Origin of the sequence: Arthrobacter silviterrae (genome assembly GCF_011045165.1) — a bacterium.
GTDB classification, from domain to species: Bacteria; Actinomycetota; Actinomycetes; order Actinomycetales; family Micrococcaceae; genus Specibacter; species Specibacter silviterrae.
Genome location: NZ_JAAKZI010000030.1, coordinates 1 through 57,487, shown reverse-complemented (window position 1 = coordinate 57,487; position 57,487 = coordinate 1). Strand labels below are relative to the sequence as shown.

The following is a 57,487-nucleotide window of genomic DNA, read 5'->3' as shown; positions in this document are numbered from 1 at the left end:
TCAGAGTCCCGTGCGCCCAAAAAAGCCCGGCGAGCCCGGGGCTAGACGGGACAGAATTTCTGTCCCACACGAGCCCATCCTTTTGGCTTCGACAAGCGCGGGCTCGACGCTCGCCAGCCCCCTGATCCAAGGCTGTTTGGTTGTCGAACTTGGAATCTCTTGCCGTGATTTTCATCAACCGTGATGAGCATCGCAGGAAAGTGACACGAAACTGAGAATTTCAGCCTTCGAGGGCCGAGCATCGTCGCAGGCCAGCGTGATCTGCTGGTGACAAGCAGCTCGGGATCCTACAGTGACGTTTGGTCATGGTGTAAACCGGCCGAATCACCATGGATAGATATGACCACGCGTACATGCCCCGAATGCAACACCACGTTCACACCCGCCTGCCCCCGGCAGCTCTTCTGCCGACCGGCGTGTGCCCACCGCCAGCGGCAACGAAAATACCGACAGAGCCTGCAGGATGAAGAACTGGGGATAACCGGCCGAGCCGGCCAGTCCAGAGCCACCACCCAGGAGTCGTTGGCGGCGCTCACCGCACTCTATGAGGCAACCATCCGAAAGCTCCGTCGCGCGAACAAGCGCAAGCTCTCCAACCTGACACGGTCGTTTGAGGGCAAGCTGGCCGAAGCCTACGAACAACTCAACCAAAGCGCCCAGACCCTGTCACGGGCACAGTTGAAAGCCGATGACCTCCAGCGCCTGGTGCGGCACCTGCAGCACGAAGACAAGCAGCGCGAGCTCAGCGAAGGACAGGCCACCAGGGACATGCAACACCTCGCCGCCAAGGTCCTGACACTGCACTCGACCACGAACACGCGCATGGACCCGTCGACGGCGGCGATCTTTGCACGCCGCGGCTGGAACAAGGAAATGGGCAGGTCATGACCGTCTCCATAGCCCGCCTCTCCACCGATGCCGGCGTCTCTTACCTGCTCAAGACGACCAGCCATGCCGACGTCGAAACCCGCGACCTCACCGGCTACTACACCGCCGCCAGCAACCCGCCCGGGCAATGGCTCGGCGCAGGACTTCCCGGAATCGGCATGACTCCCCACGACACCGTCACCGATGCGGCCGCGAAAGCCCTCTTCGAGCGGGGTGAACACCCCTCCACGGGAGCACCCCTGGGCCGCACACCCAACCAGGCCTCCACCGTCACCGGCGCCAACGGCCAGACCGTGCGCCGGGCGGCGGTGGCCGGCTTTGACCTGACCTTCAGTGTGCCCAAGTCCGTCTCCGTTCTCTGGGCCCTCGGCGATGACGGGTACAAGGACAAGGTCATGGCAGCCCACCACGCGGCTCTGGAGGCCACCCTGGCCTGGGTGGAGAGCTCTGCCATCCATACCCGGGCCGGCCACGCAGGAGTCGCCCACATTGGTGTCCACGGCGCCATCGCGGCTGCCTTCGACCACTGGGAGTCCCGCTCGGGGGACCCGCAGCTGCACACCCACGTCGTCATCGCCAACAAGGCCCAACGCGTCAGCGACGGTGTCTGGACCACCCTCGACTCGCGCACCCTCTACAAGGCGACAGTGGCCGCCAGCCAACACTACAACGGGCTCCTCTATGACCAGCTCGGCCGGGACCTGGGAACCGAGGCCGAAGTCCGCACACCCACCAGCGCCATCCACAATTACAGTTTCGAACTTTCCGGCGTGGACGATGCCCTCATCCTCGAGTTTTCAAGCAGGTCCCGGCTGATCGACATCGAAGCAGACCGGCTCATCCACGATTGGTCCGAAACCCACGGAAGGGAACCCAGCAACACGGTCAAACTCAAGCTGCGACAACATGCCACCCTGTCCACGCGGACCGCCAAGAACCACGACGTGATCCCCCTGGACATCCGAACCCGCCAGTGGCGTGAACGGGCCCAAGCCAAAGGGTTCACCGCCGAGGACGTACTGGCGGCAACCATCAATCGTTCCCGCACCCACCCGGTCACCACCGCCGACATGGACGCTGCCTGGATTGACAGCACGGCCGGGTTGGTCAAGGACCTGGTGGCCCGGCGGCGGGCCACCTGGAACCGCTGGAACCTGATCGCCGAAGCAGAACGGGTATGCCTGGAGATCCGCTGCACCACCGCCGCCGACCGGCTCAACCTGATGGAGGCCATCGCCACCTCCGCCGAGGAACAATCCGTGGCGCTCAACGAGTTCCGCTACGGCATCCCCACCACCAACTCCCCCGACCTGGTCTTCAACGGCCGCAGCGTCTTTGACCTGGCCAGCGCCCACCTCTTCACCGACGTCTCCACGCTTGCCAATGAGGAAGCCATCATGAAAGCCCACACGCGCGACGCCGGCCCCCACGTCGAGCTCACGGCCGCCCAGGAAGCCCTGCAGCGGTTCCTCACCAGGCGCGGAGAGTCCCTGCAAGGTGAGCAACGCCGAACTGCCGAGACCGTCCTGGCCAGCGGCAGGCGGCTGGACGCCGTCGTCGGCCCCGCAGGGACCGGCAAGACCACCACCATGAGCGCCGTCAAGGCCCTTTGGGAAGACCACTTCGGGACCGGAACCGTCGTCGGACTGGCCCCCGCCGCGGCCTCCGCCGACGTCCTCGGACGCGAGCTCGGCTTGGCCACCGACAACGTGAGCAAATGGCTCTACGAATCCACCGGGCCCGGGGCAGCAATCAGGGCAGGACACTACGCAGACGCCGCAGCAAGGTACCAAGCAGCCTGCCACTCCCCCAGACGGGACACACAGGCCCGGAAGTCCCAGGAGCGCCTCGCACAGCGCATGAGCGCCCTCACGGCGACACAATCACGGTGGCAGTTCCGCCCCGACCAGCTCGTCATCATCGATGAAGCATCCATGGTCTCCACCTACCAGCTCGCCGCCCTCCTCGACCAAGCCACCAGCGCCGGGGCAAAGGTCCTGATGGTAGGGGACCCTGCCCAACTGGACTCCATCGACGCCGGCGGCGTACTCGGATGGCTGGACCGGACAGGCTGCGCGGAACGACTCACCACGGTCTGGCGGTTCACGAATGAATGGGAACGCGCCGCCTCCCTCAAACTCCGCGAGGGCGACTTCGACGTCATCGCCGACTACGACGCCCACGAGCGCATCAGCAGCGGAAGCTACGACGCCATGGTTGATGACGCCTACAACCACTGGGACGCCGATATCCGCGCCGGGAGGACATCGATCTTGATCGCCCCCGACAACGACACCGTCGCCATGCTCAACGAACGCGCTCAAGCCGACCGGGTCGGCCAGGGCGCGGTCGATGCCGAAACCACCGTGAAACTCAGCGACGGCCTAAACGCCGGGCGCGGCGACACCATCCTGGCCCGGCGCAACGACCGCCACGTCCTCGACGCCACCGGCGACTTCATCCGCAACGGCACCCTCATCACCGTCGCCAGTCCACCCAGGCCGGACGGCTCCATCGAAGGGATCCGCTGCGACAACGGCGCACGAATTCTCCTCAACCCCAGCTATCTCGCCGAGTCCGTGGAACTTGGCTACGCCACCACGGCCCACCGCTCCCAGGGCATCACCGTGGACACCGGCCACACCCTGGTCAGCGAAGGCAGACTCACCCGGGAACTCTTCTACGTCTCCATGACCCGCGGGAAGGCCGGCAACCACGCCTACATCAGCGAACCCGACCCCCGCGACCACCACGGCGTTGACCCGTCCTCGCTGCCGGACTGGCGGCAAATCCTCGGCGCCGTGCTCTCCGTTGAAGGGGCCGAACACACTGCCCACGAAGTCCGCGACGAACAACACAACCAGGCGAACTCCCTGTCCCGGCTGCTGGCCGAGCATGACTACCTGGCACAAATCGCCGCGTCCGACGACGTCACCCGCCTCATCAGCGCCCACTCCCCCAACCTAGTGGACGAAATGAGAGGGTCGCCCTCCTGGGGCGCCATGGTCGCCGCATGGAGGCGTGCAGCCGCCACCGACCATGCACTTGCCGAGCGGGCCCTGATCGGCGGGCTGCGGCCAACGTCTGGGGCCCGTGACGTGGCCGCCGTCGTGCACTCGCGCCTGCAATCCCTTCAGCGGCAGCGTCCCACCACCACGGCCACGGAGTACGCGCCCGGAACGGTGACCACTGACCGCGAGGAGCTGCGTGAACTCCTCAACGACGTTGAACAGCGGATCGCCACACGAATCTCGACGATCTCCGTCCGCGCCCTCGCCAACGAGGAGGACTGGGTGCGCCAGCTCCGGGCACAAACGGGCCTACAAGCCAACGACGACAGGTGGAAAGACCTCGTGCGCGACGTAGCGGGCTACCGGGACCGCTGGGACATCGATAATGATTCAATTCCCCTCGGCCCACCTCCCAGCGCCACCGACTGGCAACAAGCCGAGCGACGGGCCCGGCTCGAAAACCGAATCACCACGGCCAGGAATAGCACGCCCACGGCGACCGAGTCGGCGCCCTCACTGGTTGTCCCGATCGGCGCACAACATTCACCCCTGCCCAGTGTCGGGCCGTCGCTGTAAAATCGGTCCATAGGCAGAGGTCTCATTATGCGAACGAATCCGATGGTCAAGCCCCGGACGTCCTCCGGCTGGGCAGTCACACTCACCGTAATCAGCTGTGTCTGCCTCATCGTTGCCGTTCGCCTCTTCACCAGCCAGCCGTCGGCATGGAACTCAGGGCTGGTCTTCATGGTCGTCGCCATCCTCCTCGCCAGTGGGGCTGCAGCCATTTGGCTCGTCCAAATCCGCCGAACGAAAATCTGGATCAGCCATGCCGTCCAGCAATGGGAACACTTTGCCGCCATCAAGAAGCAGCTCGGCGTCACCACCGAAGTCACAGTCTTGGACATCCAATCCACAGATCCGCTTGGTGCTTGGGTCACCATCCGCTGGGACAAATTTGGCCACGTCCAGCGTGCCTGGATAGAAGCGCTCCCTGATGAAATCTGGCGCGGATCAGTCCTGTTGATTTCTCCTGACCCAGCCCAAATACAAATGCATGGCCCGTGGCCAGAAATCTACTACCTCATTGCGGCTGACTACCACGCCTACGCATCAGAGGCAGCTATCCCCTATTTCACGGATCCAAAGTATGAATCAACCATACGGATTAATACGTTAAAGCCCTAAATGGCGCGCCCGGTCAAGTTGATCTCACCCGGCGAGCTGGCAACAAGATCGCTGGGTGCTCCTATTAACCACAATCCACTTCATTTCAGATAGCGAACAGGTGTCGTCGCAACATTGATTCGCCGAGTGTAGGAATTCTCTGATCATTAGGGGACGCTATCCTAAACCTTCACGCGTCCTACATCTAACAGTTATGTTGATAAATGGGTTATGAATCATCGCATGGGGACTCGGACCTGACCAAGTCGTTCATACGGTTGAAGGTGTAGATGAGTTGGCTACCGGGCTCGCAGATGGTTGGAATGACAACGTCCGGGCTCGATTTGCTTATGTTTTGCGCTTCTTCGATCCAAAATAGGTCGATGCCCTCCATCGACTTTATTTCGGTGGATTTGTGGCGCAATCTCTTGAAGATGAACTCAATACAGGTCAGTCGGTTGCGGATCGCCATATCGGTGATTTCATAGTCCGTGAAGCCATTGTTGTTGATGATGTCGGAGAGCAGGTTGTGGACTGAGTCGGCAATGGTATTCTGCAGCTCACGGGTGCATAGAATGCGGAGCCGTTTCTACCGGCCCCGCAAGATGAGAGCTAGAGCTACATCCTGCGACCTACCCGAGCCGCGGCCCCCGTAAAAAACGATATGGCGCCAGGACTCATTGAAGATCTCGTGAAACTCCTCAAGAAATTTAATCCTGACTGAATTCTCAGCGCGACCATGCCGCCCCCAATCTACTCACAGCCGTTTTAGCGCGAGGTTGCACCCACCACACCTCCCAGTCGCGTAACAAACGTCAGTACAGTCTGAGGAGATTGAACCATAGGCAGCGCAACCCGCGCAGCGTAGAATGTCCCTAACCTCAAACATAGAGGTCTCCCGATGCGTCTATGGGAGTTGATACATGGAAGCTAATGAATTACCCCCGCCAAAGAAGCCGATTCTGCGGCCAGATCCACACCATCTCTCTGCTATTCCGATCGTGACTGTCGATAGTCGTATTCTCGAGGACGATCCGAAAGCACAACTCTTCCCTCTTCCGCCATCTGATTCACCCGCGCCCGAAGCCGGCAAGCCCTCCAAAAAGGCTCGCAAACGACCACGGGCGAAGAAACACCGCCTGCGCAAATGGATCAAGCGAGTGGCACTATTCTTGGCCTCACTTCTCGTGCTGAGTGAACTCGTCACCATCAGCTACGTCTGGGCCACGCCCTCTCGCACGGCATTCATGCTCGAGAACCAGGGCGTCGTCGTCTACCAGTTCGTCTCCCTGGACCACATCAGCCGCTACATGATTGCTGCGACGATTGCCCATGAAGACGAACAGCTCGGTACGCGCACTGGAGCGTTCTCAATCGCAGAGTTCAAGAACCGCGCTTTGGCCTATCTTGAAGGCAAACCAGACACCAGCGGCTCGACTATCCCACAGCAACTCGTGAAAAACATCTTCCTGTGGCCGGGTCATGATGCACCCAGGAAGGGCGTGGAAGCTGTCCTGGCCACAGAGTTCAGTTTGACGCTGTCTGCCAAACGGGTGATGGAGCTGTACCTGAACTATGCCCAATTTGGGCCTCACCTCTATGGCGTCTGCGCGGCGACTTGGTATTACTTCAACGAGCCACCATCACACATGACGCCGTACCAGGCGGCGCAGCTCATGGGAGTATTGCCCATGCCGGATGCCGTTCAGCGTGCGGAAGGCGGCGGCATATTTCTTGGCAAGGACCAGAAGAGCCCCGTATGGCAATACGTCAACGGTGCCGCAAACGTGTACGTGCCTCGCCAAATCGCGGGACTTGGCGGCTGGCAATCCGCCGTGGCACGCATTGGGATCTTCGACACTGCATCTGATCATGCAGCCACCGCCAACCAGCCAGACGGCTGCTCGACGATGCCACAGAGCGTCCTTGACATGATTTTGCTTTAGAGGAATGGACGTCGATTAACCGTCGAGCTTGTCCCAGTGATTCGTGACGATGGCGACCTCCAAGCTATCTGATGGGTTGCCAAACGTCACTCGCTCGGGGTTCAGATTCAGCGACCGTGCAACGACGTCGTACCGGAGGTGACCGTCGATTCCACTGTCGTAGATAGTTACCTCGACTTCGCCGGCACTCTCATGTCTGCCGTGGAATGTCGTCGTTTTGGTTAGTTCCGTGAGCTTCCCGTTCTTTTCGAGTAGCGCAATGATTGCTTTCGTGTCCAGCATAATAAACTCCTAGATAGAATTGTGTTACCGGTATTAACGATACAGTATTTCAATTTATCAGCGATATTAGCCGACAAATAGTATCGTACGAACCTTTTTATCGGAGAACTATCGTAAAAATGGGCGATAAAAGTCATGATCAATTCTTTTTCTGAGATGTATGCCGAGGCGGCGGGACGAGATTAGTCATCTGGTAATATAACACCGAAGCCACCTCACAACGGCCCCCGCTAGCGTGAGGTGGCTTCACCTTTGATTCAGGCTGCTTACCCGTTTTGCGACCGTCAAGTAAGTGGGATAGAGTCACAATGGTCCTTCCACTGTGGCGTCCCCCAATAGTCACAGTGGAAGGATTTTTAGGTCTCAGGGTTCGTGGCTATGCCGGCCTTGAGTATCTTGTCCGTCGCACCAAACACCTGTTTGATTGCCGCGTCCACTGGCCGCTCATCGTGTATCCAGGTCTGAATGTAGCCGCGGATCTCCGCTGCGTCGAACCGATCCGTCGCGTCCAGCTCATTCAACGCCAAGTAGGCCGTAGAATTCGCCTGAAATTCCATCAGTCCTCTGTGCTGGCGGTACTCTTCCATGCTCGCTTCAGATGTGTGCCCAATGACGACATGGCCTAGTTCGTGGACAAGCGTCTTGAACGGGTACTTGGCGACGGGATTGATCGCGACGTTCCTGTTGTAGCTGTGGCCAGCCATGTTGCCATTGAGTTGTTCGAAGTCCTCCTGGACGATCGCCAGTGCTCCGAGAGTCCGTTCTTTGTTCCAGGTTGGCGGCTCGTACTCCGGCAGCTCCTCACTCTGAGTCTCCGAGACTTCAAACATGCGGTTGACCATTTTGAAACCCTTGACGTGCTGCTTTTCGTCCCCCTGGTCGTTTGTGTCCTTGTAGATTATCGGCCGCAGGATGGCTTTGGCGGCCAAAGGCTGCTTCGTTGCCAGACGCCGAATAACCTTTTGGCGAGACAGGATTATATTTGCAGGCCCTTGACAGACACCCCCGCCACGGAGGGCGCTGACAGCGGGTGTGCCGGCGCGGTCCCCCATCCGTTGGCCACGCCAGGATCAGTTTGGCCCGGCCCGTGCGCAGCGACGGATGTGCCAACGTTCACTTTGGGCGTCCGTGCGTAGGAGGATGTCCCGAAGCGAAGGTCGGGGCCTACGACTTCGGCGACGATGCGGCGGGCCTCGTGCTGGGCTCCGTCCTTCTCGTAGGACCTGAATTCGAGTTCTCCGGCGACGGTTACGGGGTCGCCCTTCTTCAGGGAGGCTGCCACGTTTTCGGCCAGGGCCCGGAAGGCGGAGACGTTGTGGAAGACGGGGATGCCGTCGCGCCAGGTGCCGTCGGCTGCCTGGAAGCGCTGGTTGACGGCGATGCGCAGCTTCGCGTGGGCGATGCCGGACTCCCCGTAGGAGAGTTCCGGATCGGCGACGAGGTTGCCGTTGATGCTGACTGGGATTCTGGTGCCCATTTTGTTTTCCTACCTTTCTTGATCCCGGCCGGTGTGTCCTGCCGGGAGACTTGGTTGACTTACGATGCGTCGATCTTTGAGGCAAGGTCGGTTGCTTGGTGGCCGGTCACCGGCCCGGTGAGGTCGCCGCGTTCACAGGCGACGGCCATGCTGGCCGTCGCGGGCTTGCCGCCCAGGTTGTCGGGATCCGTGACTTCCAGAATGGAGCGGCACGCTGATGTCACGCGGGCCAGGGTTGAGCGGGCGATCTCAAGCCGGCTGGCCGGGCCCTTCTCGGTTGTTTTCCCGGCCGCGCTGGTTTGTTCTACCGCTAGAACTTGGTCGGCCCATCCGGCGAGGTAGCTGCCGGATTGGGCGCTGCGGTCGATGCCATGGGCGCGCAGCACGGTGTAGGCGACGGATTCTGCTTCGACTTCGGCCAGGCCGCGATGGTCCAGGCCGCTTCCGTAGAGTTGCCCGAGTTTGTCGTTGGGCCCGTGGAGGCACACGTGGCCGAGTTCGTGGGCCAGCACTGCGAGGCGCTGTTCAGGGCCCAGCCAGGCCCCGATTTGGATCTTTTTGTTCGCAAAGTCGGTGTATCCGCTGGCCATGCCGTATTGGCTCGTGGATTGTTCAACGGTGAATCCTTTGCCTTGCGCAAATTTCACCAGTGATGGCCACAGGCCCATTGGTGAGGATCCAACGCCCTGCATGGGCCTGGGAATGTAGATGGGTTGCCCCTCTGTTTGGGACACGTCAAAGACAGCCTGGGTCCGCCAACCGACGATCTTTCTACGGTCACCTTTCTCGTCGCCTGAGCCTGCTGGCTCTGCAGCGGGAGTCCCTGGCTTGGCGTCGCCGTCCGGTTCCGCGCCCGTTCTCCTGGATGCTGTTCGTGGCGCGAGGACCCACAGTGCGTGCTCGCCTTTGACGACGTTGCGGCCGTGGCGTTCCCACTCACGGAACCCGGCCACGAGCAGGGGCTGTTGTTGCCCGCGTTCTTCCATTTGTGCCATGAGCAGGGCGATGTTGCCGCCGGAGTACCGCCACAGGGTTGCCGAGGTGTCCAGGAGCATGTGCCAGCGTCCGGGTGTGGAAATGGCGTTCTCCAACAGGGTGTGGAGCTGCTGGGTCAGGCTTGCAAGCCGGTCATCGCTGCTCAAGCGTGGGGCGGCACGGCGCTGGACCACTTCGTGCTTGCTGTCCAGGTGGTTGCTTGTTGCAGGGGCCACGACGGCCGCCTCCCTTGCCTCTAATTGTTTTCCCCGTGTTTGCGGTGTTACTTATCCATGGCGGAAAGTGCCGTCAACCACATGACCGTCGTCATTTGAGTTGCCAGTGGAGACTTGGTGCGGCTCGGCCGACCAGGCCAGGAATTCCGGGGCGCCGGTGGGCAGCAGCCTGGGCCGGGCCTCGCGGTGGGCTTGGAGCCCGACGCAGCCGATGGTCCTGGTTTCCTGTCGGAGGCGTTCGATGGCCAGGGGCAGCCGTTCGTGGAACCCGAGGGGCCCGAAACCGGGATCTGTTGGCGTGTAGGAGGCCAATTCCGCCTTTTGCAGGGCGTAGAGTTCGGCGACAAGTTCGGGGTGCCGCCACCAGCAGTCCGGGACGACCGAGGTCGTCAACCGGTAGGTGGCGACCAGCCAGGAAACCCACCGTCCCAGGGCCGCCCAGGCTTTGGGTGCGGTGACACTGTCCAGGTCCCGCCACCTATACGTGGGCTCGGTCGATCCGCCGGGCGCCCCGCCCTGGGGGCTGCCCGAAGCAAAGTCACTAAAGAGGGCTGCGGCTGTCTCGTCGTCGTCAAACAGGTTCATCACGGGTCTCCTTTTCCATTGCTTGCTGGTGGATGTGGCCTTGCGCGAGGGCGCCCTCTGCCTCGATCTTGAACCTGCCCAGGGTTGCGGCGTCCCGGCGTTGGTGCCAGCCGCGCAGGTCCAGGAGGATGGGGCGGGTGCGCCGGCCGAGCATCAGGGCAGTCCCAACGGGCAGGCGCCGAATTTCGTGGAGGGCAATGACGGGCAGGTCCCTGACCTGTTCCCCTTCCTGCCGGCCCTGGGATGACCAGGAGTGGGTCCTGTAGGTGTGGCGCCGCTCCCCCAACAAGGACGCCAAGTCGCGCAGGTCCCGCTCGTCGGAGCCGCCGCCAAAGATGACCTTAATGATGGCGGATTCCCAGATGGTGGAGGCTTCCTCGATGGACCAGCCCGAGCGGGCCTGGGAGAGGGATTGGAGCACGACCATGGTGGAGATCCCAATTCCGCCACCGTCGGAGAGAACGATGGGCAGGCCCGGCCAGGGCGAGAGGTTGGCGATTTCATCCAGGATCAGGGACAGGGGCGGATCCAGCCTGCCACCGGGTGCGGTGAAGGCCATCTCCCTGGCCGCGGCGTCAATGTCGTCAATCAACGCCGACAGGTACGGGCCCGCCGCCGCTGACCCGGACTTGGTCCCGATCAGGTACAGGGTCCCTCGCTCACGGATGAAGGATTTGGGATCAAACTCCTCCTCCCGGTTCACCGGGTCCAAGGCGGCAAGCACCCTTGGTGAGGACAGGGGCGCCACGGCAGCTGAAACGCCAATCCACGAGTTGGAAGTGTTCCTCGGGTCGTCCTCGAGGATGCCCAACAGGTCTGAATGCCATCCCAGGGCGGCGCGCGGCCCGTGCAGGATGTCCAGTGCCTCCGTGGCCAGTGTCGGGTTCGACGACCAACGACGGAAGGCCTGGATGCCCTCCCCCGAGAGCGCTGCGGCATGGAGCAGGCATTGGAGGACTATTTGTGCCCGCTTTTGCCAGGCGGCGTTCTCACCACTCATTTTGGAATCCGCCGAGATGACCATCGCCCGCCGCACGGCCACGTCGGGATCCTCACAGCCTCGCACCGGGGACCAGCGCAGGGTAGAGCCCAGCCCGGACATGCCCTGCGGGTCAAAAACGGTGACGGGGCGCCCGCCGGACGCCCGGGCCTGCATGGTGACGGCCAGGTTGTCGGCCCGGGTGGACGTGGTCACCACAGCCCCCGGGGCATCCAGGATGGCATTGATGACGACGAAGAGCCCCTTCCCGGACCGTGGGGCGCCCTGGATGACCATGGATTCCTCGGTGGAGACATGGACCTTCGTGCCGCGCGAGGTGCCGAGGCTCCAGGACACGTCGGCCAGGGTGGCGTGTTTCAATCCGGGGCGGGTGATCCTGCCCCGTTTCAGGGCGGCCCGCCGGCCAAACTCGCGCACGACTTCAGCCCGTTGGGCCATGCCGTCCCTGCCCAGGATGTCCTGTCGCAGCCACGCCCCCGACTGGCGCCAGCTGCGCCACAGCAGCCAGGCAGCAATCACCGCCACCAGGAGCAGGACCAGCACGGGGTCCAAGAGTACCCAGACTGTGCCGACACCGATATTGCAGCCCGGTGGGGGTTGGCCGATGGCTGCAAGGTTGCCGGTGAACAGTCCGACGGCGGCCACCGGTGACGGCGGGCCGCCCAGCCCCCGCCCGCATTTCCACTGGGCGGCCACGTTCGCGGCTGCCTCGGTGAGGCCGCTGAACCCGACAAAGGCTGCCCCGCAGACCAGGCCGGTCGTGATGAGGGGTGTGGAGTCTGCGTGGACGAGGTTCATGGCATCATCCTGTGGTCGGTGCTGAAGACTTTGAGTTCGTCGCTGGTGACCTGGTTGGCGACGATGAAGGAGCGGTTGCCGACCTTCCACAGGCCCACCCCTTTGGGGAGTTCCTCGACCTGGGCGCATTCGGCCTCGGTCAGGCCGAGGGCGTCCTTGGTCAGGCGCATGGAGTCGTGTTTTTGGCGGTAAATGATCCGGGTGTCGGCCTCGGTGAGCAGGCCGAGCGCTTTTTGGCGGTGGCCACTCGTGCTGTCGCCGATCTCGTTGAGGTCCGCGACCTTGTGCATGATCAGCAGGTTCGCGATGCCGTAGGTGCGTGCGAGCCGCCACTGTTCGCTCATTTTGACCAGCATGTACGGGTCGGCCAGCATGCGCCAGCCCTCGTCATAGACGACGATGCGTTTGCCGCCGTCGGGGTTGGTGATGGCCGCTTCCAGCCAGGTCGCCCCGCAGGCGGCGGCCAGGGAGAGCGCCTGCTCGGAAGCGCCGATGAGGGCGGAAGTGTCCATGACCATCATGGGCGCGTCCGCGTCGAAGGACACAGTGGAGGGGGCGTCGAACATGCCTTCCAGGTCCCCCGAGACGGTGCGCCGCAAGGAGTGGGCGACGGCGCGGCCGCCGTCGGGCCCCACCAGTTCCCGGGTCTCACGCGAGGGGTCGAGCAGGTGGTCCAGGACCATGGGCAGGGTCGGTGTCGTGTTGGCGGCGACCGCCTCGGTCAGGGCCATGTCCAGGGCTGTATGTTCGACAGGATGCATCGGCACGCCTTGTCGCATGAGGGAGACGAGGGCAACGAGCAGTTGACGGCGACGCTGCCGGACCACGGCCTGCCATTGCGCGTTGGACAGGTCCCGGGAGCGGGGGCCGGCGTCGAGGGGGTTAACCCGGGCGGACCGGCCGGGGCCAACGGAGATGACCTTGCCGCCCACGGCGTTGGCGACGGGGACCCATTCGCCTTTGGGGTCGGAGGCGACGGCGGCCTTGCGGCCCAGGGTGATGGACCGGGCCACAAAGGACTTCCCGCACATGGACTTCCCCGTCCCTACGGTGCCGATGACCACAATGGAGGGGCCGCTGATCACGCCCTTGTCGTAGAGCACCCACGGGTCGTAGGAGAACGCGCCGGATCCGAAAACGTCGCTGCCGATGTAGGTGCCTTCGTGTCCGAGCCCGGATTCGGTGATGAACGGGTACGCAGCGGCGAAGGTCATGGTGGAGGCCCGGTGCGGGGCAGGGTGCAGCCGGTGCGGGCCCCTGAGGGAATGCGGTCCCAGCGGTTGCTGCAGGTTCGAAGTTCCGGCTCCTTCCCCGTCGCCGGCCAGCAGCCCCAACTTCTTCCAAAAGGGGTCCTGCCGGCCGGCGACGGCTTGGCCCTGCAGTTGGCGGCGTTGCCGCCGGGCACTGCGGGACTCATGACTGGGAATGAACGTGACGGCCTGCGGGGTGGTTTTCATTTCAGCCCCCTGCCCAGGGGCAGTCCCCCAGCGATGAAGGCGGGCCATTGCTCGCCCACGAGGAGTCGCAGTTCCACGAAGGCGCTGGCGGCGGCCGACTCGAGTTCCTGCCGGTGGCTTGAGAGTTCCTCCAGAGAGTCCCCGGTGATGGTGATGTAGGCGGCGGGCCGGACGTCGCCGTGCCCGGCGACGATCTCTTCCTCGCGCTGTTGGACTTCCTCTTCCTCAGCCTGCTGTTCGCGGGTGGTGGGGCGGTCAAACCTGGTGTTGATCCTCCGCCGTGTTTCATGGGCTTCGTGCGCGGAACGGATGTCCTTCAGCGCCTGGTCAGTGGGGATGGCCTTGATTACCTGGGTGACGGTGTGCTTGAACCCTCCCACGTAGACGAGCGGGTGGAGGAAGCCGGGGAAGACTTTTTGGCGCGGCCATTCCGCGATCCAAAAGGTTTGGTGGAAGCCGCTGTCGGTGCGGATGTAGGACCAGTGTTCCTCCAGGGCCATGGGGCCGGCCTGGCCCGGGTCCACGCCTCGGAAGTCGCCCGTCCGCTGGGAGGTGCGCATGACGGATTCCGGGTCAAAGGCTCCCCGGATGACGGCGGCGAGGCTTCTGTCGCCAAGCCATTCCTCCACGACGACCCCGTGGGTTTTCAGGCCCGTCCGGAGGGCATGGATTTCCGAGCGCAGGGTTGCCTCCAGCCCGGTGGTCCCGCCGCCGGCGTCATGAATCCGGCGACGGGCCTTGGCCGTGTTCATGACCAGTGTGAGGAGGATTTCATGGCTCGATGCCGTTCCGGCCGCTGCGATGAGGTCCTGGTAGGCGCTGTCACCCCATCCCGTGGCAGGCGCCTCGGCCCCGCGGTTGGCGGTTTGCTGGTCGTAGTAGTCCTGGAGCGCGGTGGCCGGGAACTGGACCGTATGGTCCTGGATGGCAATCCTGGCTACAACGGTCCTCTTGGCCAGGGCGGCCTGGACGCGGGACCAGGCCTGCACGGCGTAGGCCTTGTCCTCGTCGTCCAGCAGGGCAAAGGCCCCTGCCCGGCAGCGCAGGACGGCGAAGGCCTCATGTGCCTGTGCGTCGACGACGAAGCACTCACCCGTCGTGGTGCGGTGGATGGCCAGGGAGGCGAGCCCGCCGGGCAGGACCAGGGTGCCGACCGGGACCGGGTCCTCGGTGGGGAGGAAGTAGCTGGTTTGCCCGGTCAGTTTCCGCAGCAGGTAGCGTGCACCCGTGAGCGCCCAGAGGGGGTAGGGAGTGCGCTCGTATTGCAGGAAGCCAAGGAGCAGCAGGAAGGTCCAGGCGGGGCTGGATCCGATGAGTGCAGCGGAGCCGCCGATGGCCGATGCAACGGCGGCGATGAGGATTCCGCCGCAGGCGAGTGCGAGCTGGTACCACTGGAGCCCGATGATCACGCCGCGGCGCTCGTGCCGGGGGAAGTTGACCGGTTGCAGGGCGTTGCTGTCCTCAGTCATGGTGTTCTCCAGTCTGTGGGGGTCTGATGGGTGGGTTGCCGGGCCCCGAGGCCGGCGGCTGTGGCTTGGGGCCGCCCGTTGGGCCCGGCATTGGGTTCTTTCCCTGCACGGTGGGGCTGCCCGTTGATGGTTGCGGGGATGCCTGCGGCCGCCCCGGGGTCGTCTTGGGCCCCGCGGACGTGGGGGCTTGGCCGGGCTTTGGGACGGTCGCGGCCGTCGGCCGTGGCGTCGAGGCGCCGCCCGGGCCCTGTGCGACCTTGGGTGTGTCGGGGGACGCGCCGGGCTTCGGGCCGGGGGTGGCCGGCTTCTTTACGGGGAGTGTTTCGGGCTTCGCCGTTGAAGGCACCACCGTGGGGCTTTGCCCGCTGCTGCCGCTGGTGAGCATGTGGTGGCTGCGCAGTTGCTGTCCGAGTTGCCGTCCGGCGAAGCGGGAGCCTTGTTGGGTGATGTGTCCGCCGCCGGCCGATTGTGCGGCCGCGGCCAGTTCGCCGCCGGCGAATCCGACCAGTTTCAGGGCCATGAGCGGAGCGGCGCAGGCCAGGGCCATGCCCACAGCCCCGGCGGCCATGCCGTCGAAGGAGGTCGCGTGTGCGTAGAGTTTCACGGCGACGGCAAGGATGGTTGCCGCCAACGGTTTGGCGAGCAGCAGGGCCACGACGATCTCACACCACCGCCCGGCCCAGGACTTTGTTTTCTCCCAGGGCACGAGCATGAGTGCGACCGGGGCGACCGCGGCGAGCACGATCAGGGCGAAGGAGCGGAAGATCATCGAGCACATCAGGACAAACGCCAGAACCCAGACAATGAGGGTGGCCAGTACCGTGATGACGATGGTGCCGGTGACTTGGTCCGCTGTCGTGGCCTGCCCGCCGATTGGGGTGACGATCCAGGCCTGGCCGGAGCCGGCGGGGCCGCGCTGGAAGCCGAAGAGGCGCATGAAAACCACGTAGGGATCCGGGCCCATGGTATCCAGGAGTGCGGTGGAGGCGCTGTCGCTGACGTGGGTGAGTGCCTGCATCAGGTAGACGGCACCTCCGACGACGGGGACGGCGATGAAGCCGCCGATCAGGGCGCGCCAGATCCGGCGGGGCTGCTGGGAGATGAGGCCGGAGATTAGTTGGAAGATCATGACCGCCACGAGCGGGGTCATCATGACGATGACCCACCAGCTGGTCAGTCCCTGCACGGCGGTCCATTGGGAGTCGTCGACGTTGGACACGCCGAAGGCCCCGGAGATGAAGGACCACAGCCAGGAGGCGATGCTTTCCAGGATTCCGGCAAAGAAGCCGCCAATGGTGGAGGTGACGGAGTCCTTGGCTGCGGAGGCGATCCCGCAGCCCAAGGGCCACCATCCTCCGAAGGTGCACTGAAGAGGTGGCATGACAGCTTCTTAGAAGCCCAAGTGGAAGGCGGTTTGCGACCACAGGATGTAGCCGTTGATCCCGCCCAGGATGGCGGCGACCGGTCCGGTCCACAGCAAGATCATGCCGCCGCCGGAGGCCAGCCGGGAGGACTGGCTCAGTTTGCCGGCCAGCAGCATGGCAGCACCGATGATCGCCACAATGGCAATCACGATGAAGGCCCCGACCAGGATCCCGCCGCCGATTTGCTTCAGGGAGTCCAGAAACGGGAAGTTGCTGTTGGGGACGATTCCAGGGTCCACGGGCGCGAAATTCATGACACTACTCCATCCGGACAGTGAAGGCAGACGTTGCGTTTGCTTCTTCCCTTCCATGCCCGATTTCGTTTCCGCCGCATGACCTGGCAGTCCGGTCGCTGGCGTGCCGCTATTTTTGACCCAGGACGGTGAAGTACTGCGACCCGGTGTTCCAACTGACGGGGTGGAGGAGGGTTCCGGCTGAGGGGTTCAGGGCGCTGTACATCATGCCGTTCCCGGCGTAGATGCCGATGTGGGCCCAGTGGTTGGGGCCGTCCGGGTTTTGGACCACGAGGTCTCCCGGCTGCGGCGTGAACGTGGCCCGCCCGGCCTGCCACTGTTCGGTTCGGGGAAGCCGGATCCCGGCCTGGGCGTAGACCCACTGCACGTAGCCGGAGCAGTCCCAGGCCTTGAAGGCCGTGCCGCCCCAGATGTAACTGCCGCCCACGCCCTCCTGGGCATACCGGAGAATGGCCTTCCTGGCAGCACTCAAATGTGCGGGAATTCCCGGTGCCGCAGAATTGTCGGAAGGCCCCGGTGCCGGGCAGTCCTGCAGGCCGGCTTGGCCGCCGACGGACGCCAGGAGGGCTGCCGCGGCCGGTGCCCAGCGTTCATAGAGCTCCGGGAAAGCCGACACCTGCACGGCCTGGGCCGCCGCTCCCAGGCCCAAGGACGCCCAACCGGGGACGTCGAGCAGGCCCCGCGGTGTCCCGTGGTTGGGTCCTTGGGGGCCGCCGAAAAAGGCCCGTGCGTCATAGGCCGGTGTCATGAGCTGCCGTGCGCTGCCCCACCCGGCGCTGGGGCGTTGCTGGGCCGAGCCCAGGGAGTCGTGATCGTAGCCGAGGCCGTCATTCGGCATGGACAGGGACGAGGGAACGACCGGGTTGGCCAGCATTCGCAGCCCCGATTCCTGAAGCGCGACCATCAACGAGATCTCGATCCCCCTGGCCGGCACACCAAGGTTTGATCCCACGGAGATGTACGTGGCGGCGATACTTTGCTGCCTTTGGTCAATTGTCAGCGATATGCCATCGGGCCCCGGAACCGATATCGCCCCACTGCCTTTGCCCGTCGGGATGACCCGTCTGGAGGCTTTGCCCGTGAACGCAATGTCCTGGGAAGCCGCAACACAAGCTGTGTTTGTTTCCACGACGTGGGTAACGAGGAGGCTGGTGCCCCCGACGAGGGCTGCCATGCCCACGGGCACCGCCACGACCAGTGCGGCCAGGGCGCGTTGGACCAGTCGTGCCTTCGCGATCGTGGCCAGGGCTGCCGCGGGCATTAGTAGACGATTCTGCTGGCGGTGGTGTTGAAGCCGACCAGGACGCACCGATTCGAGGGCGCTGTTGCAGCGGGCGGGCAGTTGACCATGACGCTCACCGGGACACTGTAAGCCGTGGCGTGTGGGTCCGTGGTCGAGCGGTCCGTCACGTCCAGGGTCACGGTGCAGACGTGGAGTCCTTTCCAGGGTGCGGGGTGGTCCCTGACCTGGGCCAACTGGCCATCACAGCTTGACTGGATAGCCTTGGCCGTGCGGTAGGCCTTGTAGGCCGTGAGTTGGGCGAAAGCGGCGGCGTTGATGCCGGTCCCCTCGAACTCGTGGGTGTAGACAGTGAGTGGGTTCGAGCCGTCGGCCAGGACCACCCACCAGCTGCGCACGTGCGCATACACCTGCGTGTAGGTGGAGGTTCGGCTGTCCCACGTGTAGAGCGCTTCGGCCGTGGCCTGGGCATAGGCCCTGAAATCAAGGGTCTGAGGCTCCCCCGGCGACACTGCAGCATTGGCCGGAGCAGTCGCTGCTGCGACGGCAGGACCCGGCACTTCAGGACCCGGCGCTGCTGCAGTTTGGCTTGTCGGAGGCGGGAGTGTCGGACCGCTCGTCGCCTGTCGGGTCGTGACTGCACCCGGCGGCAAAAACAAGGCGATGACCGCCGCGACAAGGATGCCCAGTACTGCTATCAGGAACCACTGCCGCCGGGAACGGGGCAGGTAGCGTATCCATGCTGATGGTCCGCGCATTGGAGACCTCCTTTATCCGTCCATGCAGCCAGGGAGCAACGCGTGTATGACCTGGCCACGGCGGATCCGGGGCGGCGCTCCCAGGCCCGGCCACGCCGTCGTGCGCGTCCAAAAGACACAGGTGCAATCTGCAACTGCAGCAGTATCAGTACGTCCTTGCCCCAGCGGCCCAGGAAGTCTGAATGTAGCCACGCCCCGGACCACGGGCCTATGAGGGCATGGCCTGCGGCGGCTGCGACATCCTGATGACTTCCAGTGCCGCCCTGTAAAGTGCCCGTGCGCGTCCGGTCTGCACGGCGACGTACCTGGGCGTGACGTTGATCTTGGCCGCAATGACCGGCAGGGCGGCGAGACGTTCCGGTCCCCTCAACCCGGGAACAACGATGGTTGCCGCGATGGCCCGGTGAAGTTCGGTGGGCAGACACTTCGAGGCGTCCAAGGCAATTGTGTCGGCATTTGCTTGGTCGGATTCCACCAGGGCAAGCGCGTTCCTCACCGTGACGGCCACTTGGCGCACGAATTTCAAATCCCTCTGCGCCCGGCGATAAACCAGGGCATCAACCCGGTCAGCAGCGGCGCTTGCCACGCCTTGGCCGTCATCGCAATCATCCACAAGAAGGAACATGGCTGACCCCCAGGCTTCCTCCCCGGCACACATCCGTGTCAGCTTCAGGACATTCCGTGTCCATTCCTGGTCGGCAATCCCGTCAGGCTCCGCGACAACGTCCTGCGGCCGATCGACGCTGGGATGCTCGTCCGATTCCGCCGTAAACAGGGGAACAGCGTAGTGGGCGGCTGCCTTGGTAATGTGGGCCGCACACACGTGATTGGCAATGCCCTGGACCCATGCCCCGAATCGGACGCCCGGCAGCGGCTGGTACCGTCCCCGCGACACACCGGACCAAACTGCGGTGCGGATGTCCTGCAGTACGTCCTCCAGCTCGTTGAGGAACCCGGCCCTGGCCAGGCGTGAACGGACAAACTGGGAAATATCTCCCACCGCCGTCATGACATCCTCGCCACGGATGTTAGGGCCGTGAGCCTTGGAACCGGGCCTGAAATCGCCCGGAAGTTGGTCTTTGCGGTGGGGCCTTCGAGCTGACGGGTTAGAGACCATCGTCGTCTTCGTTCACGAGAAACTGCACACTATGGGGGTAGGCCACCACACCGTCCAAAGGGAGCGACGCCATCGCGACCATGGTAGGGATCCCGGTTGCTCACCAAAACCCCAGAGAGGATATAAACCAGTGTCAGTTCACGGTTTCTCATTGTCAACCCCCACTATGTCATTCTGTGGATAAAAGGTGCAGAATTGAACCATGCCTAAGATCACGCACCCGGTAGACCTGGCCTGGACGCCCGATGTGGAAGCCTCAATCGAGGCGTTCGGCAATCGGGCCCGCGTCGAAATCATCCGGTACCTGAAAGGAAGCGGCCCGGTGCCACGCGGGGACATCGTCGATGCCGTCAGTGCCAGCGAGGCAAGCGTTGCCCAGCACCTAATCGCGCTTGAAAAAACGGGCGCCATCACCGTGGACATCGTTCAGGGCCGCCGCCACGGCAGGTCACCACGCTATTCAGTGGCTGAAAACCGCATCAAGGAACTCCTGGCCGCCCATCAGGACTATCTCCTGAATCGACCCCCGAACCTCCCCCAGGATGCGCGGCAATATCCTGATCTAGGTAATCAACGATGAACTCCAAAGTCTCCGGCGGCACATCCCCGAGAGTCTTGGACACAAATGACTTGACCCTGGCGGCCCGCAACGCCTTCACTAACTCCAGCTGCCGGCCGACCAACTCAGGAGTTTCGATGTCCTCGACACTGAGCAAATACTCGGGATCCACTCTGAAATAGTCAGCCAGCGCAGTCAAAAGCGGCCGGTCCTGGATCAGGCGCCCCTTGCCATCCTTCATGTAGGACCACCGCGCCCGGGACAATCCCACCCCACGAACAGTCATCGCCGCACGAATTTCCGGAAACGTCAGCGCCTCGCCTCTCTCCGCGACAGCGACGTCAAGCAAGAAGTGAAGCTTTCGAGCAAGTTCACCCTGGGGCGTACGCCTGGCCTCGTCGCCTGAGCTGGGCGATTCCTGGTCCGCCATGGTTCTCCAATCCTCTACTCGGGAGTTCTTCAAGTATGGTCCGGCCCCTTGAACGCTTCAAGGGAGTCACAAGGCTTGATCAGTTCGCGAAACACGAGCTGCATTATCAGCAACGCATGGCCAAGCCTGGGAATTCGAACACACCTATGTCTGTCCATACGCGCAGCCGCCTGCTCCAGCTGCATCCGGTCACCCAGACAGATTCGCAAGTATTTCTTGGCAAGGACCACGACTGGCGGTGCCACCGTCGAGATCGTTGACGACGCCATGATCGGGATCCCAACTACCGGCAAGGCAGGGCACCCGTAGCCGGGACCCCGGCCCCATGTGATCTGCGTCAGGCGAGCCGGCCGCCGTCGCTTTTCCGGCATGCCAACTGAAGTCATATGGTTTCAGTGTCTTTGCACCATGGAAGGGGGAAGAGCATCAACGAACAGGAGAATTCGATGACTGAGCAAACAGACCACGCAACGTCCACCCATGGTTTCGTCGACGAGTGGATGACGCCCAAGGAGATCTGCCATGAGCTGCAGATCCCCGAGCAGACCTTCTACCAGTGGCGCGTCAAGCACGCGGGGCCGAGGGCCCACAGGATCGGACGCCACCTTCGCATCAGCCGCACGGACTTCAACGCGTGGCTCGCCACAACGGAAGACCCCGTTGGCTAGAGCAAAAACTCCGCTCGGGACCTGGGGAAAAATTACCCGCCGGAAGCTCGGCCCGACCACGTGGCGGGCCCGGCAACCATGCGCGGATACGACGGCAAGCCCCGGATGTACCAAATGACCGGGCCCACCGGGGCGCAGGCCGAAGCCGCCCTCCTGGCCAAGCTCAATGACATGCTCCCGCCCACCGACGACGTGATCAGCCCCGACATGGTCATCAGCGAACTCGCCAAGTTCTGGTGGCTGGAATTCGAAGACCTGGGACGGGCCGCCAATACGCGCCGACGCTACCGGGAAATCATCGACACCTACATCCTTCCCGGCGTTGGCAACCTCACCATCCGCGAAGCCAACGACTCCACCCTGGACAAGTTCCTCAAGGGCGTGCGCACCAAACACGGCAACGCAACAGCCAAAATGTCCAAGACACTGCTCTCCGGCATGATGTCGCTCGCCACACGCCACGGCGCCGCGCCTGCCAATCCGCTCCGGGAAGTCGCCCGCATCCCCACGGGCACCAAGGAAGTCCGGGCACTGACCATTGACGAGGTCGCCAAGCTGCGGCACGACGTCTACCGCTGGCAGCAACCCACCGGCCGGCAGAACGGGCTGCACGAAAAGGACATCCTCGACGTCGTGGACATCATGCTCGCCACCGGCGCACGGATCGGCGAGGCGCTGGCCATCCGGTGGTCCGACGTCGACCTGGCCGCCGAGAAACCGACCGTCACCATCCAAGGGACCATCATCGACGTCCGAGGCAAAAACGGACTCAGGATCCAGGACCACCCCAAGAGCGCCAACTCACGGCAACGCTACTTTCTCCCGCTCTTTGCTGTGGAGATGCTGCGCCGGCGCCAGGCCGATCCGGTGCGGCAAAACGCCCTTGACCTCGTCTTTCCCTCAAGCACCCTGACCATCCGGGACCCCAACGGCTTCCGGAAACAGTGGCGCGAAGCCCGGAAAGCCGCCGGCTTCGACTGGGTCACCCCTCACACGTTTCGGAAATCGGTCGGGACCATCCTGGCCAACACCCAGGGCATGGCCGCAGCTACGGCTCAACTCGGGCACTCCAGCGAACTGATCACCAGAAAGCACTACGTCCAGAAGACACATGAGGCGCCGGATAATACTGAGGTACTGCAGGCGTTCGGGCAAACCCGGCAACAGAGCCATCCGGGACATCCGTAGCAGCCCTGACCATCGAAGCAGAACTGGCTATGAATAGGCGCCACTCCCATCGAGCATCGTGGGCAAGACATATCACGAACCTAACTCACTCAAAGTCCAGCGACCCATTATAGGCTCGTCTACCGCAATCAATTTATGGCTTACGGCATAACCTTTGGATGAGCCCGCCCAATGGACTCGACGAACTCCCATCCGATTTGCCGAGCCAACGCGAAGGCTGGCGAATCCGCGGGAACTATGTTGCCCATACCCTTTTCAACCGCCTTGCCGCCGGAATCCCCCCATATTAGACCCACCCTTGACCTATTTCCTTGCGAAAAGATGCCGATAGAATTTTGACGCGTCAGGGCATAATATTTATCCGTTAAAATGGGATCAACGTGTGCACCACCATCCTTATTCGCCAAGCCAAGAACTATATCTTGTCGAGTAAAAGTTGAACTCAATTGATCTTGGAGAATTATTTGATTCCACCATTCGAGGAAGGGCTGATGAAATCGTGGACCTCGCGGCAACCGGACGTGTTGCAAAAGAGCATGCAATTGTGCTGTGGGCGGTGGTGTAACCGTCAATCCGCCTTTACCCCAGAGCCTTGGTTGAAATTTTGGTTCTAGCTTCCCTTCGTCGTCGACCACACGGGTGTGTATGAAGAGCATATCGTTTGGTATACCACCCAGCAGTGAGCCACCAAACGTGTCGCGAATAAATAAGTTTTCCAACATCTCGCATTGGGCCAGTAAAGCATGGGTCCCTCGAGCAGGATTATGGTGAAGCAAAACACGCAGGGATGTCGCAATTCTCAGGGCATCGTTCGTTTTGCCCTGGTCAAAAGACGCACATGAATCGACCAAAAACCCCATCTGAGTCCGAGCACTCTCGAGGAGATCTGCTTGTGTTCGTTTGACAGCCATAGTACAAAGATAATCCCATTATAGTGCTGGCGCCCCGGCACACTTCAAATTCGAATCTTGGATCGGCTACGTTCCAGCTGCCACCGTTGCCTTTCTAGCTTCGATCTTTTTGCGGCGAGGTTTCAGGTGAATCAGCGCTGACCGACAGCCCGAAGGCGGCTTGACACAGCCGCCGCAACTTCGTCGCTTGGGCTGTAACCGATGCCTAATTTTCAGCGCCGCGTATAGGCCACTGGATCCAGTAGTTGATCGATTGCGGCCAATCGCGGCCGAAGTTCTCGTCTAACAAATCGATGAGACGCTCCCCGTCGACCAAGTCCAATTTGCTATTGGCCGCTGCCTCCTTACGTGTGGACTTCGAAATGTGCCCTGTTGTTAGCAATACCGCTGACGTTGCATGTTCGTTGGACGCGACGCCCAAGAGCGCGCGTGCTTTCGTAATCGGAACGGTTCCCGCATAGTGCGCGCAATCAATAACTCGGTGTTCTCGGCGTCCGGGTTGCTCGAGCTTGGCGATAACGTCCCGACCACCGTCTCTCGATGCCTGGGTCAGCTCGCACTGATAACCCATTTTCGTATAGAGTCGCGCAGTCAATCGTTCCAGCTCCCGTGGTGTGATACTCCTCAGAACTTCGGCGCCAGCGTTGCTCTTACGGCTCATGTACCTGGCTGAAATAAGCGCCGAAGCATCCCACAGTCCACTCAATCGGCCATCCGGAAGAATCTGTGCGGAAGCGGTCAAATATGCGTCTATGACTGAAATTGCCAGTTCGGGTTTACTAGGCAAGAGGTCCAAAATCCAACGCACGCCTGGGTGAGCCATGTTCGGCCGGCGTAGCAACCTTTTGGCATACTCGGTCGACATCAACGGCTCCATGACACTCCGGCCGCCAAGACTCTTGAGAGTCTCCTGCGTCCTCCTGTCGCTGCCAAATGTCACGGTCTCGAATAAGAAACACCTAAGTAGCTGACGAACCTGTTCCTCTCGACGGGTCTCGATGCTAGCAACGTATTCCTTGACGAGTGCCTCAGTGGGGAAGGACCATGTGGGCGCGTCACCGCAGTCTGAAGTCCCGTAAGGGTCGAACTTTTCGACTAAGACCAGCCATTCCTCAAGCCGACCATCCCAGTCATGCCCGAACGGCATGACTTCCGGTTCCTGATTCTCATTCTCGACCATTTCTCCAGTATTGCCCGTTTCTCCGTATTCACAGCATAGGATCGCTAGCGAAACTGGACTTGCGACACCGAACAATTAATGAAAGCCGCCACATGGCCCCCAACCCAAAGTTGCCACGCTCAATCGCAGCAGTATCAGAACGGTCGTCAATGAACCTATGTCCATAGCTGCCATGGAACAGCAGTTGGCCACAAACCAGCCAGTGGTCACTTCCCATGTACAACCACTGTTCTAGCTATTTCCAGAGCCTCGATCAGCCCTCACGAAACTGCCGTTGAACAAGCCCACATTGAAGGAGGCGCGTGGATCCCTGAAAGTCGTGCAATAAACTTTGACACGTTCAGTGCGATGCCGAAGTGGATACAGGATTTTTTGGGTTTAGGTAAGTCCAATCCGGTCCGACCCAAACTGTCGTGGTCCACGGTTTTCCGCTGCCAGCACAAGCTGCCGTGCATACTGGATAGATGATGAGAAGGATTTGGCCAGGCCCCAAGAAGAAACGGGGGCCGAAGGATGTGTGGTCAGACTGGAAGGCTGCAGACGAGACTTCAAACGTGGACAGCGCAGCACGGTTTGCTTCCGAGCTACTGGAGCTGACTCCGATGTCGTTCCACAGCTGGTTTCATGCAGGCCTGTTTTCCAAGGCACGCGGCAATTGGCCAGAAAGCTTGGAACGGAACGACAGAGCCCTTGAGCTCTTCACTCCACAGGACGCCGAAGCGTTTGATGGAGCCAATCCTGCCGCATGGAACCTGGGCATCGCTTCAACAGCACTCGGTGACTGGGCCGTGGCCAGGCGCGCATGGGCAGCATACGGGCTGGAGGGCTTCGGGGATGATGCCGGGCCCATTGACGTGGACTGCGGAATGGCTCCCATCCGGCTCAATCCTGACCGACCGAGCCTTCCACATCAGGTACTCTTTGCCGCCGGCACCACCGAGGTTGTCTGGTGCTGGCGTCGGAGCCCGGCCCATGCTGTCATCGCGAGTGTTCCGCTGCCCGAGTCAGGTCACCGCTTCAGAGACGTTCTCCTGCATGACGGCGAACCCCAGGGGGTCCGTCGGCTCGACGACAGGGACGTCTCGGTCTTTAACGAACTCGTCCGTCTGGAAGACTCCGGCATACCAACTTGGCAAGCTCAGATCACCGGTGCCAGCCCCGCCGACATGCAAGCATTGTCAGACCTTCTCGGGCAACGTGAACTTGCGGTCGACGATTGGTCTGGGATCCGGTTGATGTGCGCGGATTGCTCACATGGCTCACCGCGAAACGTTCATGACCACATACCCTCAGCGTCTGAAGCGATGCGACTGGGACTTGCCGGGGAAGAGTCAGACCTTGACGAGCTGATAGAGAGATGGCTGGGCGGCAGGCCGGGAATCGACATACACAATCTGGAGCAGCTCTGGTGACGCCAAGCAACCCCGACGTCAACGATGGACTCACGGAAGCGTTCCACGAATCCTGGATAAACAGGACCTGGCGATGCTTGTATCGTCCGCCGAACCTTGAGCGGTACAGGCTTCCCGACGACCCCGCGAACTGAGAGGGGCCGCCCCCTGCCAACGGCGCGGCGCAGCCTCGATATCCGTGCCTGGCATGAAACCATCACCAGATGACGGGGACTATTTTTCTTGGCGGCGGCTCAGAAGACGAAGAAGCAAATCTGTGGATTGAGACATTTCGCCCAGGTTCAAGCGTGACAGTGTGGCCGTTTGCTCATCGCGCCCTTGCGGACCGTCGGGGTGCCGGCCGCTGGTTCACCGGCGCCCTCGAGCGGTTCGCTCCCTCCCACATCGACATCTGGGACTCCTCAGTAGGCCGCGGGCACGATGCCCTCGAGGACACGGACATCATCGCCATCCCAGGTGGCAACACGTTCGACCTGCTGGATACGCTCCAATCCTTCGGGCTGCTCCTGACCCTGAGGATCTTCCTGGAACAAGGCGGACGAGTGTACGGAGGAAGTGCCGGAGCCATACTCATGGGTAACGATATAACGATATCGGCATCGCACTCGAAGTAGACCCAAATGACGTGGGACTGCAGGACACCACAGGCATGGGCCTACCCGGCGAACTGGACCTGCTGCCCCACTACACCGAGGAACTCCTCGACTTTGCGCGAGCCCACCAGGCCAAAAGCGGCCGTGGCGTGCTTTGCCTTCCCGAATCGGGCGGCGTCGTTGTCAAGGAAGGAACCATCCGCAGCGTCGGCCCGGAACCGGCACACTTCATCACGAGCACAGAAACAACAACTTACGAGATGGGCGCTATCTGGCCCATAGGCCTGCACTAGACAGTTCAGCTGGCGGAACCCTTTCTGGGATTGTTCGTTTGTGAATCGCCAGCGTGTGGGAACGCTGCTGCTTCGTGCTCGCGACAATTGCGGACCCCACTGGAACCTGCGTCAGGGCCGGCGGAATGAGAGTGGATACCATTTGGCATGGGACTTTTAGGAAAGAAGAAGGTGGTAGTGACGTCGCCGGTGCCGGGACCGCCGGAGACCTCGTTCGCCGCTGGTGCCAGCCAGACCGAGGGGCTGCTGTTCTCTTCAGAGGAGTTGCCGCCGGGATTCACCTACCCGCGAGGGCTTCTACGACTCGTGGAGGCTGGACTTTTCAAACTGGAACCGTGGTGGATCCCGACCGGCGATGACCTCCGTGAGCTCAACGCCAGCATGGCCAAGCGCTATCCCAAGCGCCATCTGCTGCTGTTCGCCAAGCGCCAGGACAACGACGATTGCGTCTGCTTCGACCTGGACACCGGAAAAGTGGCACGCGTGCACGACTGGGCCTCGCCCGGGTGGGAAGCTAGGGGTGAATTCCGTGACTTCGACAGATGGCTGCACTCTGCCATTGACGACGTGATTGAGTTCTAAATGTCAGTTTGCAACACTGCACTGCTGATTCGCGGCTTGGCAGGATTGATCTGACCAAGTTAAGCAAAATGGTCTCCCTGGCTTTGCGGCATGAACCGTGGCTATTCGAACTGGAACTTGACGGTCGCGGCTGGACTTCTACAGACAGCCTGCTCTCCGCACTTCGGGCCGAATCACCGGACTGGGCCGCGTTGAGCCGCGAGGACCTGGCAAGGATGATCGCCAGCGCTACAAAGCCTCGACATGAAATGCAGGGCCAGAAAATACGGGCCCTCTACGGCCACAGCACGCCCGATGCCATCTCGATGGTGCAGTCCGTCCCGCCGGAGGGACTATTCCATGGGACATCGCCGGCAAGCACCACCGCAATCCTGGCCGAGGGTCTCCGACCCATGGGCCGGCAATATGTACACCTGTCCAAGGACACCCACACCGCAGAATTGGTCGGCAGCCGAAAGGCCCCACACCCGGCAATCCTCAGAATCGATGCCACGGCCGCCACCCGTGCGGGAGTTCCCTTTTACCGCGGAAGCGACATGGTCTGGCTTGCACACCAGGTACCGGCCGAGTTCATCAACATTCTCCCGACCGCACCGAACAATGCGTGATCTCAGAAGCCGCAACGTGCCAGCCTGAACCTGTTTCAGTCGGGAAGCCTCCCGGGACGCCTTCACCGCGCCCGGGCCGAGACGCGCTACTTTGGGCCCGTGCAATATGAGCATTGTCCTGAGACAACGGTGGCAGACTGGGGGCTGGTGCGGGTGGGCGCGTCCGGTACATCGAAGTGGGAGGAAAATGAGCTCGAATCCGCCCCCGGCAGGGGCATCCAAAAAGGATCGGTTGGGCAATAAGTGTCAGTACTACTTCGACCGCTTCCAACGATTCATGCGTTTCGTCCACCTATTCATGGGCGGTGAAGCATTTCTCATTATTGCGGTCGTTTTAATCACTAAGCCGCATCCCTCGAGTCTCTTTTTCATCATCCCCATTTCAATTCTCGGGCTGTCCCTCATCACCTATGTCGCCACAGCCATCTATTTCTTTGTACCTTACTGTCGAGCCGCAGTGGAGGAGATGCGACGGCGCAAGCAGGGGCTTCCCATTGATACAGCCGAACCCGGTCCCTGGCTGACGGATAGTTAGCCCTGGAGCTCTCGTGGCGGGTATGACATGTCCATTGTGCCGCCGAGCCCCACATGCAGGCTGAATCGTCACACGGCCCATTGGGCCCGGTGCCTGACGTACTGGCCGCTTGAATCCAGTTAACCCAACAGTTCACCCAACGCCCACATGTTATTACTGGGGGTTTATGCTCTTGTATTCCAGGCAGTCACTATCGAAACTTGCACGCATTGCCGAGGGATCACCCTGCTTGGCGGGGGTCAGAATTGCCTTCTCCCAACCATGACCTGGATCGCTAAGGTGGCTCACTGCGAAAGGCAAGGACTCCCATTTTCCGATCTGGGCCAGGGAGGACGCAGCCATATTCGTATCAGATTTATCCACGGCGTTCAGATAAGAATTTTCCCACGAACAGAGCCAATAGAAGGCAACAACTCCCTCGGCTGCACCGTCGGCATAAGTTGTGTTGGGTTGCAGGAGTTGATCTGGAGTCTTCGTGAACCAATGAACACCGGGCGGTAGAGGGGCCTTGAAATCCTGGATTGCCGTTTTGACTCTTGCAGACATGGCCGCGGCGCTTTGCGCATCCACATGCGGCACATATTTTGCCGGTGTCGCCACGACTGGCGAATCAGGCGGGATGGCACCAGATGTACTCTGGCACCCGGTCACAGCGAGAACCGACACCAAGCTCAGTGCAACGACGATTACATTGCGCTTCTTCGAAAAGCCCATCCGGTCAACCACGTCTCGTCCATGCATGAAACCATTCTGCACCAGCAATACGCCGGCTGGAGGGAAGGAGTCCAACATGGCCATGTTTGGGGCAAGGCTTGAATCCGTTCAGGCCCCGCCGAACCGCATTCCGATGGTCGGACTCGCCTGGCAAGTCGTGCCTGTGGTCCGAGGGAGAGGGCGAGAATTTCCATTCTTGGGTATGGCGGAACGTGCGGACCGCTTAACACCGGTGTCTTGAAAGTCTGCAGCTCATTCAGTGGCAATGCTGGTTCTCGCACGAGGGCGTGCAGTCGCATCGGCCCGGGCGCACAGCATCTTGCAAAGCCGTCTCGCCTCGAGGCAAGCGCACGGTGCACAATGCCGGATCGCAACGGGTGCTGGTAAAGGCAGGCTTCCGGCAGATCGGGATGGCTCCACGGTACCTGGAAATCGCCGGTAAATGGCAGGACCACAACCTCTACCAAATAGTCCTCCACGACTAGTGGACTTGACCTGCACACCATTGAACGGTCCAAGCCAGTCGCATCGCTGCCCGCCCCCTGCACGCGGAACGACTGGTGGGCAAAGCACCGGACAGATCTCATCCGCCAAAGGTGACTGCCAAGCCTCAGACATGGCAACGTCAGTGCCGTTCCCCGCGTATTCCCCGGCCCCGGACCGTGTTGCCAGGCCCTTGCCAGCGACCGGGCCTAAACTGAATCCACACCAACGACGTGGGGGACGATGCAACCGGAAACTTTACAGCTCCCCGATGGGCTGCAGCTGCCCGCCATCGCGCTCCCACCCCAGGCGGCACCCGCATGGACGGGATCCTGCCTCCGCCGGCGCCTCCAACGCCGTGCCGTCATAGCGGCAACCATATTCACCCTCGTGCTACTGGGCTCCGTGTTCGAATTCGGCTCCATCACCAGGCCCTATTGGGGCGGATTCATCAGTGTCCCCGCCGTTGTCACCAGCCAACACCCTTACTACTCCAGGGGGGATCACTGTGGCCTGGGATTGCAGTTCACCCTGCACGGCCTACAACACACGGCCACCTTCGACCCGGCCTCAACGTGTGCCGGGATGCCCGCCCCGCAAACGACGGTCACCGCCAGTGTGGACCCAAGCGATCCCTCCCACGTCCTGATCGTCGGCCTGGACAGTTTTCAAAGGAACCTGCCCTACATCTTCGCGTTCACGGACGCGATCTGGCTAAGCATGGCCGGGGCGTTTCTCTGGTTGACCACCTCCACCTACCGCAGCGCGCAAACCCTGACCAGCACGGAACAATGGCGGCAGCTGACCCCCACCATCCGCCAGCGCACCATGTACAAAAGCACGACCCAGCTGACCCTGCAGGCCCCCCAAGAGCGGAACACCCCAGGTCTTCCAACTGTCCTACCCCGGCCGCGGCCCGTGGCCAACCATTCCCATCCCCGGGAAAGCCATGAACCTGTGGATACTCGCCGACGGCGGTGGACACGTCCTCCTCTCCGGACCGGACTGCAAGAATGCCACCGCCGGAACGGCCCAGGTGCCGAACAGTTTCGAACTGCGAACCATGGGCATCTGAACGGCAGGTCAGGCACTAATGATTTGGCGCAAACACCCGCACGAACTCCGCTGGAGCAGATCCCTCGGAATCCCTCCAATCCCGGGGGTCCCGCATGGGAAATTTGGGGAACCCGCTACGAGTCGGCCGGCTGGCAATGCTGAGGCACGATAACTCTCTGGGGTGGGGTGCGACGACGGCTAGTCTAGGTAGGTGGAAATTCGAGCCGTTCTCTTTGATCTGGACAACACCCTGTTTGACCATCTGACATCAGCCCGCGGTGGCCTGGATACCTTCGTGCGGAATTTTGGGGTTGAGCTGACACCCGAACTTGCACGTTCGTGGACCGAGATTGAGCAAGTCAACTACGACCGATTCCTATCGGGTGAGCTCACTTTTCAGCAACAGCGCCGCGAGCGACTCCGCCAGTTCCTTCCCCTGTCAGGGATTCCGAACGCCAACGACGCCACTGTGCTTGACGACATGTTCGACGTCTACCTACGAAGTTATGAGCATGCCTGGACTGCGTTTCCCGACGCAGTGCCGACCCTGCAGAGGCTACGAGGTTCCGGTACCAGGGTCGGCGTTGTCACCAACGGCAGCCACGAGCAGCAAGCAAAGAAAATACACAGGATCGGCATCGAGCCACTCCTTGATCTATTCTGCAGTTCAGAACAAATGGGCCACGCCAAACCGGCACGTTCGGCATTCATCCTGCCGTGCGAGAAAATGGGGCTTTCCCCCAGCCACGTACTTTACGTCGGTGACAACTTCCGCGTGGATATCGAAGGGGCACGAACTGCCGGCCTTCAGGCCATACACCTTGACCGGGAGGGCGCCGACCAGCCGAAGACCCTGCGCAGCCTGACAGACCTCATCCCATTGCTTTAGCTCAAAGAGACTGACCCATATCCGGAAGGGATCACTGGACGCAGTCTGGGCGGGGAAACTATGAAGAGGCAGACAGAACACAATATATGGATCGTTCAGTGTGGCGAGAGTCCGCACAACACCGTCGCGTCCCTTGAGTCTCTGCCAGCCCAGCGGACGCTGATGCCGCTTTGAGGTCCTCCAAGGACCGCCTGCTCAACGGGACGTATCGCCAGCGTCTCCTCCATGGACCTTGTCATTGGAGGTCTCCTTTCAGGGACTCCAGGCGATCATCGAACAGGACACCAGCCAACGAATTGTGCCCGTGCACCCCGAGGGAAACGTCACGGCGTACGTCACTAGTCAACGTCCGTGGGCCATGGGCACTGACCGCACCGGGCCGTCTTTCAACCCCCCATGCGACCATGTGAGCCATGGGTCCCCTAATATCTGTCGCCCTGGTGACGTTCCCCGCAATCTTCGTCCTGTTCCGGGTAGCACCGGCCGTCGCCCGGCGTTCCCGACTTCTCGGCCAGGGCCTGGGTGCCTTCGGTTCCGCGGTGATAGTTGCTGACGGTGTCATCGGAATGGCATCCGGGTTACCGGTGCCCGTCGCTCTGGGCGGCCCCATGGTCCTTGTTGGGATCGCCCTGGCTGTTCTCTTCATACGACCATCACTTCTGCGGCGCTTCGTGAAAGCCCGCCATTGATAGGCGCCCAGGCCCAGCACACGCCGAGCATCTCACCAGTCGTCGACTTATTGAACCCGCAGTAATCCAAACGATCGCATATCGTGCCACGCCACCGTGTTCCCGGCATTCGAAAGTAGGTCACATAAATGACCACACTTCAGGCCAGCCGGAAAGGCGAATTCGGAAGCAAATAGCCGACTGATCTGTTGACATTCATGCTCCTCTCCCCCAACAAAAAGTCACCAAATTGCATGTTTCGCCATGGCAACTAACCACCTGGCAGGCCGGACCGAAACTGCAGCCTGAACAATGCAGTGCGTTGAAACACGACGGTCCTCTCTTCACAACCAGTGACATGCCGTCCACCAGCCAGGCGAGCCCGCAAACGGCCATCAAAGCGCAGCTTCGGCGCTGCGCTGCAGGGCCTCGTCACGTTTTAGTCACGTTTTTGAACGAAAACCCACGCCAATAGTTGGCATGCCAACTGGGCCGCATGGTCTCGCACTCCCCCGGAAACTAGCGGTTTTTGATGGGGAATGGAGGCTGTTGGCATGAGGTTCCTGGGTCTCTCTTGGCCGCCGGTTCGAGTCCGGCCCGGGGCACCAAAATGTGGCTCTGACCTGCGATTTTACTGTTTCCGCGAGTACCGCGGAAGGGGCCAAATCACGTCTTACTCACGTTATTGAACGAAAAGTTGGTAACGTTTTTGGCCCGTTCGGACTCCAAACAGGCCCCATTTTGTCGTCACGTTTTTCAATCTGCAGGCGTGGAACCGCGGAATTCCGCGGTCTTTTGGGGTCCGTTCGACGCGGCGCCATGCCGGCGAACTTTCGGCCCTCCGATCGCCCTACTGCCGGGACACAATGACTTGGAACAGAAAAAACTTGCCAATATGACGGCATCCCGACCGCCGTCTTCGATCTTGCTGATGACCCGGACCGTCGCCGTCTGGAGGGCGGCCATCACGGTAGGAGGCAGGACCTATCAGGCTGTTGGTTGTTCAAGGTGGGCCCGGAGTTCATCGCTGGTGGGTGGGTTGGCTCCCGGGCGCCGGACGGTAATGGCGGCGGCCATGGAAGCGGTGCGGCCTACTTGCTCCAGCACGCTGGGAGCGTAACCGACGGTGACGCGGGTGAGCAGGCCCATGATCAGGGCAGCCATGTAGGAGTCGCCGGCGCCGATGGTGTCCACAACGGTGGATTGCACTGCTGGGATGGTGAGACGAGTATCGGGTGTGGCCAGCAGTGCGCCTTGTGCGCCTTGGGTTATGACGACCAGTCCGGCGCCCAATCGCAATAGGCGTCCGGCGATGTCATCGAGGTTCATGCGGGGGTAGAGCCAGGTGGCGTCCTCGTCGCTGAGCTTCACGACGTCGGTGAGGTTGATGAGGTCTTCAAAGATCGAGAGTGCCTCGGCATGGCTACCGAGCAGGGAGGGCCTGATGTTGGGGTCGTAGGTGACGATGCAATCGTGGTGGCAGTGTTGCATCAATGTCTTGACAGCGCCGGCACCCGGTGCGAGAAAGGTCGCGATCGAGCCCGTATGGAGCACCTTGGGAACGTAGGCCGGGGCGGCCGGTTCAAGGTCCCAGACGACATCGAAGTTGTAACTTGCGGACCCGTCCTGGGTCAGGGTTGCCGTGGCTGATGAGGTCCTGTCCAGGGAGTAGGCACCTGGCAGTAGCGTTACGTCGGTGCTGCGCAGGTGTGTTTCAATGGCGGCGCCCCGGTCGTCGTCCCCGAGTGCGGTCAACAGGCCGGTGCTGACGCCCAGGCGGCCAAGACCATAGGCCACGTTTGCAGGGGATCCGCCGGGGTGTTCGCTCGTGCCGCCAGAGGTGACGACGACGTCGGTGAGGGCTTCGCCGATCACGATGACGTCAAGGATCCGGTTGGTGTTCTGCCAGGTCGTATTGAGATAAGTCATGGTCTGTCTCTCGTTGGAAGCTGAAGGTCGGGGGTGCCGAAGGTGCGTGAGGCCGCGGACCGGGATTGGGGCCGCGGGCTCAGCCATCCAGGTTGGCTGCACTGATCATGCCGCGTGATTGCAGGGTGGGGGCGGCCGCATACTCGCTAAAGCGCTGGATGTGGATCCTGACGCCCAGGGTAGACATGCTAGGGCCCGATACACACCTGGATGTTCTTGCGTTTCGAAAGCGTTGATCGTCACCGGTCTCCTCGATTGAAACTGGGAGCGCGCTATTTCGTCACTTTGAGTTCGCGTATCGTCAGGTCACGGAACGTGGCGCTTCCTTCATTGACGTAGAGGCGGATGCCATTGTCGCTTTCAAGCGGGAACACGCGGTGTGAGTGTACGACGCGCCCGTCTCCGACGAACATCTCGACACTGGTGCGGTCGACGAGGATGCGCAACTTGAGGCGTCCTGTTGAGGTGTCGAGCGGGGTTTGAGTTTCGCCGGCCGTTGGGTTGATCGTGGGACTCCGGTTTACGTAGGCGTAGGGGTTTCGCAGGACTGCACCGGCTGCGACATGCCTCCCGCCGCCGGGTGCGCGGCAGAGTTCAAGACCTACGTTGTCGGGGGTGGAGGCGGGGTCCCACACGAGTTCGCAGCTCAGGTCGTAGGCGAGTGCGCGGATATCGAGGTCGTGTGTTCCCGCTACCGTCACGTCGCCTAAGAAATGTGTGTGCTTTACGTAGTTCACGACGGCGGATGTGGGGGTGGAGGCGAGGTAATAGCCACCGTTTCCCTGTTTCAGGCGGACGTCGCGCACGATCATGTCGTCACCGTTGTAGGCGTCCGTCGCGAGGGTCGGCGTGTTGTGGGGGTAGTCCCAGAAGTTGGCCCAACCGATCGCCCGGCGAAGCGTGGCATCCTCGGCCCCGGATGCCTTGTGATGCGGGTAGGTTACTGCCCCGTAGAAGTCGAAACCATAGTCGAGCCATTCCGGCTCTGGATGGTCGGGAGTGAAGGAACTGCCGTCGAAGGCGCCGGTCCAGTAGGCGTAGGTCGCCGGCAGCCCCCGGCCCTTGCCGTTGACACTGGTGCCCAGTACCCAATGGGAAGTTCCGTCGTTGGCCGCCATCCGAAAAATGTCGGGGCACTCCAGGAGACCAAAGTCGGTGCGCACGAACTCGCCCACCCGGGTCCAGGAATGGAGGTCCGGTGAGACGTAGAACCCGAGCTTGTTACCTTCGGCGTTTGCCAAGAGCCAGCGCCCGCGTTCGGCGTCCCAGATGATCTTTGGGTCGCGGAAATCCTGAACGCCGGGATTCGGGAGGACGGGTGCCTCGCTGCCTGCCTTGAAACTGCGGCCGTTGTCGGTGGAGTACCAGAGGTACTGCGCCTGTTTGCCGTTTGGGGCCTGGGTGACGACGGCGATCACCGCACCTTTGCCGTAGCCCGCCGTGTTCTGTTTATCGACTACGAGGCTCCCGGTCCAGCAGTCACCGTTCGGGTTCGAAAATTTCGGGATGGCGACGCCCCGGTCGCGGAAGGCCACATGATCATGGGTGGTGGCCAGGCGCCACGATGTGCCTCCGCCACCTTCGATGTAATCCGCGTTGTACAGGTAGTAGTACAAGTATTCGCCGTTGACGAAAATGGGGCGTTGCGGGTCGTTCTTCCAGTTGTCCGGCACACTGAAGTGGTACTCCGGACGCTGATGCCGGCGCCCCCTGTCTCCGGTGGCAGCAGGTGCTGCCACCGCATTGGTAGCCATCGCCGGGGCCACGAGTAGGCTCATGGCCGCGACTCCTGCGCCGGCGACCATCAATCGTCTACTGACTCCCGCCCCCGAGACGGCGGTGTCCTGTGTACTGCGTTTTTCTTTCATGAAACTCCTGCTTTCTTTCTCATAGCGGTGCTGCCCATAGGGGGCTGTGTGAGGGGTCAGCCGGGCTCAGGGAGCCTCGAGGGAACTAGTGCCGATCGCTTTCGAAGGCCTCCCCCCCTCGGTCCAGGGATCGAGGGCCTGCAGCTGAGCGACTCCCGCGGCGGCCCTGAACAGATTCGCGCATTCCCACGTCCTTGCGGTCCGGTCGGTATTTGCAGTGTTGGTATCTGCCCCGGTGGCCGCCATGCTCATGGACAGGACGCCAAATCCGGATACTAGGCCTATGGCGAGGTTGAACCCAGCACCACGAACCTAGTGGTAGTCACTAGAGTCCGCGTGGATCGGTTCTATCAGGGCATCGGCGATGATGATCGTGGGGTGTGCCAGGCCTGTCCCTACCTTCTATCTGCGGGACGAGTTGCCGGAGTGATTTGACGATTGGCCTAGTTCCAGCTGGGGTTCTTGGGGGCGTATATATGCAACTTTTCCAGGGTGGCTGTGCCGCCTAAGGAATAGACACTCACACCAGTACTCTCTTCCAGCGGGAAAATCAGTTCCGCCAACGACACCGTGCCGGCTTGGGCGAACACTTCAACCGAACTGTGGTCAACAACTACCTGGAGCGTGTATTTTCCCACGGTCTCGACAATGGGTGCACTGTCTATCGAGGGGAATGTGCTGTGGAAATCAACCTGGCCGGAGTTATTGCGGTCAATGCTGAGCTGGCCCAGTGCGGGAGTGATGCCGATCCGGGTGCCTTCGGCGGCACCCTTGCGAACGATGAGGCCGAATTCCGTGGCGGTTCCCGCGGTGAATTCTGCCTCGAGCAGAAGCACGGGGCCCTCCGCTTCTAGCGGGTGCGTGCCCTCGGCGATGGGGAGGGCAACGGAATTGTGGAATGGGGTGGGTTCGAAATGGGTGGACATTTCTGCTCCCGGGCGTTGGATCAGTCGAGGCTGGCCAGCGACGGTGGCCAGTTCCACCTCCCGTGGGAGTGCCATCTGGCTGCGCCAGGGACCAGTGGGTGTCTCGTTGGCGTAGTCCCAATTGTTCATCCAGCCCACCATGATTCGGCGCCCGTCGGGAACGTCGTTGAATGATACGGCCGCGTAGTAGTCCCGGCCCCAGTCCAGCCACTGGTATTCGCTGAGGCGGGTTGGATCCTGGAGGCCGTCGGTGACAGTGGTGTGGGAGGTGAATGTGGTGCCGTCGAAGTCGCCGACGAAGTATTGGCCGGCTGAGCCGTTGTTGGGCCCGCCCGGGTTCAGGTTCACGACGAGGACCCATTTGAAGTTCTCCGGGTCGCCGTCCACGGGGAGGGGGAAAAGGTCGGGGCATTCCCAGATTCCTCCGGTCGCGTTGGCGGGTCCGAAGCTGCTGAGGTACTGCCAAGCCTTCAAGTCCTCCGAACGGTAGAGAACCACTGTGTGGTCCACTGCTTCCACGGCCACCATGACCCAAAACGATTCGGTGCCGGTGTCATAGCGGAACACTTTGGGATCGCGGAAATTGGCCGAGCTACGGTTCAATACCGGGTTGTCGGCGTATTTTTCCCACGTGTATCCGCCATCAAGGCTGTACGCCAGTGACTGCGCTTGGAGGCCGGAGTGAGGTGACGCTTTCGTGTAGGCACTGGTATAGATGGCAACCAGCGGCGGCTGTAACGTGGTGCCCAAACCCGAGGTGTTGTGTGCGTCAAAAACAATGCTGCCGGAGAAGATCTCCTCGTACGGATCGACCCTAATGGCCACGTCCTGCTCGGTCCAAAGGAAGAGATCTTCCGAGGTCGCATGCCCCCATGACATGTTGCCCCAGGTCGATCCGTGTGGGTTGTTTTGATAATAGAGGTGGTAAAGGCCGTTGTGGAATATTAGGCCGTTGGGATCATTGAGCCAGGTATTTCGGGCGGTGTAGTGGAGTACCGGACGGACGGTGTCGACCGCGGTATGTTGCGTATTCATGATGTGAGGTCTCAATTCGCGGCGTGCACGTTGGTGCCCAGGCAGGCGGATGTGGATGCCTAAGGAGGTAAATGGGTGTGCGGGGATGGACGTCTCAGTTACCTGGCGGAAGGATAGTCCAAGGCCCAGTGGGAGTCAGTGAGTTGGACACGCTGGCTGGGCCCGGCTGGTGACGTGTAGTGCCCGCCTGGGCCGGCCGTGCCGGGTGCACGATTCGCACCCCGCGCGTCAGGAACAGCGGAGAGCAGAAGCCGCGTGTAGGGGTGGTGAGGGTTAGCCATCAATTCCAGGCTTTCGCCGCCCTCAACCAGCTCGCCGGCGCACATGACCATGGTTTTATCGGCGATGTAGCGAGCTGAGGCCAGGTCGTGGGTGATGTACAGCATGGACACGCCGCGCTCATCGCGGAGCCGTCGCATCAGGTTAAGGATGCCGATGCGTACAGACACGTCCAGCATCGAGGTCGGTTCATCTGCGAGGATGACCTCGGGTTCCGCTGCCAAGGCGCGTGCGATAGCCACGCGTTGACGTTGTCCGCCGGAGAGCTGGTGCGGATATCGCTCAAGCATGGCTTCATCGAGCCCGACGGCGGCGATCAATTCGCGAACTTTGGCCCGGAGCTCGTTCGTTCCAGCGGGACCCTGGTGGAGGAGGAGCGGACGGACCAAAAAATGCTCGATCCGGTGCGCGGGGTTGAGGGATCCGAAGGGGTCTTGGAAGACCATTTGGACCTTACCCCGGTAGGCCATAGAGGCCTTGCGCTTTTGGGTGGCAAAAATATCCTCCCCATCTAATATGAGCGATCCACTGGTTGGCTGCTCTAACCGGGCCAGTATCCGGGCAATAGTGCTTTTTCCACTGCCTGATTCCCCCACCAGGGCAATGATCTCGCCTTGGCCTATGTCGAAGGAAACGTTCTTGACCGCCGGGACGGTGGTGCGGAAAGGGAATGATCCGCTGTGGTAGTCCTTACTCAAATTTCGGACTTGAACCAAGGATTGGGCCCTTGTTCCATGTACGGTTTCGAATCTGCTGGGGATGCTCATTGGGCGAGCCTTTCGGGGGGTACGACAAATTCCGGAACCAGCAGACAGGCCGCGTCATGGTTTTCGGCCGCCGGACGCAGAACAGGATCCTGGATTCGACAGGCGTCCATCGCCAGCGGGCACCGGGGGTGAAAGCTGCAGCCTGAGGGGCGCCCGGCCGATGTCGGCGGCGCGTCCGGCAGCCCCAGCAGTTCGGTCCGTGGACCGCTCAGCGGCGGGAAAGCATTCATCAGTGCCGTGGTGTAAGGGTGCAGAGGATCATCGAGCAGAACGTTTGACGGTGCCACCTCCACCAAACGGCCGGCATACATGACGGCCATGCGGTGCGACAGTTCGACCATCAAGGAGATGTCGTGGGTGATGAACAGAACGGAGAATCCCAACGATTGCTGGAGTTCTTTGATCTGCGCCATGATGTCTCGCTGGACCACCACGTCCAGGGCTGTGGTGGGCTCATCCATGATGAGCAGTGAAGGGTTGAGCGCCAGCGCAATAGCAATGACGACACGTTGGCGCATTCCGCCGGAAAGCTGATGCGGATAAGACTTGAGCCGGTCTGCCTTGATATCCACCAGGCTCAGTAGATGGGCTGCGCGCTCTCGGGCTTCCTTCTTGGGCATTTTTTCATGGGTCGTGAAAACATCCATGATCTGCTCGCCGATGGTCATGACGGGGTTCATGGCGTTCATGGCACTTTGGAAGACCATGGACATATCACGCCAACGCGTCCGACGCAGTTCTTCATCGCTGAGCGTCAGCACATTGCACTGGTTGAGATCAATACTTCCAGCGGTGATTTTGGCCGGCGCCTGGAGCAAGCGCATGACAGCGTTAGCGATGGTTGACTTTCCACAACCGGACTCGCCGGCCAGTCCAAAGATTTCTCCGGCTCCGATGTCTAGGCTGACGCCGTCGACGGCGTTAACCGTTCCCAGGCCCGTCGTGTAGCTGACGCGCAAGTCCTTGATGCTCAACACCGGGTTCGACGCCGCACGAGGGCCGGCGTGGGGCCCGCCCTGCAAGATGGTGCTCATAGTTAGTCTTTCTTTTCTGCCCGCAGGCGAGGGTTAGTGACCTCGTCAACGGCGTAGTTGATCATGGCCAGGGCAAAGGCAATCAGTGCGATGGCCAGACCCGAGGGAATAAGAACCCACCAATCACCTGTCATCATGGCGCCGTCGTTATTAGCCCAATACAGATTGGTTCCCCAGCTCACTGAAGAGGTGTCGCCTAGGCCCAGGAACTCCAATCCTGCTTGGGCGCCAATGCCGTAGATAATGCAACCCAGCAGCGTGCTCATGACGATCGATGCCATGTTCGGCATGATCTCCAGGAACATGATCCGCCACGTCTTTTCACCTGTGACGATGGCCGACGCTAGAAAGTCCTTGCCGCGAATCGAGAGTGCTTGAGATCGCAGCACACGTGCGCTGCCGGCCCAGCCGGTAATGACTAGGACGATGACAACTGTCGCGGGTCCCGGCGGCAGGAACGCGGCAAGCACAACCAGCAGGGGCAGTCCCGGGATCAGGAGGAAAATATTGGTCAGCAGCGAGAGTAACTCATCGGTTACTTTGCCGAAGTAGGCCGAGGCAATGCCGACCAGGCAACCGATGAAGGTGGCGATGAGCCCCACCGCGAAGCCGACTGACAGTGAGCTTCGCGATCCCCACAGGGTCAGGGCCAGGACGTCCTGGCCCTTGGCCGTGGTACCGAGCCAATGATCTGCTGACGGGGCGGCCGAGACATCCGCGGTGAAATTCGACGGGTTGCCTGGCATCAGCACAGGTGCCAGGACCGCCAGCACGACGAAGAGGAACAGAATGGTCAATCCAAACAGTGCCTTTTTATTGGTGAGCAGGCCGTGGGCAAGTCCGCCGCCGGTGACCTTGGAAAAGATGCTTCGTGGGGCAGACGGCGGGGTCTTGGTGTCTCCTGAGGTGCTGGTTTGCCGTTGTGACTGGGAAATTGACATGGCGAGGAGTCCTTAGCTGACCCGGACCCGAGGGTCCAGGCGTACGTAGATGATGTCGACGAGGAAGTTCGCTGCCAGTACCGCGGTCGTAATCGTCAGGAAGATTCCCTGGGTCAGCGGATAATCCAGGGCCTGCACGGAATTCAGGAGTTGATAGCCAATGCCGGGGTAGGCAAAGACCGTCTCGGTCAGCAGGGCGCCACCGACCACGAAGCCCAGGGACATACCGAAGGCAGTGATCGAGGGCAACATGGCGTTCCGGGCCGCGTAGTGGAACATGATTCGCCCGGAGCGCAAGCCCTTGGCCCGGGCCATGGTGATGTAGTCCTCGGCCGTGGTGGCAATCATGGTGTTTCGCATGCCCAGCATCCACCCGCCAATGGAGACCAAAACAATGGTCAGCGCTGGCAGCACAAGGTGATTGGCGACGTCGGCCACGTAACTGAAGCTGAACGAAGGCTCCACACCGTCGGTAAATGCGTGGTTGAGCGGGAACCAACCCAACACGATGCCGAAGAGGTACAGGGCCGCCATGGCGAGCCAGAAGTAGGGAAACGAGCCTACAAAGACGAGCAATGGCGGGAATACCGAGTCCAGGAACTTCCCCCGCCTCCACGCGGCAATGATGCCCAGCAGATTTCCAAGCACGACGGCGATAATCAAGGACGTGGCACCCAGCAACAGCGTCCAGCCAATTTCGGAGCTGATCACCGAGGAAACCGGTGTCGGGAAACGGGAGAGGGAAATACCCATGTTGCCCCGGAAAATATTGCCGATGTAGTCAAGGTACTGCTGCCACAACGGCTTGTTGGTCAGGCCGAAAAGCTGGCGCAGCGCTGCTATCTGGTCCGGACGCATTTGAGTCTGGACCTGGGCAAACATGCGACTGACAGGATCGCCGGGCATCAGCCGCGGGAGAAAGAAGTTGAGCGTGATGCAGGCCCAGAAAGCGATCAGGTAAAACCCGAGCCTGCGCAGAAGAAACCTCATTGGGTGCCTGCTACTTCACTGGTTTGAGCGACGTCAGCACCAAGGTGGTGGTGCTGGAGCGTGCCGAAAGGGTTGCATAGGGGTCAGTAGCGGTGGGCCAGCCGGTGAAGTTTTGGTCTGAGTACGCGCCCCAGACCGGGCTCGGGAACAGGGGAATCGCCGGTGCCGTGGTATTGAACCGGGCCTGCAATTGGTCCACGATCGTCTTCTGCTTGGCCGGATCCGATGTTGCCGCCATCTGGTTTAGGAGGCTCGTGGCCTGAGCATCACCGAAGCGGTGGTAGTTCTCATTAGCGGACGTACCGACCGGCACTACACTGTTTTGTGACATCTCGCCACGGTAGAACTCGTATGGGGTTGTCGCGTCGTTCGTCCAGACGATTCCGGTATCGAAGGTTCCCTTGGAGTAGCCGTCAACCACCTGGGACCAGTCCGGTGAGCTGACAGTCATCTGGACCCCGATTGCCTGCATGTTCTTGGCAATCACCTGTGCCACGGAGATCCAGTCAGAGGACGCCGAGCCCACGGAAATCGAGAAGGCGAAAGGCTTGCCCGACTTGAGCGTGCGGATGCCGTTGGCGCCGCGCGGGTAACCGGCCGCGTCAAGCATCTTGTTGGCCTCTGCGACGTTGAGTTTCGTCCAATCGCAGCTGTTGACAATGGAGGCGTCCTTCCAGCTGGCATACCCGTCGGTGAGTCCTGTGCAGTCTGCGGGATGCGTGTAGCTTGACTCGCCCAAAGTTGCCACCTGGCTGCGATCCACTGCCATACTCAACGCCTTCCGGACGTTCACGTCATTGAACGGCGCTTTGGTGGTGTTCAACTGCCACTGGATGGTGCCTCCAGTTGTGGGGTACCAGAATTTGCGGTGTGCCGGATCCTTGTCGACATAGCTCTTTTGGATCGAGGGAATGAACTGATCGCTCCAGTCAACGTCACCGTTTTCAAAGGCCAGGTTGGCGCCGGAGTTGCCTGCAAACGCCAGCATTTCAATCCCGTTGATCTGCTGCTTCTGCGGCTGCCAGTAGTTCGGGTTCTTATCCAGCTCATAGGACTGGGTCTGGAAATGCGAAACCTTCGTGTACGGGCCAGTTCCTACCGGGTTGGCATTGGTGAACTTGGCGGGGTCGCTGACCTTGGACCAGACGTGTTCCGGCACAATGACCTGGGCGCCGATCTCGTACAACCCGGGTGAGTAAGCCTTGTTGAAATCAAAGCGCACAGTGGTCGGGTTGACCGCGCTAACTTTTGAAAGGTAGGAATAGCCGCCCTGGATCTTCTGGGCCAAGGTGAAGGTGCTGACAACGTCAGCCGCTGTCATGGGCTGTCCGTCCGACCACTTGACATCGCTGCGCAGCGTGAAGGTCACGCCCTTGCCGTCGGGGTCAACGGTCCAGGACTTGCCCAGCCACGGGACAGCCTTGCCAGTCATGGGGTTGACAATGAGCAGCGGCTCAAAGACTGCCTGAGTGGTCATGGGCAGCGCGGTGGGGGAAAACGGGTTGAAGTTGGCGGTGAAGGTGGCGGTGTCTTCGCGTGGGATGCGCAGAATTCCGTCTGAAGTCTTGCCTGCACTGGCGCCGTGGACGCCACTGCAACCAGAGAGGGCCATGGCACCTAGAACTGCGGATGCGGCAAGGATAGTCAGGGATGTGGAGCGCTTATTTTTGGGCATGAGGTAGCTCAATTCGTCGTAGATCTGAATGAGGGTATGAAGGGAGAGGGGTGTGTTGAAGCGTGGGGTTGTCTAGCGGGATCTGTGCGGAACGCCTACGGAACTCCGCTCAATGAGCGAACAACCCACGAGAGTTTCACGGACCGGGCCGTAGTTCCCCGAGGCAATTTCTGCCAGGGACCTGACGCCCAAGGCAGCCATCTCTCGAAAGGGCAGCGCGATTGTGGTCAAGCTGGGGCGCAGATAGTTGGAAATAAGTTCCTGGTTGTCGAAGCCAATCACGGAGACGTCTTCGCCAATGGTCAGCCCGCGTTCCTTAATGGCGTCATAAGCACCCATGGCCATGCGGTCTGTGGCACAGAAGATGGCCGTGGGCGGGTCGGCGGCATTGAGAAGCGAGAAGGCCGCCTGGTAGCCCTGGTCAGCCTCACCGCCTGCATTGATAATGAGGCCTTCATCCAGTGCAATGCCCTCTTGAGCCAGCGCGAAGGTGTATCCCTCACGTCGACCGATGGCGGCGGGAATAGTTGGATCCAAATTGATCATCCCGATCCGGCGGTGGCCGGCATCGATTAGTCTCATGGCGGCAGTGTGTCCGCCTGCTCTTTCATCCGGAGTGATGGACGGTAATTTGCCGTTCTGGTCAAAGCAGTGGACCAGAACGGCGGGAACCTCGCTGATGGTATCGGGCAAATTCACGCCGCGGTGCCATGCCGTAGCGTAGATCAACCCCGCGACTCGGTGCTCAAGCATCATTTCGATCGCCTTGCGTTCCGACTTATCGGTCCCATCGGTGCTGGCAATCAGCAGCATTCGCCCTTCCAGGGCCGCCTGCTCCTGCGCGCCGCGAACAATGTCCATCGCGTATGGACCGGTGACAATTTCGGTGATCAGCCCATACAGCTTCGATTCCTTGGAAGCCAAGGCTCGAGCACTTGCGTTCGGTCGATAGCCGAGTTCTGAGACCGCCTTCTGTACGCGTAAGCGCGTCTCATCTGAGATCCCAGCGTCGGTGTTTCCACTCAGAACGAACGAGACAGTGGTCCGCGAAACCTTGGCGTGGTTCGCCACGTCCAACATGGTCACTTTGGCGCGAAGTGGCTCGTTCATCGTTGAATAATCCGTTCGTTGACATCTACTGGACAAACAGACCATCTAACGCGCTTATCTAACGCGCGTTAGATGGTGTGAGATAAACCATAAAACACTCTGGAGGGATGTGTCAATCATGTTGCCTCCGAATTTCACCCACTTCTCGGGCAATGGCACACCAGACATCACCAAGTCACGGCCCAACGGGCCAAAGACGCAGACGTCGAGGCCTACAGCGAACGACCAGAAATTGGTTCCGCCAGTCCGCTCAGCTCCCTCCCCCAGATGATTGATTCCAAGGGGTCAGTGGTCGCAAACTGTCCGGGAACGGCGGATGGTCGGTGCAGTCCCGAGTGCACGCCGGGGTCCTCGCATCGACCTCTGTGATCAGACCCGATGTCCCGAAGCAAACTAGAAAACTTGCTTCGCTCCGGGATCCAGGAATTCTCACTGAAGACGAATTCTCGACAACGAGGTCTGAACTGCTGGCCCGCCCCTGACTCCTTCGACCTTCTCTATGGGCTTCACAGGTCCCAAATTCGGCAGCCGGGACGTTTTCAACAGCAGTGAGGGGAAGCCTTGGCACAAAAAACCATCGTCGTCATAGGCATCGCTCTGAGGGCGTCTGCCAAGCTCAAATCCGCACGCAATCGACGCCGGGTCACCTACCGTGGCTGTCCCGTCATTGTTTGGGGCGCCCTTTCGAGGAAGCACCGAGTACATCCTCAACACTTCTTTGCTCGCGCCTGTTCACAGTAGTAAACTGTAGTAGAAGACAGGGGCAGGTTCCCTGTTATGGATTACTGAGGGTCCCGCGGCCAGGAGTTGCGGGGCCCTCAGCTTTTAACTCCTTCTTAGTGCCTGCCGCCACTGCTTCCGTCATCATCCTCACCCATTCCCCCCTCGGCAAACACCACGGAGATTCTCCGGCCTACCACCTGTTCGCTGTTAAACTGTTCTCAGTTTGGCTCACGAAATTGACCCCAATTTAGGCTGACCAGGTCGGCCAGTCAGAGGCAAATGGCCACCAACTTGGGGTGGGTAGTACTCCACTCCCCCAACAAAGCGTCACCAAAAACACAATTCACGACCGATAATGGACACATGACTGGTGGGGTCGAGACCACGCCTCAAACAACCGGAATTGGTGAACAGTGACGGACCTCCATTCACAACCAGTGACATGCGGTCCGCCATGTCGATGAACCTGCAAACGGCCGTCAAACGGCATATCCGGCGCTGCGCGGCCGGCCTCGTCACGTTTTACTCACGTTTTTGAACGAAAACCCGTGCCAATTATTGGCATGCCAAAGGGGCCCCGTTGTCCTGCACTCCCTCCGGAATTTGGCGGTTCTTGGCGTCGGTTGAAGCCTGTTGGCATGAGGTTCCTGGGTTTCTCTTGGCCGCCGGTTCGAGTCCGGCCCGGGGCACCAAAAAGGGCCTCTGACCTGCGGCTTTACTGTTTCTGCCGGGTCCGCAGAAGGGGCCAAATCACGCTTTACTCACGTTTTTGAACGAAAACTTGGTCACGTTTTTGGCCTGTTCGGAGTCCAAACAGGCCCCATTTTGTCGCCACGTTTTTCAATCTGCAAGCGTAAAACCGCGGAATTCCGCGGTTTTTTTGGGGTCCGTTCGACGCGGCGCCATGCCGGCGAACTTTCGGCCCTCCGATCGCCCTGCTCGCCGCACCGGGCACCGCCGGCCAGCCAAGGACGTCCTGTGTTAATGCAGGCAGTCCGGCGCGGTCGAATCAATCGTCCACGTCACGTAATTCGGCAATATTTCCCGGGACCACCGGCCCAAGGTAGGGCTGTGGACGGTACGCGCAGGCCCAACCTTCCGTACTACACCACCCCTCAACACATCCCCTCAGAGGTTTTTAGCGCGGTGCACGACCCCTCCGGGACTCGCCAAGGCAGTGACGGCCGGATCCGGGTTCAGCCCCACGTGTCCCCGTGGTCGTCCAGGCTTTGTCGGATCCAGCGCGATCCCGGGCCCTCGGCCGCGGCCTCGTCCCCGGGGTTGAAGAGGTGGCACTTCTTCAGGGAGAGGCAGCCGCAGCCAATGCAGTCATCAAGGGAGCCCTGGAGTTTTTCCAGCCGGCGGATTCTTGCGGCCACCAACTGCGCCCAGTGCGTGCTGAGCCGGTGCCACTGCTCCTGGCTCGGCGCCCTGTCCAACGGGAGTTCCGCCAGCGCGTCCCCAATCTCAGCCAGGGTCAGGCCCACCCGCTGCCCCGCCGCAATGATCGCCAAGCGCCGCAGCGTGTACCGGCGAAAGAGCCGCTTGTTCCCGGCCGTCCGTTCAGAAGTGATCAACTTGCGGGACTCGTAATACCTCACGGTGGGCACCGACAGGCCCGCCCTGCCCGCAATCTCACCGATGGGCAGCAAACTCTTGGAGACAGCAGTGGCCATGAACCCATGATTGCACCCCACCGTCTTGACCTCAAGCAAACTTGAGGTGGTTCCATGGGCATGCACCCCAAACACCACGGCAAACACCCGATTCCCCCCTGGAAGGCACCGCATACATGAAAATCCTCAACGTCACCCTCACCGCCCGCGACCCCGCCACAGCGGCCCGGTTCTACCGCGACACCCTCGGGCTGCCGGTCACCTCGACGCTTGCCGGCGTCGAGGTCATTATCGGCCACAGCCGCCTGACACTGACCGCCGGAGACCGGTATGACGGGGCACACCACCTCGCCTTCGGCATCCCGCCCGAGGAATTTGAGCTCGCCCACCAGTGGCTGGCCCGCCGCGTCCCCCTCATCAAGGCCGGCGGCTCCGAGGTCATCGCCGGATCCGAAGAGTGGGGATCCCGCTCCCTCTACTTCCCGGGACCTGAAGGCATCATCCTGGAATTCATCGCCCGCAACGCCGACGCCGGCACGGCCCCCACCGCAGGCGATAACCCGCACATGCTCTCCATCAGCGAAGTCGGCATGGGCGTCGAGAACGTCCTGGACGCCGCAGCCACGCTGTCCAGGGAACTGGGCATCCCCCACTACTACGACCTCTCCACCACCTTCGCCTCCATGGGAAGCCACGACGGCCTCCTGATCCTCGTGGACCAGGACCGGACCTGGTACCCCACCAAAACCTCCACACCAGCCCGCGGGCCCCTCATGGTCCACATCGAAGCACCAGCGCGGAATTCCCGCACAAACCTCAACCAGTGGACCACCATAACCAGCTCATAGCCGCCGCCATGGCCAGCCAGACTTCCACCCCATTGAAAAACGTTCCGGCCACGGCACTGACCACGGCCACTAGGCCTTGACCACCGACCTGGTTTGGGGACTGAGGGCCTGCGCCATCGACAGTGCGGCGTGCCAAGGAATTTCGTAGCGGGCATGAAATCATCACTGCATGACGGGGACAATTTATCTTGGCGGCGGCGGATCAGACGACGAGGAGGCAAATTTGTGGATCGAAGCCTTCCACCCGGGCTTGCGGGTAACAGTGTGGCCGTTTGCGCGCCGTGGACTTGAGGACCGCCGAAGCGCCGGCCGTTGGATCACCGGCGCCCTCGAACGGTTCAATCCCTCACATGTCGATGTCTGGACCACCACCGAGGCGCGAATGGACGGCGGCCTCGGAGGCACGGACATCATTGCCATTCCGGGCGGGAACACCTTTGACTTACTGGACACCCTTCAGTCCTCAGGGCTGCTTCCGGCCCTGCGTTCCTTTCTCGACCGTGGCGGGCTCGTCTACGGCGGTATCCTGATGGGGGCCGATATCGGCATCGCACGGGAAACAGATCCGAATGATCCAGGCCTGCAGGACACTACCGGCATGGGGCTCTTGGGTGAACTGGACGTGCTCCCCCACTACACCGGTGCGCTGCTTGGCCTTGCACGCTCACACCATGCCCGAAGCGGCCGTGGCGTGCTTTGCCTTCCCGAACGAGGCGGCGTCATTGTCAAGGACGGAACCATCCGCAACGTGCACCTACAGCTTCGCCGGAAAAACCATTGCCCAGCGCACCGCTGCCGCCGGAACAGTAAAACTTGCCGTCATCATCAGTGACGGCGTCGACACGACACAAACCATCCTGCAACCAGCGACAACCACCACATCAGTCACTCGCTACACGGACGCCTATGGCCTCAACCGGGGCGCCACCCAAACCGCCACCGGCGCCTACACCACCGCCCCCGCCGCCACCTGCGGCATCAGCACCAACGGGGCGAACCCCGCCGGCTACTCCGCCGCCAATGGCTACATCGGCGGCCTCGCCGACACCATCAGCACCCTCACGCACCTCGGCGCCCGCGACCCCGACCCCATCCTCAACCGGGTCAAGCAACAAGACTTCTCCGCCTACCAATACGCCAACGCCGACCCCATCAACAACTCCGATCCTTCAGGGTTTGCAATCGCTGGACCCAGCGAAGGCATCCCCCTGCGACCGAACGATGTATGGAGCAACTATTACGCCTCATCCCAACCTGTTACATGGAACAGTAGTCTTGATGGCTCGGGTGGAAGCTTCACGCGAGATGTCACGGATTACAAAGCCTACGGTCAAGGACCGCCCAATAACGCCATCTCGGGTCCCGCATATAACGGGCCCAGCAAAGCACCATATGCAGACGACATGACCACAGGAATATTAGGGATCGCCGCCGGAGTCACCTGCTTCTTCACAAGCGGCATCGAATGTCCGGCCGCGATAACCAGCGTCAAGCTGAAACAAGAAAACGACGCCCAAAACAAGGCAAACCTCCCACCTGTGCCCTGGGACAAGCACCTGGATCAGCCCGACCAAGCGTACTATGATTCCTGGAAGAACATTAAGGAACAATTTTGGACAAATGGCCATATTCCACCAGAAGTATTCAGGGTCCTTCATCGCGTTGACGAGAAAGACAGCGTGTTTCCCGGATATTCAGGTAAAAAAACCATATAAAAATTATGCAGGTCCAAAATATCAACTGTTGCCAAAAATAGTGAATGCCGACACCGTAACCTATACGGAATGGGACATCTACCCCGATGTCAAAGGAGTCGATAGAGGCAATTATCGACTAATAACAGGGAGTGATCATTCTGCGTACTTTACGTCCGATCACTACTTTAGTTTCGTATCGATAAGATAAGAGTGCTCATGGACTTCAAGAAGGTTTATATTGAATTCTCTGTCCAGCTTCTGGAAGCAACGGACAGCGAGTTGTGGTCGCTGAAATATAAGCTTGACGAAGATGGGATGTCTTGTCGAGTGCTACGGGGCCGGAAAATGCACACAATATCGGACTTGTTCGATGAATTCGCTGCCGTTTTGCAATTCTCGTATTATTTCGGACACAATTGGAATGCTTTTGACGAGTGTTTGAGCGAGATGCAGTACTTTCCATTTGGTCATGGGATCGTATTGTTGATAAGCAGGGCGGATGAAATATTGTCCCAGGAGCCGGAATCGTTGTCCATATTTTTTCAAATCTTGAAGGATGCATCCGATACCTACGCTCGGCCCATTGAACGCGGTGAATGGTGGGATAGACCCGCAATCCCATTTCACGTGGTATTCCATACCCAGCCGGGCGTTGGGCAGCAGTTCGTGAATACGTGGAGAGATGCTGGCCTGAAAATTGTTCCCTGCTCTGCTGATTAGACAGGCCGCCTGCAAAGTCGTTTAGACAATATGAGTTGAGGTTGGTTGGGGTTCCTGCCCGTCCGGGGCGGCCATTGTCGCCGGGCGGTCCGGCGACTCCGGCTTGATGCTGGCGGGTTTCCGTCGTGTTGAGGGCGGCGCCGCCGGGCCTATAGCCCGGCGGGAATAGCCTTGTATCCGGACGGGTAGGGTTTGGGGACTGGGAGCCCTACAGCGGGGGCGCCGGAAGGCTGGGATGTGGTTGATACGTGGGTAAGATTCGGGAATGAAGATCTCGTACCGTCACTGGGTTCAGTTTCGTGGTCAGGCGCTAGGTTTGGTGTGGCAGACCGATGATGCAACTCAGGAAGTGGAGGGGGACACTGATGGTGTTCTTGTCGACAACGGCAGAGTCGTCGTCGTCCATGCGCCAGAGGATTTTTCCGTAGTGGCAGGCCGGTACGGCCTGAGATTGGAAAAGGACAACGATGAAGTTCAAAATTTGGATGGACTGGAACGATTGCTGGATCTGCCGGCTTCGGACGATATTTGCACTCAGGTCTTGAACGCGTGGAACTTGCTTGACGATATTGCCCGCAGTGTCGGCCGCACACCGGACCCCCGATCCCCAGAAGTGGATACGTGCTACGACAAGCTTTTCTGGGGCAATAATCTAGAAAGCGTCACACCCGATGGCGAACACTACAGCCCCTATTTCAGCGATGAGGAGCGGCGCCTCATCGCCGATGTCCTCGACCGGGGACGAAGGGTTCTAGCCGCTCATATCTGATCTTCCCAGGGGCAGGGGCCGCCAGCCGAAGGGCTTGCGGGACAGAAACAGAATATTGTCCGCGTCCGGCGACAAACACCATGCCGCACCGGGTGGCCGAAAGGGCGAGGTGCAGGCACCAGTCCGATCGATGGTGCGGGCACGCACTCTAGCCACCATGTCGATGCATCAGGAGGATCTGAATGATCAGCAAATGGACGAGGGAAGCAAGCCGATTCGTGCTTGAGGATCGCTGGATCCGCGTACGGGCTGACCGTTGCACCGGGGGTGGTGGCCAGGTGATCGACCCCTATTACGTCATTTGTGCCAGCGACTGGGTGTCGATCCTCCCCATGACCAATGATGGGAAGGTGTTGGTCATTGAGGAGTATCACCACGGTGGCGGTGTGGTCGCTCCCGGTCTCCCCGGCGGAGGGATCGAAGCCGGCGAGGACCCGGCGACTGCAGCCGAGCGGGAACTTCTCGAGGAAACAGGTTACCGCCCCTCACAGCTGTTGGCCGTGGGAAGCGCCTACGCAAACTGGGGAAACCAGGACAACCTGATCCATTACTTTGTTGCACTCGGTTGCGAACGTACCGGGGAACAATCACTCGACGCGAACGACGAGATCGAAGTGCGCCACGAACGGGTCGAAGACATCCTCCAGCCAGGCTTCTTCAAGCAAAGCTTCCACCTTGCCAACATCCTTCTCGGACTGCCACATCTACAACGAAGCGCCGGCTGGCAGCCGGCACCCGGCGGAGAGTCAATCACGGCACGCGGGATGCGCGGCGGAGATAAACCCAGTGGCAAGGCGGAGCCGCTACCGCCAGGGAATATCCGCAGGCGGGATGGTCCCGTTCGCTTGACCTTGGACGGGCTAATTGTTGCGCTGTCTTTCCATCCAGCGCGAGGGGCTGGCTAAAGGTTCGAACCCGAACTTTGCGTAAAGACCCTGGGCGTCCTCCGTAGCCAGAAGCATGCGCTTCAAGTTCAGCGGCTCGAATACATCCATTACCCCGTTAATGAGGGCGACGCCGATACCCTGCCCCCGGACCTCGGCAGCGACAAACACATCGCAAAGCCAGGCAAAGGTGACGCCGTCCGTGACTACACGTGCGTAAGCGAGCTGCCGGCCCGTCCCTGTCTCATAGACGCCGAAATTTCGGGATCCTTCAATCGCCCGGTCTTGCGTTGCACGGGACCTTCCCTTCGCCCAGTAGCTCTCCTCGCTGAGCCACTGATGCACTTGTACCCGATCGATATCGGCATCATCTGAAGAGAAACGGTAGATCGAATTCATCCCACCATCCAACCACAACTCATTCACTCCCTTCGGCCCGTCATTGTGCCCTTCCATTGGCGGCCGAATCGACGCTTCGCTTCCCCGCCTTCACGCCCCCACGTGCCACTACCGGGACGAGTCGTCCGTGTTCTGCCGGGCGGCCTGATTTTCCAGTAAGGCGAGGGCTTTCTCACTCGCATCGCGAATCCGATGCAACGCACCAACAACGCTGATGCTGGCGAACAGCACTACGAGGATCAGGACGACGAGCAACAAAGTAATATCCATGGGTCCACTCTCCCAGAGCCGGCAACAGAACCGAAAATGGGCCGTCCACCCGTGACTTCACATCGCCCATGCATGTACGCCTGACGTGGCGGGGTCCCACGGAATGGTGCCCGGTCGTGGAAGGGCCTGCGGGACTTCACCATGTTATGCATAGAATTCCTCCACTGATGAAAGTCCCGACGCTGAGGGTGCCATCGACGTACGTCCGCCAATAGGTCAGGATGGGAACCGTGGATGCATTTTTGCGGGTTGAGATTTTCCCCGGCGACGTGGATGTGACGACGGATTTCTACGAACGTTTAGGCTTTCACGTCACGGCCCGCAATGACGGGCCTCCGCGCTATGCGTCGATTCGCATGGGAACGGTTCGGATCGGTGTCTGCGAAGCCGAACCAGTCGATCCTGCGCAGCGCGCTCATCCGGTGATGACGGAAATGGTGATCGAGGTCGATGATGTGTATGCCCTGCGAGACAGAATCGTCGATCGGGGCATCATTCCCACGGAGAACCTGCAAGAGCGGGAATGGGGGCTAACCGACTTCCGCGTCACGGACCCAGACGGCTACTACCTCCGATTCACCAGCCGCGCGGATTGAACTGAACCGTCCACATCCTTAAACCGAACCTCCTGCGGGACCGATTCTCTTTGCCCGCTCCGAAAGACTCATTTTGGCAGTGCAACCGTGCAACCCGATCCGATATTGCCATTCCCTCTCTCCACCTCCGCCATCATTTCCAACGATGCAGTGCCTGCTCACTACGAAACTGTGGGGCGGTCCGCGTACGCAAGCAACCCAGCATTGCTTACATTGCAGCAGTTCGGTCCGGCTCGGAAAGCCACGGACGTGCTATTTCTTCAGTCGTGGATAATGTCCTTTATGAGTGTGTTATTTGATTACTTCTCTGCTGGGTCTGACGAGGAAGCCGCAACAGTGATCGATCGCGTGGGAGGTCCCGGTTCCCAAGCAACGATTGTGCAGCCCGAGCCGACGCGTGGCATCTTCGGCCGCAAACGCACAACGGTTTCACCGGCGTTCGGCACTGACCCCGAACTTGTCGTCTACGATACGGTTTCTACGAAAAATCTTGATCCCGTTGTACAGCTCGGAACCTTAGAGGAACTGATCACCGGCAAGGCCTACGACGACATTGTTCAGGATCCTCGCAGCGGACACGAAGTTGCGATCGGGGCCGGAGGTGAGCGCCTCGTGCTGACGCTCACTGGCGCCCTGATGTCAGCCCTAGCCGCTGCAGACGACGATGTCCTCGAGCAAGTCGCAGTCCCATGGTCGGAGACGGAGGAGTTCGGGAACGCAGCCGATCCGCAAGATCTTGCCGACTTCTTAAAGAGTTTGTCCCGCCTTGCTCGTCGGGCCGACGCCTCAGCAAAGCGTCTTTACTGCTGGGTCTGCGTGTAGCCGATGGCGGACCTTATCCCATGTGATGACGTACGTGGGGCGCTTTAGCAGCATGTGCGGAGGTTCTTCGCTGGGCGACAAATTGAGACCCTCACCTGAAGCTCAGGTCCGGTCCTCGAACAGAATCCACATTTCCGTGTCTTAGGGGTTGAACCATCGCTGCCAAAGGATCCCTGGACGTACAACTCGATCGGCGGCTGGACTGCAACCGAGGCTGAGAACCTCGGGATGGAGTTCATCATCTGCACCGCGGTCGGCGACGATCGTACCGTCGTGCTTCTCGCCATGACCCCCTCCTACAACCGTGGTGGCAAGCTCCGCGTCGGCCATACACTTCCCATAAGGGAGCCATGGACGATCGGGGCGCTGCGCGATCACCTCTTAGTGTCCGTACCCTACCCATTCCGTCCCGAGCTAGAGAACGCGCACGTCGGCGACCGTCACGTGGATTTCCTATGGTGCTCCCCCTTGCATCGGCCCTGAACCGGTCAGCGGTCCACCTGTTGCATAATGTAGGCATGGACAGGTCAGAGCTCGCTGGCGTTCTCGCGTCGGAAGGATTCGCCCCGGATAGCTACGCCCTGCACGGCAGCGACAGGAACGACACGCTGAACATCGAACAGCAGGGGTCAAAGTTTGTGATCTACTACTCGGAACGAGGAACCCGGAATGTTTTACACGAGTTCCCAACCGAATCCGAGGCCTGTGACTACTTCTTAAACCTCATGCATCGCGCCCGCCGTGAGACGAAGCAGCCCGATTAGCCGACACGACTGGAGACGTGCCCACGGCCTTGCGGAGCCCCGTCCCGCTGGGGCATGTTCACCGGGCAACATGCTGGAGTCGTCTGCGCGTATTGTTGACGGGTGTTTGAACCCCGCCAGCTCAGTGAAAATATCGGGATGCGCATCCTGCGCCCCAGTGACGCGCCGGCGCTTGCCGCCGCGTATGTGCGCAACTGTGAATATCTTGCCCCGTGGGAGCCGGTGCGTCCCGAGGAGTACTACACGGAGGTGTGGCAGGCCGCTGACATTGCCAACCGCCTGGCCGCGATGAAATCCGGGGACGGGTATCCCCTGGGTTTGTTTGCCGGTGATGCCATCGTGGGACGGTTCAACGTGGCCGGAATCGTGCGCGGCTCCTTCCAGAGTGCGGGGCTGGGCTACTGGGTCGACAGCACGTACACGGGCCGCGGCCTTGCCTCCACGGCAGTCGGGGTGATCGTGGAAACGGCACGGGACGGGCTCGGACTACACCGCCTCGAGGCAAGCACCCTGGTGCACAATGCCGGATCGCAACGGGTGCTGGTAAAGGCAGGCTTCCGGCAGATCGGGATGGCTCCACGGTACCTGGAAATCGCCGGGGAATGGCAGGACCACAACCTCTACCAAATAGTCCTCCACGACTAGTGGACTTGACCTGCACACCATGGAGCGGTCCAAGCCATTCGCATCGCTGCCCGCCCCCTGCACGCGGAACGGCTGGTGGGGGCGGGCAGATCTCATCCGGCAACCCTGGCTGCCAAGCCTCAGCCGCGACAATGCCAGTGTTGGCCTCCTTCCCATCCCCCGGCCCCGGACCGTGTTGCCAGGTCCTTGCCAGCGACCGGGCCTAAACTGAATCCACACCAACGACGTGGGGGACGATGCAACCGGAAACTTTACAGCTCCCCGATGGGCTGCAGCTGCCGGCCATCGCGCTCCCACCCCAGGCGGCACCTGCATGGGCGGGATCCCGCCTCCGCCGGCGCCTCCAACGCCGTGCCGTCATAGCGGCAACCATATTCACCCTCGTGCTCCTGGGCTCCGTGTTCGAATTCGGCTCCATCACCAGGCCCTATTGGGGCGGGTTCATCAGTGTCCCCGCGGTCGTCACCAGCCAACACCCTTACTACTCCAGGGGGGATCACTGTGGCCTGGGATTGCAGTTCACCCTGCACGGCCTACAACACACGGCCACCTTCGACCCGGCCTCAACGTGTGCCGGGATGCCCGCCCCGCAAACGACGGTCACCGCCAGTGTGGACCCAAGCGATCCCTCCCACGTCCTGATCGTCGGCCTGGACAGTTTTCAAAGGAACCTGCCCTACATCTTCGCGTTCACGGACGCGATCTGGCTAAGCATGGCCGGGGCGTTTCTCTGGTTGACCACCTCCACCTACCGCAGCGCGCAAACCCTGACCAGCACGGAACAATGGCGGCAGCTGACCCCCACCATCCGCCAGCGCACCATGTACAAAAGCACGACCCAGCTGACCCTGCAGGCCCCCGACAAGAGCGGAACACCCCAGATCTTCCAACTGTCCTACCCCGGCCGCGGCCCGTGGCCAACCCTTCCCATCCCCGGGAAAGCCATGAACCTGTGGATACTCGCCGACGGCGGTGGACACGTCCTCCTCTCCGGACCGGACTGCAAGAATGCCACCGCCGGAACAGCCCACGTGCCGAACAGTTTCGAACTGCGAACCATGGGCATCTGACAAGGACAGCCCCACCCACACGACATGCCGCGAAGTACCTGCACGAACTCCGCTGGAGCCGATCCGTCGGAATCCCTCCCATCCCGGGGGTCCCGCGTGGGAAAGAGGTACCCCTGTCGATGGCGCAAGGTGAGTTGGAAAGATGCCGACAGGAACACGTCCATGACCGGCCGTATGCTGGCCCTGGAGGACAATATTGGGGGAACCGTGGGCAACCATCCTGAATTCCCGAGCAGTGCTGATAGTGGAAAAGGGTCGAA

At 60.9% G+C, this 57,487-nt stretch carries 55 protein-coding genes; 26 read left to right on the top strand and 29 right to left on the bottom strand.

What is annotated here, in order from left to right; genetic code table 11:
* Positions 1-522: 522 nt before the first annotated feature.
* From G6N77_RS15410 to G6N77_RS15400, 3 genes are read left to right on the top strand one after another with little or no spacing between them, the layout of a single operon-like run.
* Complete coding sequence (locus G6N77_RS15410) at positions 523-888, top strand: hypothetical protein (protein WP_165183056.1); 366 nt, start codon at positions 523-525, stop codon at positions 886-888.
* Positions 885-4,475, top strand: coding sequence for a MobF family relaxase (mobF, locus tag G6N77_RS15405; protein WP_165183055.1), 3,591 nt, complete (start codon positions 885-887; stop codon positions 4,473-4,475). Before G6N77_RS15410 ends, mobF begins: the two co-directional genes overlap by 4 nt.
* A gap of 27 nt (positions 4,476-4,502) precedes the next feature.
* Complete coding sequence (locus G6N77_RS15400; protein WP_165183054.1) at positions 4,503-5,084, top strand: hypothetical protein; 582 nt, start codon at positions 4,503-4,505, stop codon at positions 5,082-5,084.
* A gap of 208 nt (positions 5,085-5,292) precedes the next feature.
* On the opposite strand, the gene G6N77_RS20475 is transcribed toward G6N77_RS15400, so the two are convergent.
* Positions 5,293-5,589 carry a phage terminase large subunit gene (locus tag G6N77_RS20475; RefSeq protein WP_420867318.1) on the bottom strand — a complete coding sequence of 99 codons (297 nt, stop codon included), beginning with the start codon at positions 5,587-5,589 and terminating at the stop codon, positions 5,293-5,295.
* 397 nt (positions 5,590-5,986) lie between these two features.
* Here G6N77_RS20475 and G6N77_RS15390 point away from each other — a divergent pair, with 397 nt between their 5' ends.
* Positions 5,987-7,009: a transglycosylase domain-containing protein gene (locus G6N77_RS15390; protein ID WP_165183053.1), complete on the top strand. Its 1,023-nt coding sequence runs from the start codon at positions 5,987-5,989 to the stop codon at positions 7,007-7,009.
* 15 nt (positions 7,010-7,024) lie between these two features.
* Here the strand turns inward: G6N77_RS15390 and G6N77_RS15385 are convergent, their stop codons facing one another.
* The 13 genes from G6N77_RS15385 to G6N77_RS15325 form a co-directional block, all read right to left on the bottom strand.
* Positions 7,025-7,291 carry a hypothetical protein gene (locus G6N77_RS15385; protein ID WP_165183052.1) on the bottom strand — a complete coding sequence of 89 codons (267 nt, stop codon included), beginning with the start codon at positions 7,289-7,291 and terminating at the stop codon, positions 7,025-7,027.
* Between the two features lie 356 nt (positions 7,292-7,647).
* Entirely contained in the window at positions 7,648-8,220 is a 573-nt protein-coding gene (locus G6N77_RS15380; protein WP_165183051.1) for an ImmA/IrrE family metallo-endopeptidase, read from the bottom strand.
* A gap of 47 nt (positions 8,221-8,267) precedes the next feature.
* Positions 8,268-8,768 (bottom strand): single-stranded DNA-binding protein, encoded by a 501-nt coding sequence (locus G6N77_RS15375; protein ID WP_165183050.1) that lies wholly within the window; start codon positions 8,766-8,768, stop codon positions 8,268-8,270.
* Positions 8,769-8,827: 59 nt separating this feature from the next.
* Positions 8,828-9,979, bottom strand: a complete 1,152-nt coding sequence (locus tag G6N77_RS15370) for an ArdC-like ssDNA-binding domain-containing protein (RefSeq protein ID WP_165183049.1) — start codon at positions 9,977-9,979, stop codon at positions 8,828-8,830.
* A 51-nt stretch (positions 9,980-10,030) separates the two neighbouring features.
* The gene (locus G6N77_RS15365; RefSeq protein WP_165183048.1) at positions 10,031-10,564 is read right to left on the bottom strand and encodes a hypothetical protein; all 534 of its coding nucleotides are present in this window, start codon (positions 10,562-10,564) and stop codon (positions 10,031-10,033) included.
* Positions 10,551-12,362: a type IV secretory system conjugative DNA transfer family protein gene (locus G6N77_RS15360; RefSeq protein ID WP_165183047.1), complete on the bottom strand. Its 1,812-nt coding sequence runs from the start codon at positions 12,360-12,362 to the stop codon at positions 10,551-10,553. Before G6N77_RS15360 ends, G6N77_RS15365 begins: the two co-directional genes overlap by 14 nt.
* Positions 12,359-13,819 carry an ATP-binding protein gene (locus G6N77_RS15355; protein ID WP_165183046.1) on the bottom strand — a complete coding sequence of 487 codons (1,461 nt, stop codon included), beginning with the start codon at positions 13,817-13,819 and terminating at the stop codon, positions 12,359-12,361. The genes G6N77_RS15360 and G6N77_RS15355 overlap by 4 nt, the downstream gene beginning before the upstream one ends.
* Entirely contained in the window at positions 13,816-15,288 is a 1,473-nt protein-coding gene (locus G6N77_RS15350) for an SCO6880 family protein (protein WP_165183045.1), read from the bottom strand. Before G6N77_RS15350 ends, G6N77_RS15355 begins: the two co-directional genes overlap by 4 nt.
* Positions 15,281-16,669, bottom strand: a complete 1,389-nt coding sequence (locus G6N77_RS15345) for a type IV secretion system protein (RefSeq protein WP_165183044.1) — start codon at positions 16,667-16,669, stop codon at positions 15,281-15,283. Before G6N77_RS15345 ends, G6N77_RS15350 begins: the two co-directional genes overlap by 8 nt.
* Before the next feature lie 9 nt (positions 16,670-16,678).
* The gene (locus tag G6N77_RS15340) at positions 16,679-16,966 is read right to left on the bottom strand and encodes a hypothetical protein (RefSeq protein ID WP_165183043.1); all 288 of its coding nucleotides are present in this window, start codon (positions 16,964-16,966) and stop codon (positions 16,679-16,681) included.
* A 109-nt stretch (positions 16,967-17,075) separates the two neighbouring features.
* A complete protein-coding gene (locus G6N77_RS20365; RefSeq protein ID WP_306986803.1) occupies positions 17,076-18,227 on the bottom strand; it encodes a C40 family peptidase in 1,152 nt (383 codons plus the stop codon).
* Positions 18,227-18,964, bottom strand: a complete 738-nt coding sequence (locus G6N77_RS15330) for a hypothetical protein (protein ID WP_165183042.1) — start codon at positions 18,962-18,964, stop codon at positions 18,227-18,229. Before G6N77_RS15330 ends, G6N77_RS20365 begins: the two co-directional genes overlap by 1 nt.
* A gap of 208 nt (positions 18,965-19,172) precedes the next feature.
* Complete coding sequence (locus G6N77_RS15325; protein WP_165183041.1) at positions 19,173-19,973, bottom strand: hypothetical protein; 801 nt, start codon at positions 19,971-19,973, stop codon at positions 19,173-19,175.
* A gap of 310 nt (positions 19,974-20,283) precedes the next feature.
* On the opposite strand from G6N77_RS15325, the gene G6N77_RS15320 reads away from it, so the two are divergent.
* The 3 genes from G6N77_RS15320 to G6N77_RS15310 all read left to right on the top strand — a co-directional run bounded on the left by G6N77_RS15320 (position 20,284) and on the right by G6N77_RS15310 (position 22,926).
* Positions 20,284-20,661, top strand: coding sequence for an ArsR/SmtB family transcription factor (locus G6N77_RS15320; RefSeq protein ID WP_165183040.1), 378 nt, complete (start codon positions 20,284-20,286; stop codon positions 20,659-20,661).
* Positions 20,662-21,516: 855 nt separating this feature from the next.
* Positions 21,517-21,738, top strand: a complete 222-nt coding sequence (locus tag G6N77_RS15315; RefSeq protein WP_165183039.1) for a helix-turn-helix domain-containing protein — start codon at positions 21,517-21,519, stop codon at positions 21,736-21,738.
* Positions 21,739-21,816: 78 nt separating this feature from the next.
* Entirely contained in the window at positions 21,817-22,926 is a 1,110-nt protein-coding gene (locus tag G6N77_RS15310) for a tyrosine-type recombinase/integrase (protein WP_165183038.1), read from the top strand.
* 140 nt (positions 22,927-23,066) lie between these two features.
* Here the strand turns inward: G6N77_RS15310 and G6N77_RS15305 are convergent, their stop codons facing one another.
* Entirely contained in the window at positions 23,067-23,837 is a 771-nt protein-coding gene (locus tag G6N77_RS15305; RefSeq protein WP_165183037.1) for a hypothetical protein, read from the bottom strand.
* A gap of 205 nt (positions 23,838-24,042) precedes the next feature.
* Complete coding sequence (locus G6N77_RS15300) at positions 24,043-25,017, bottom strand: restriction endonuclease (protein WP_165183036.1); 975 nt, start codon at positions 25,015-25,017, stop codon at positions 24,043-24,045.
* Positions 25,018-25,571: 554 nt separating this feature from the next.
* On the opposite strand from G6N77_RS15300, the gene G6N77_RS15295 reads away from it, so the two are divergent.
* The 6 genes from G6N77_RS15295 to G6N77_RS15270 all read left to right on the top strand — a co-directional run bounded on the left by G6N77_RS15295 (position 25,572) and on the right by G6N77_RS15270 (position 29,040).
* Positions 25,572-26,429, top strand: a complete 858-nt coding sequence (locus G6N77_RS15295; RefSeq protein WP_165183035.1) for a tetratricopeptide repeat protein — start codon at positions 25,572-25,574, stop codon at positions 26,427-26,429.
* Between the two features lie 287 nt (positions 26,430-26,716).
* Positions 26,717-27,043: a Type 1 glutamine amidotransferase-like domain-containing protein gene (locus tag G6N77_RS15290; RefSeq protein WP_165183034.1), complete on the top strand. Its 327-nt coding sequence runs from the start codon at positions 26,717-26,719 to the stop codon at positions 27,041-27,043.
* An 11-nt stretch (positions 27,044-27,054) separates the two neighbouring features.
* The gene (locus tag G6N77_RS15285) at positions 27,055-27,315 is read left to right on the top strand and encodes a hypothetical protein (protein WP_165183033.1); all 261 of its coding nucleotides are present in this window, start codon (positions 27,055-27,057) and stop codon (positions 27,313-27,315) included.
* 147 nt (positions 27,316-27,462) lie between these two features.
* Positions 27,463-27,897 (top strand): hypothetical protein, encoded by a 435-nt coding sequence (locus G6N77_RS15280; protein WP_240902245.1) that lies wholly within the window; start codon positions 27,463-27,465, stop codon positions 27,895-27,897.
* 8 nt (positions 27,898-27,905) lie between these two features.
* Positions 27,906-28,505, top strand: coding sequence for an RNA 2'-phosphotransferase (locus tag G6N77_RS15275; RefSeq protein WP_338083830.1), 600 nt, complete (start codon positions 27,906-27,908; stop codon positions 28,503-28,505).
* A gap of 187 nt (positions 28,506-28,692) precedes the next feature.
* On the top strand, positions 28,693-29,040 hold the full coding sequence (locus G6N77_RS15270) for a hypothetical protein (protein WP_165183032.1): 348 nt from the start codon (positions 28,693-28,695) through the stop codon (positions 29,038-29,040).
* 153 nt (positions 29,041-29,193) lie between these two features.
* Here G6N77_RS15270 and G6N77_RS15265 read toward each other — a convergent pair whose 3' ends face one another.
* On the bottom strand, positions 29,194-29,838 hold the full coding sequence (locus G6N77_RS15265; protein ID WP_165183031.1) for a hypothetical protein: 645 nt from the start codon (positions 29,836-29,838) through the stop codon (positions 29,194-29,196).
* Between the two features lie 1,348 nt (positions 29,839-31,186).
* Here G6N77_RS15265 and G6N77_RS20170 point away from each other — a divergent pair.
* The gene (locus G6N77_RS20170) at positions 31,187-31,312 is read left to right on the top strand and encodes a hypothetical protein (RefSeq protein WP_276609817.1); all 126 of its coding nucleotides are present in this window, start codon (positions 31,187-31,189) and stop codon (positions 31,310-31,312) included.
* Between the two features lie 192 nt (positions 31,313-31,504).
* The gene (locus G6N77_RS15260) at positions 31,505-32,182 is read left to right on the top strand and encodes an HAD family hydrolase (protein ID WP_205678324.1); all 678 of its coding nucleotides are present in this window, start codon (positions 31,505-31,507) and stop codon (positions 32,180-32,182) included.
* 1,655 nt (positions 32,183-33,837) lie between these two features.
* Here G6N77_RS15260 and G6N77_RS15255 read toward each other — a convergent pair.
* From G6N77_RS15255 to soxR, 10 genes are all read right to left on the bottom strand, one after another.
* Positions 33,838-34,779, bottom strand: a complete 942-nt coding sequence (locus tag G6N77_RS15255; RefSeq protein WP_165183030.1) for a carbohydrate kinase family protein — start codon at positions 34,777-34,779, stop codon at positions 33,838-33,840.
* 272 nt (positions 34,780-35,051) lie between these two features.
* Entirely contained in the window at positions 35,052-36,647 is a 1,596-nt protein-coding gene (locus G6N77_RS15250; protein ID WP_240902243.1) for a glycoside hydrolase family 32 protein, read from the bottom strand.
* 443 nt (positions 36,648-37,090) lie between these two features.
* Entirely contained in the window at positions 37,091-38,608 is a 1,518-nt protein-coding gene (locus G6N77_RS15245) for a glycoside hydrolase family 32 protein (RefSeq protein WP_165183029.1), read from the bottom strand.
* Positions 38,609-38,706: 98 nt separating this feature from the next.
* Positions 38,707-39,654, bottom strand: coding sequence for an ABC transporter ATP-binding protein (locus G6N77_RS15240; protein ID WP_165183028.1), 948 nt, complete (start codon positions 39,652-39,654; stop codon positions 38,707-38,709).
* Positions 39,651-40,688 carry an ABC transporter ATP-binding protein gene (locus G6N77_RS15235; RefSeq protein ID WP_165183027.1) on the bottom strand — a complete coding sequence of 346 codons (1,038 nt, stop codon included), beginning with the start codon at positions 40,686-40,688 and terminating at the stop codon, positions 39,651-39,653. The genes G6N77_RS15240 and G6N77_RS15235 overlap by 4 nt, the downstream gene beginning before the upstream one ends.
* A 2-nt stretch (positions 40,689-40,690) precedes the next feature.
* Positions 40,691-41,629, bottom strand: a complete 939-nt coding sequence (locus G6N77_RS15230) for an ABC transporter permease (protein ID WP_165183026.1) — start codon at positions 41,627-41,629, stop codon at positions 40,691-40,693.
* 12 nt (positions 41,630-41,641) lie between these two features.
* Positions 41,642-42,619 carry an ABC transporter permease gene (locus G6N77_RS15225; RefSeq protein ID WP_165183025.1) on the bottom strand — a complete coding sequence of 326 codons (978 nt, stop codon included), beginning with the start codon at positions 42,617-42,619 and terminating at the stop codon, positions 41,642-41,644.
* Between the two features lie 10 nt (positions 42,620-42,629).
* The gene (locus tag G6N77_RS15220; RefSeq protein WP_240902241.1) at positions 42,630-44,231 is read right to left on the bottom strand and encodes an ABC transporter substrate-binding protein; all 1,602 of its coding nucleotides are present in this window, start codon (positions 44,229-44,231) and stop codon (positions 42,630-42,632) included.
* Positions 44,232-44,366: 135 nt separating this feature from the next.
* Entirely contained in the window at positions 44,367-45,404 is a 1,038-nt protein-coding gene (locus G6N77_RS15215) for a LacI family DNA-binding transcriptional regulator (protein WP_165183023.1), read from the bottom strand.
* A gap of 1,919 nt (positions 45,405-47,323) precedes the next feature.
* A complete protein-coding gene (gene soxR, locus G6N77_RS15210; protein ID WP_165183022.1) occupies positions 47,324-47,803 on the bottom strand; it encodes a redox-sensitive transcriptional activator SoxR in 480 nt (159 codons plus the stop codon).
* Positions 47,804-47,919: 116 nt separating this feature from the next.
* Between soxR and G6N77_RS15205 the strand changes: the two genes are divergently transcribed.
* From G6N77_RS15205 to G6N77_RS15180, 6 genes are all read left to right on the top strand, one after another.
* Positions 47,920-48,591 carry a VOC family protein gene (locus G6N77_RS15205; protein WP_165183021.1) on the top strand — a complete coding sequence of 224 codons (672 nt, stop codon included), beginning with the start codon at positions 47,920-47,922 and terminating at the stop codon, positions 48,589-48,591.
* Positions 48,592-48,760: 169 nt separating this feature from the next.
* On the top strand, positions 48,761-49,423 hold the full coding sequence (locus G6N77_RS15200; RefSeq protein WP_165183020.1) for a Type 1 glutamine amidotransferase-like domain-containing protein: 663 nt from the start codon (positions 48,761-48,763) through the stop codon (positions 49,421-49,423).
* Between the two features lie 749 nt (positions 49,424-50,172).
* Positions 50,173-50,496, top strand: a complete 324-nt coding sequence (locus G6N77_RS20470; protein ID WP_420867317.1) for a ribonuclease domain-containing protein — start codon at positions 50,173-50,175, stop codon at positions 50,494-50,496.
* A gap of 8 nt (positions 50,497-50,504) precedes the next feature.
* A complete protein-coding gene (locus G6N77_RS15190) occupies positions 50,505-51,008 on the top strand; it encodes a barstar family protein (protein ID WP_165183018.1) in 504 nt (167 codons plus the stop codon).
* A 265-nt stretch (positions 51,009-51,273) separates the two neighbouring features.
* Positions 51,274-51,777, top strand: coding sequence for a hypothetical protein (locus G6N77_RS15185; protein ID WP_165183017.1), 504 nt, complete (start codon positions 51,274-51,276; stop codon positions 51,775-51,777).
* A gap of 182 nt (positions 51,778-51,959) precedes the next feature.
* Complete coding sequence (locus tag G6N77_RS15180) at positions 51,960-52,682, top strand: NUDIX hydrolase (RefSeq protein WP_165183016.1); 723 nt, start codon at positions 51,960-51,962, stop codon at positions 52,680-52,682.
* Here G6N77_RS15180 and G6N77_RS15175 read toward each other — a convergent pair.
* Together G6N77_RS15175 and G6N77_RS15170 are read right to left on the bottom strand one after the other, a co-directional pair.
* A complete protein-coding gene (locus tag G6N77_RS15175; RefSeq protein WP_165183015.1) occupies positions 52,638-53,060 on the bottom strand; it encodes a GNAT family N-acetyltransferase in 423 nt (140 codons plus the stop codon). The two genes, G6N77_RS15180 and G6N77_RS15175, sit on opposite strands and share 45 nt — an antisense overlap.
* Before the next feature lie 108 nt (positions 53,061-53,168).
* Positions 53,169-53,330, bottom strand: a complete 162-nt coding sequence (locus G6N77_RS15170) for a hypothetical protein (RefSeq protein WP_165183014.1) — start codon at positions 53,328-53,330, stop codon at positions 53,169-53,171.
* A 230-nt stretch (positions 53,331-53,560) separates the two neighbouring features.
* Between G6N77_RS15170 and G6N77_RS15165 the strand changes: the two genes are divergently transcribed.
* From G6N77_RS15165 to G6N77_RS15145, 5 genes are all read left to right on the top strand, one after another.
* On the top strand, positions 53,561-53,926 hold the full coding sequence (locus G6N77_RS15165; protein WP_165183013.1) for a VOC family protein: 366 nt from the start codon (positions 53,561-53,563) through the stop codon (positions 53,924-53,926).
* Positions 53,927-54,208: 282 nt separating this feature from the next.
* Complete coding sequence (locus G6N77_RS15160) at positions 54,209-54,748, top strand: hypothetical protein (protein WP_165183012.1); 540 nt, start codon at positions 54,209-54,211, stop codon at positions 54,746-54,748.
* Between the two features lie 518 nt (positions 54,749-55,266).
* The gene (locus tag G6N77_RS15155; protein ID WP_165183011.1) at positions 55,267-55,512 is read left to right on the top strand and encodes a hypothetical protein; all 246 of its coding nucleotides are present in this window, start codon (positions 55,267-55,269) and stop codon (positions 55,510-55,512) included.
* A gap of 102 nt (positions 55,513-55,614) precedes the next feature.
* Entirely contained in the window at positions 55,615-56,157 is a 543-nt protein-coding gene (locus G6N77_RS15150; RefSeq protein WP_306986821.1) for a GNAT family N-acetyltransferase, read from the top strand.
* Between the two features lie 236 nt (positions 56,158-56,393).
* The gene (locus G6N77_RS15145; protein ID WP_165183010.1) at positions 56,394-57,227 is read left to right on the top strand and encodes a hypothetical protein; all 834 of its coding nucleotides are present in this window, start codon (positions 56,394-56,396) and stop codon (positions 57,225-57,227) included.
* Positions 57,228-57,487: the final 260 nt, after the last annotated feature.

Excerpts from the sequence above, each read along its gene's own strand:
- mobF (WP_165183055.1), top strand. The coding sequence starts at position 885 with ATGACCGTCTCCATAGCCCGCCTCTCCACCGATGCCGGCGTCTCTTAC.
- G6N77_RS15400 (WP_165183054.1), top strand. The coding sequence starts at position 4,503 with ATGCGAACGAATCCGATGGTCAAGCCCCGGACGTCCTCCGGCTGGGCA.
- G6N77_RS15390 (WP_165183053.1), top strand. The coding sequence starts at position 5,987 with ATGGAAGCTAATGAATTACCCCCGCCAAAGAAGCCGATTCTGCGGCCA.
- G6N77_RS15385 (WP_165183052.1), bottom strand. The coding sequence starts at position 7,291 with ATGCTGGACACGAAAGCAATCATTGCGCTACTCGAAAAGAACGGGAAG.
- G6N77_RS15375 (WP_165183050.1), bottom strand. The coding sequence starts at position 8,768 with ATGGGCACCAGAATCCCAGTCAGCATCAACGGCAACCTCGTCGCCGAT.
- G6N77_RS15365 (WP_165183048.1), bottom strand. The coding sequence starts at position 10,564 with ATGAACCTGTTTGACGACGACGAGACAGCCGCAGCCCTCTTTAGTGAC.
- G6N77_RS15360 (WP_165183047.1), bottom strand. The coding sequence starts at position 12,362 with ATGAACCTCGTCCACGCAGACTCCACACCCCTCATCACGACCGGCCTG.
- G6N77_RS15355 (WP_165183046.1), bottom strand. The coding sequence starts at position 13,819 with ATGAAAACCACCCCGCAGGCCGTCACGTTCATTCCCAGTCATGAGTCC.
- G6N77_RS15350 (WP_165183045.1), bottom strand. The coding sequence starts at position 15,288 with ATGACTGAGGACAGCAACGCCCTGCAACCGGTCAACTTCCCCCGGCAC.
- G6N77_RS15345 (WP_165183044.1), bottom strand. The coding sequence starts at position 16,669 with ATGCCACCTCTTCAGTGCACCTTCGGAGGATGGTGGCCCTTGGGCTGC.
- G6N77_RS15340 (WP_165183043.1), bottom strand. The coding sequence starts at position 16,966 with ATGAATTTCGCGCCCGTGGACCCTGGAATCGTCCCCAACAGCAACTTC.
- G6N77_RS20365 (WP_306986803.1), bottom strand. The coding sequence starts at position 18,227 with ATGCCCGCGGCAGCCCTGGCCACGATCGCGAAGGCACGACTGGTCCAA.
- G6N77_RS15330 (WP_165183042.1), bottom strand. The coding sequence starts at position 18,964 with ATGCGCGGACCATCAGCATGGATACGCTACCTGCCCCGTTCCCGGCGG.
- G6N77_RS15325 (WP_165183041.1), bottom strand. The coding sequence starts at position 19,973 with ATGACGGCGGTGGGAGATATTTCCCAGTTTGTCCGTTCACGCCTGGCC.
- G6N77_RS15320 (WP_165183040.1), top strand. The coding sequence starts at position 20,284 with ATGCCTAAGATCACGCACCCGGTAGACCTGGCCTGGACGCCCGATGTG.
- G6N77_RS15315 (WP_165183039.1), top strand. The coding sequence starts at position 21,517 with ATGACTGAGCAAACAGACCACGCAACGTCCACCCATGGTTTCGTCGAC.
- G6N77_RS15310 (WP_165183038.1), top strand. The coding sequence starts at position 21,817 with ATGCGCGGATACGACGGCAAGCCCCGGATGTACCAAATGACCGGGCCC.
- G6N77_RS15305 (WP_165183037.1), bottom strand. The coding sequence starts at position 23,837 with ATGGCTGTCAAACGAACACAAGCAGATCTCCTCGAGAGTGCTCGGACT.
- G6N77_RS15300 (WP_165183036.1), bottom strand. The coding sequence starts at position 25,017 with ATGGTCGAGAATGAGAATCAGGAACCGGAAGTCATGCCGTTCGGGCAT.
- G6N77_RS15280 (WP_240902245.1), top strand. The coding sequence starts at position 27,463 with ATGGGACTTTTAGGAAAGAAGAAGGTGGTAGTGACGTCGCCGGTGCCG.
- G6N77_RS15270 (WP_165183032.1), top strand. The coding sequence starts at position 28,693 with ATGAGCTCGAATCCGCCCCCGGCAGGGGCATCCAAAAAGGATCGGTTG.
- G6N77_RS15265 (WP_165183031.1), bottom strand. The coding sequence starts at position 29,838 with ATGGCCATGTTGGACTCCTTCCCTCCAGCCGGCGTATTGCTGGTGCAG.
- G6N77_RS20170 (WP_276609817.1), top strand. The coding sequence starts at position 31,187 with ATGAACCTGTGGATACTCGCCGACGGCGGTGGACACGTCCTCCTCTCC.
- G6N77_RS15255 (WP_165183030.1), bottom strand. The coding sequence starts at position 34,779 with ATGACTTATCTCAATACGACCTGGCAGAACACCAACCGGATCCTTGAC.
- G6N77_RS15250 (WP_240902243.1), bottom strand. The coding sequence starts at position 36,647 with ATGAAAGAAAAACGCAGTACACAGGACACCGCCGTCTCGGGGGCGGGA.
- G6N77_RS15245 (WP_165183029.1), bottom strand. The coding sequence starts at position 38,608 with ATGAATACGCAACATACCGCGGTCGACACCGTCCGTCCGGTACTCCAC.
- G6N77_RS15240 (WP_165183028.1), bottom strand. The coding sequence starts at position 39,654 with ATGAGCATCCCCAGCAGATTCGAAACCGTACATGGAACAAGGGCCCAA.
- G6N77_RS15235 (WP_165183027.1), bottom strand. The coding sequence starts at position 40,688 with ATGAGCACCATCTTGCAGGGCGGGCCCCACGCCGGCCCTCGTGCGGCG.
- G6N77_RS15230 (WP_165183026.1), bottom strand. The coding sequence starts at position 41,629 with ATGTCAATTTCCCAGTCACAACGGCAAACCAGCACCTCAGGAGACACC.
- G6N77_RS15225 (WP_165183025.1), bottom strand. The coding sequence starts at position 42,619 with ATGAGGTTTCTTCTGCGCAGGCTCGGGTTTTACCTGATCGCTTTCTGG.
- G6N77_RS15220 (WP_240902241.1), bottom strand. The coding sequence starts at position 44,231 with ATGGCCCTCTCTGGTTGCAGTGGCGTCCACGGCGCCAGTGCAGGCAAG.
- G6N77_RS15215 (WP_165183023.1), bottom strand. The coding sequence starts at position 45,404 with ATGAACGAGCCACTTCGCGCCAAAGTGACCATGTTGGACGTGGCGAAC.
- soxR (WP_165183022.1), bottom strand. The coding sequence starts at position 47,803 with ATGGCCACTGCTGTCTCCAAGAGTTTGCTGCCCATCGGTGAGATTGCG.
- G6N77_RS15205 (WP_165183021.1), top strand. The coding sequence starts at position 47,920 with ATGAAAATCCTCAACGTCACCCTCACCGCCCGCGACCCCGCCACAGCG.
- G6N77_RS15200 (WP_165183020.1), top strand. The coding sequence starts at position 48,761 with ATGACGGGGACAATTTATCTTGGCGGCGGCGGATCAGACGACGAGGAG.
- G6N77_RS20470 (WP_420867317.1), top strand. The coding sequence starts at position 50,173 with ATGATTCCTGGAAGAACATTAAGGAACAATTTTGGACAAATGGCCATA.
- G6N77_RS15190 (WP_165183018.1), top strand. The coding sequence starts at position 50,505 with ATGGACTTCAAGAAGGTTTATATTGAATTCTCTGTCCAGCTTCTGGAA.
- G6N77_RS15185 (WP_165183017.1), top strand. The coding sequence starts at position 51,274 with ATGAAGATCTCGTACCGTCACTGGGTTCAGTTTCGTGGTCAGGCGCTA.
- G6N77_RS15180 (WP_165183016.1), top strand. The coding sequence starts at position 51,960 with ATGATCAGCAAATGGACGAGGGAAGCAAGCCGATTCGTGCTTGAGGAT.
- G6N77_RS15175 (WP_165183015.1), bottom strand. The coding sequence starts at position 53,060 with ATGAATTCGATCTACCGTTTCTCTTCAGATGATGCCGATATCGATCGG.
- G6N77_RS15170 (WP_165183014.1), bottom strand. The coding sequence starts at position 53,330 with ATGGATATTACTTTGTTGCTCGTCGTCCTGATCCTCGTAGTGCTGTTC.
- G6N77_RS15160 (WP_165183012.1), top strand. The coding sequence starts at position 54,209 with ATGAGTGTGTTATTTGATTACTTCTCTGCTGGGTCTGACGAGGAAGCC.
- G6N77_RS15155 (WP_165183011.1), top strand. The coding sequence starts at position 55,267 with ATGGACAGGTCAGAGCTCGCTGGCGTTCTCGCGTCGGAAGGATTCGCC.
- G6N77_RS15145 (WP_165183010.1), top strand. The coding sequence starts at position 56,394 with ATGCAACCGGAAACTTTACAGCTCCCCGATGGGCTGCAGCTGCCGGCC.